The sequence below is a fragment of the Streptomyces sp. NPDC001204 genome (genome assembly GCF_053598035.1).
Genome location: NZ_JBSFJL010000036.1, coordinates 1 through 57,671 on the forward strand (window position 1 = coordinate 1; position 57,671 = coordinate 57,671).

The following is a 57,671-nucleotide window of genomic DNA, read 5'->3' on the forward strand; positions in this document are numbered from 1 at the left end:
AGACCCGCGCCGTTGCCGATGATGCCGACCTCACCGTCGAGCTTGACGTAGTTGAGGTTCTTCTCCTTGGCAGCCGCCTCCAGCGGGTTGGCGGCGGCCTTGTCGTGAAGCTCCTCGAACTCGGGGTGACGGAACTCCGCGTTGTCGTCCAGCGACACCTTCCCGTCGAGGGCGATGACGTCACCGGAAGCGACCTTGGCGAGAGGGTTGACCTCCACCAGGAGGGCGTCCTCCTTGATGAAGACCTCCCAGAGGCTGACGAGGACGTCGGCGACCTTGTCGGCGACCTCGGCCGGGAACTTGGCCGCGGCGACGATCTCCTCGGCCTTGGCCCGGTCCACGCCGTCGATGGCGTCGATCGCGATCTTGGCGACGGCCTCGGGGCGGGTGGCCGCGACCTCTTCGATCTCCATGCCGCCCTCGACCGAGGCGATGGAGAGGAAGGTGCGGTTGGCGCGGTCGAGGAGGAAGGAGACGTAGTACTCCTCGAGGATCTCCGGAGCGGTCTCCGCGAGCATGACCTTGTGGACCGTGTGGCCCTTGATGTCCATGCCGAGGATGTCCGTCGCGCGGGCGACGGCCTCGTCCGGGGTGGCGGCCAGCTTGACACCACCGGCCTTGCCGCGGCCACCGACCTTCACCTGAGCCTTGACGACCGACTTGCCGCCCAGCCGCTCGGTGATCTCGCGCGCCGCCTCAGGCGTGTCGATGACTTCACCGGCCAGCACCGGTACACCGTGCTTGGCGAAGAGGTCCCTCGCCTGGTACTCGAACAGGTCCACGCGCTTCCGTCCCTATCAGTGATCTCGCGGTTCGTTGGATGCGTGGGCGTGCCGCGAAGGGCAACGTGACGTCCGCTCTGGGTCACAGGGAAGGCGCACACGGTGTCCGAGCGCGCGGCATGTCCGTCTCGCAGGTTATCCCCGCTTACGGGAGTGCCCTAAATCGAGGGTCACACCTGAGCGGTGATACCTGTCACATGATGCCGCACTCTCTGGCACGGCGTGCCGCTGAAGCGGGGGCCTCACCGGGCTGGGGTTGACCGGGTGAGGCCCCCTACAGCCCCGAAGGGGCTCCGGGCGGTTGATCCCCACCCCAATGGGGACCAGCCGCCCTTTCCGCGAGATCCCGGGCGGCACGGCCGGACGGACCGACGGCTTTCAGCCGTCCGGGTCCACCGGGCCCGCGGAGTCGGGTGGGCTCTCCGTGACGACGGAGCGGTGAACCTGTCCGGTCAGCCGGGGAAGACGGGGACGGTCTGGTGCCGGTCCCGGGCGCCGAGTGCGGCGGCCCGGGCGGCGGCGCCGGGCACCAGCCGCGACGTGGCTCGCTCGGGCACCGTGACGGCCTGCGCGTCACCGTGCCGCGAGGTGCCGGAGTCGGCCGCCGCGTGATCTCCGAGCACGCCGTCCGGACCACCGACGGGGCCCTGGTGCGCGGGGATCGGGGCGAGGGGGGCGACGAGACCCGCACGGGGTGCGCGGTGGGGCCGGACATGCACGGCGGCACCGCCGGTCCCGGAGGTCGCGCCGGTGTATCGCGGGCCGTAGGCGGCAGCGGAGGACGTTGTGACGCTTTGCGCCGTGCGGGTCGTGGGGGTGCTGGTGTGCCCACCGGACGTGGGCAGGTTCGCGCCGCCCGGCCGCTGCTGCGGCCGGGCTTGCGGAGCCGAGGCAACGGGCCCTGTCTGCGGCTGCAACGGCAACGACGCCGGGAGGCCGGGCACGACGGGCAGCGCCGGCACCTCGGGCCGCGCCTCGACCGCCCCGCCCACCTCGGCACCGACCACATCCCCAACCGGCCTCACGACCGGCCGGACGACGGCCTCGACGACCACCGTCACCACAGGCTCGACGACCGGCTTCACGACGGGCTGGACGACAGACTCGACGACCGGGTTCACAACGGGCTGGACCACGGCCTCGACGACCGGCTTCACGACCGGCTGAACGACAGACTCGACGACCGGCTTCATGACCGGTTCAACCACGGCCTCGACGACCGGCACGGCTAGCGGCTTCACGACGCGTTCGGCGACGGGCTGGACGACCGGCTCGGCAACCGGCTTCACGACACGCTCGACGACCGGCCGGACAACCGGCTCGGCAACCGGCTTCACGACACGCTCGACGACCGGCCGGACAACCGGCCTCACAACGTGCTCGGTGGCGGGCCCGACAACCGGCTGCACAACGGATTCGCCGACGCTCATGACGCGCTCATCAACCGGCTGGACAACGGAGTCAACTCCTGGCCGCACGACCGGCGCGGCGACAGGCTCGACAACCGACCGGACGCCCAGCTTCACGACGGGCCCGACTACCGGCTCGGCGACCGGCCGCACGAGGGGCGCGGCGACGGACTGGACGACCGGCTGGGTGGCCGGCTCAACCACGGACTCGACAACTGGCCGCACAACGCGCTCGACGACCGGCTCGACGACCAGTCGGACACCCGCCTTCTCGACAGGCTCGGTGATCGGAGCGACGAGGGGCTTCTCGACAGGCTCGGTGATCGGCTCGACGACAGGCTCCGCGACCCGGTCGGTCACAACCGCGAGGCCGCCGGACGACGGCGAGGACGAGTGCGAAGACGCGGGCGAAGACGAGTGCGGGGGCGAAGACGCGGGCGAGGGCGAGGGCGAAGACGCGGACCCCTGAACCGAAGCGGCCACCGGCTCGGACAAGGGTGCCGTCGGTCCGCCCTCCGCCGCCCTGGCCTGCTGCCCGCACAGGAACCCGAGTGCGAACAACGCCCCCACCAGCAGCCCCAGTTGCAGCACACGCCGTCCGGCCGCCGTACGCGTCGCGCGTAGGGCGGCACCGGGCAGCGCTGCTGGCCAGGACAAGAGAGGGCGGTTCTTCCCGTACGGCGACAAGGGTGTTGGAGCGTCGATCCTCGCACGGGGTTCCCAAGGGTGCGCAAGCCCTCTCCCACCGCTGGGCGGCCATGTCACACGGCGTCGGGTACCGGAAGCGGCCGCTTCTCGATCGCCGCCGCCATCACCTCCGGGAACAGGTCGGGCGTGCAGGCGAACGCCGGTGCCCCGAGCGCCGCGAGAGCCGCCGCGTGCTCCCGGTCGTAGGCGGGCGCGCCCTCGTCGGAGAGCGCGAGCAGCGTCACGAACTGCACTCCGGACGCCTTCATCACGGCGACCCGCTTCAGCATCTCGTCGCGTATGCCTCCCTCGTACAGGTCGCTGATCAGCACGACCACCGTCTCCGCGGGCCGGGTGATCCGCGACTGGCAGTACGCCAGCGCCCGGTTGATGTCCGTGCCGCCACCGAGCTGGGTGCCGAAGAGCACGTCCACCGGGTCGTCGAGCTGGTCGGTGAGGTCGACGACCGCCGTGTCGAAGACGACCAGCCGCGTACTGACGGACCGCATGGACGCGAGCACCGCCCCGAAGACGGAGGCGTACACGACGGACGTCGCCATCGACCCCGACTGGTCGACGCAGAGGACGACCTCCTTCTTCACGGACTGCGACGCCCGGCCGTAGCCGATCAGCCGCTCCGGCACGACCGTCCGGTACTCCGGCAGGTAGTTCTTGAGGTTGGCCGCGATCGTGCGGTTCCAGTCGATGTCGTGGTGGCGCGGCCGGCTGACACGCGCGCTGCGGTCGAGGGCGCCGGTGAGCGTGGCCCGGGTGCGGGTGGCCAGCCGCTTCTCCAGGTCCTCGACGACCTTGCGCACCACGGCCCGGGCCGTCTCCTTGGTCGTCTCCGGCATCGCCTTGTTGAGCGAGAGCAGAGTGCCGACGAGGTGGACGTCCGCCTCCACCGCCTCCAGCATCTCCGGCTCCAGCAGCAACGTGGCCAGCCCGAGCCGGTCGATGGCGTCCCGCTGCATGACCTGTACCACGGAGGAGGGGAAGTACGTCCGTATGTCCCCGAGCCACCGCGCCACCGAGGGCGCCGAGCCTCCCAGTCCCGCCGAACGGTCGCGTCCCGTACGTCCCGTCGGCGGCTTGTCCCCCTTTCCGTAGAGCGCGGCGAGCGCCGCGTCCATCCCCGTGTCCCGTCCCGACAGCACGCATCCGGTGCCGTCGGCCGGGCCGCCGCCGAGCACGAGCCGCCAGCGCCGCAGCCGCTCCTGAACCGCGTCCGTCACGTCGTAGCCCTCTCCCCCGGTCATCCCGCCACCCCCGCAAGCTCGTTGCCCGGCTTCTCCTCGCTGGGACCGGGGTCGTCCAGGCCCAACAGCAGCCGCAGCACGGGCAGTACGGCGTCCGCGCGCTCCTGGTCGAGTTCCTCGGCGAACCCGGGCACACCGCCCGCCGAGCCCCCGGCCCCACCGCCGCCCCGCCCCGGACCGCGCCCGACCAGCTCGCCGAGCGTTCTGCGCACCCCCGGCTCGTACGCCGAGAACGTGCGCCGCAGCAGCGGCAGAACATCCGTGAACGCCTGCGCCGGCACGCCGGTCAGCCAGGCGTCGACCAGCCCGAGCAGCCGCTCGTCGTGCACGAGCAGCATCCCGCCGCCACCGCCGACGAAGCCCTCGATCCACGCGGCCGCGTCGGCCGGCGGCGTGCCCGGCGACAGCGCGAGGCCCATGAGCCGCGCCGCCTGCTCCTGCTCGACCTCCCCGTCGTCCAGCAGCAGCCGCACCGCGCGTCCCCGCAGCAGCCCGGGGACCGTGTCCCGTCCGGAAAGGGTCCGGAGCACGGTGTGCCAGCGGGCGCGCAGCTCGCCGTGCCCGGCCTTGCTGGTGTCGCCGAGCAAGGTCACCGCGCCGTGCACCGCGTCCACGTGCCGCCGCATCTCCTCGGCCGCGTCCGCGTCCAGTGCGACGCAGGCCGGGGGCAGGCCGACGAAGATCCGCTCGGCCAGGCCGGCCGCTACCCCGGCGAGCGCCTCGGTGTCCGTGCCACGCACGTCTCCGTAACGCAGGGAGCGGACCAGTGCCGGCAGTGCCTGGGCGAGGTGCCCGACGTCCGCGTCGAGCGCCGCCCGGTCGGCGAGCACGCGCACGAGCACGGGCAGCGCTTCGGGCAGTTCGGCGAGCAGGCAGTGCTCCGCGAGCGCCGTGACGTCGGCGAGGGCCCGCGCGGCCACGGCGTCCGCCTCCGCCCTGGCGGTCGCGGCGGCGAGCACGGTCGTCCCCCACACCCCGGCCTCGGCGACGCGCACCGACAGCTCGGGCTCCCAGCGCAGCCGCCAGGTCTCCCGGAACGTACCGGTGCTGCCCCGCGAGGCCGTGGGCTCGCCCCAGCCCACGCCCAGCAGCCGCAGCCGGTGCAGCAGCCGGCTGCGCCCGGCATCTGTCTCCTTGCGCAGGTCGAGCTCCAGCTCCCGCTCCAGCGCCTCGGGTTTGAGCCGCAACCGCCGTTGCAGCCGGGCCAGATCGCGCTGCAACGGCACCGCGGGCGCCGCCTCCGGCACCGCGCCCAGCACGTCGCCGACCACGAGCCGGTCGTGCACCAGTGCCAGCGGCACGTCGGAGCCGTCGCACATCACCGCGCGCACCGCGTCCGTCGTCTCGCTCAGCCCCGGCAGCGGGCGGCCTCGCATCGCGGCGAGCGTCCCCGCCAGCCGCACCGCCTCGATGACATGCGCGGAGGAGACGATCCGGTCCTCCTCCCGCAGCAGTCCCGCCACCTTGGTCAGCCACCGCTCGACGGGCCGGTCCGGCACGTCGAACAGGTGGGCGTACCAGCCGGGCGAGTCAATGCCCGCGCCGTAGCCGGACGCCCGGGACAGCCGGCGGTGGGTCCACGGCACCCAGGTCATGTCCGCCTTGACCTTGGGCAGTCCCTTCAGCAGGGCGCGGTCGGCGGCGACGGTCGCCTTCCGCCGCAGCGCCGGCACGTGCCAGGCCCCGCACACCACGGCGACGCCGTCCCCGAACTCGCGCTGCGCGGCACGCACTTGGAGGCGCATGTGGGCCTCGCGCACAAGATCCCGGTGCTCCTCCCCGCTGCCGTACGCCTCCCGCAGCGCGCCCATGGCCTCCTCCAGCACCAGGAACGGGGCGAACGCGTCGCCCTCGCCGGCGCCCCGGTGTTCGACCACGTCCTCCCACCAGCGCTCGGGGTCGTCGTACCCGCCGGCCTGGGCGAGCGCGGCGAGCGGGTCGACGCGCACCGCGGCCTCGGGCGGGCACGCCCCCGCCGGGGGCTCCGCGGTCCCCTCCACCGCGGAGCCCTCCGTGTCGGCGCCGCCGTCCGGGGGCGTTCCGGCGTCTTCCCTGCCCCACGCGAGGCCCCACGCGAGCGTGTGCGCGGCCGGCAGGTCGATGAAGCGGGCCGGGACGTCGTGCTCCAGGGCCCAGCGGACGGCGACCCACTCGGGCGAGAAACCGGCCAGCGGCCAGAACGCCGAGCGGCCGGGCTCGTCCACGGCGTGGGCGAGGAGGGCGACGGGCGGCCGCATGTCCTGGTCGGCGGCGAGCGGGATCAGCGCGTCCGCCTCCGATGGGCCCTCGATCAGTACCGCCCGCGGCCGCGCCGCCTCCAGCGCGGCCCGCACCGCGCGGGCGGATCCGGGCCCGTGGTGCCGGACCCCGAGCAGCAGCGGCCCCGCGCCGGGCCGCCGGCTCCCGGACTCCTCGGCTCCCCTCACGTCGTCCCCCTCCTCGTCCTCCCTCGTCCTCGTCCCGCGGTCCAGCCGGGCTCGTCGTCGGCGCGGGCCCGCGCCGTGCCGGCGGGCAGGCATACTCCGTCGGCCGGCCGTCCGGTGCGGCTCACGCGCTCACCTCCCGGCAGGACCGGTAGAAGTCCTTCCAGCCGTCGCGCTCGCGGACGACTGTCTCCAGGTACTCCTGCCAGACGACGCGGTCCGCCGCCGGGTCACGGACGACGGCGCCGAGGATGCCGGCTGCCACGTCACCGGCCCGCAGCACGCCGTCGCCGAAGTGGGCAGCCAGCGCGAGGCCGCCGGTGACCACCGAGATCGCCTCGGCGGTGGACAGGGTGCCGCTGGGCGACTTCAGCTTCGTACGGCCGTCGGTGGTGACGCCGTCGCGCAGCTCACGGAAGACGGTCACCACACGGCGGATCTCGGCGGCCCCGTCCGGGACGCCCGGCAGGTCGAGGGAGCGGCCGATCTGGTCGACACGGCGCGCCACGATCTCGACCTCGGCCTCGGGGCTCTCCGGCAGCGGCAGGACCACCGTGTTGAACCGGCGGCGCAGGGCGCTGGACAAGTCGTTCACCCCGCGGTCGCGGTCGTTGGCGGTGGCGATCAGGTTGAAGCCGCGGACCGCCTGCACCTCCTCGCCCAGTTCCGGTATCGGCAGGGTCTTCTCGGACAGGATCGTGATCAGCGTGTCCTGCACGTCGGCCGGGATGCGGGTCAGCTCCTCGACCCGGGCGGTCATGCCCTGCGCCATGGCCCGCATGACCGGGCTGGGCACGAGGGCGTCGCGGCTCGGGCCGTGCGCCAGCAGCTGCGCGTAGTTCCAGCCGTAGCGGATCGCTTCCTCCGGGGTGCCGGCCGTGCCCTGCACCAGGAGCGTCGAGTCGCCGCTGACCGCGGCGGCCAGGTGCTCGGACACCCAGGTCTTCGCCGTGCCCGGCACGCCGAGCAGGAGCAGGGCGCGGTCGGTGGCGAGGGTGGTGACCGCGACCTCGACGATGCGGCGGGGGCCCACGTACTTCGGTGTGATCACCGTGCCGTCCGGCAGCGTGCCGCCGAGGAGGTAGGTCGCGACGGCCCACGGCGACAGCTTCCAGCGGGCCGGGCGCGGACGGTCGTCGTGTGCGGCGAGCGCCGCCAGCTCGGCCGCGAAGGCGTGCTCGGCGTGCGGGCGCAGCGCCTGCGCCTCCGGCGTGTTCGCGGGCGCGGAGTGGTTCTGGCGCGGTTCGACGGGTGTCGGTTCGACGGACACAGACATGGCTGAGGCCCCCTCCAGCTCGGCCGGTTCGGATCTGTCACCAACCGTGCACCACAGCACTGACAATGCGTTCTGACCTGCGCAAACGTGCTTGCCCGGTCGATTGTCAGTGGCAGGTCCTACCTTCGATGGCATGACTCAGCAGGGGGTGCGCTGGAGCGCGGACCAGGTGCTGGCACTGGCGCCTGACGCCGCGTCGCGCAAAGCGGGGAGCAAACTCGGCGCGGCCGGGCCGTGGTCCGAGGCGGGGTGTTCCGACGAGGGGGCGGTGTGGGGACTGTGCAAGGGCAGTGGCAGCCGGCCGTATCAGACGGTCGTCGACGTCGCGGGCGGTGCCGGGCCGGCGTACAAGTGCAGTTGTCCGAGCCGCAAGTTCCCGTGCAAGCACGCGCTCGGCCTGCTGCTGCTGTGGGCGAGCGACGCCGGCGCGGTGCCGTCCGGGCAGGCGCCCGGCTGGGCCGAGCAATGGATGGCGGCCCGCGGGGAGCGGACGGCGCGGAAGCGTCCGGAGGGGGCAGCGGGTCCGGCCTCCGGTGCCGCTGATCCGCGGGCGGCGCTGCGCCGTGCGGAGCGCCGGGCCGAGCGGATCACCGCGGGGGTGACGGAGCTGGAGCAGCGCCTGGCCGACCTGCTGCGCGGCGGTCTGGCCCCGGCCGAGCAGGCGGGGTACGGGCTGTGGGAGGAGACGGCGGCCCGCATGGTCGACGCGCAGGCTCCCGGGCTGGCGGGACGGGTGCGGGAGCTGGGGGCCGTGCCGTCGTCGGGGCCGGGCTGGCCGGTGCGGCTGCTGGAGGAGTGCGCGCTGCTGCATCTGCTGGGCCAGGGCTGGCTGCGCCGCGAGCGGCTGCCGGAAGGGATGTCGGCGACGGTCCGTTCCCGGGTGGGCCTGCCCGTCTCCGTGGACGGACCTCCGGTGCGGGACCGCTGGCTCGTCCTCGCCCAGTACGACACCGCGGACGCGAAGCTGACCACACGCAGGATATGGCTGCACGGCGCGGACTCGGGCCGTACGGTTCTGCTGCTCTCCTACGGCGCGGCGGGCCGCGCCCCTGAGCTGGCACTGCCGGTGGGCCTGGCCCTCGAGGCGGAGGTGTCCTCCTATCCGGGCGCGGGACAGCTGCGCGCGGCCCTGGGCGAGCGGTTCGCGCCCCCGGCGCCCGTCCGGATCCGTCCGCGCGGGGTGACGACGGCGCAGGCGGCCGCACGCTACGGCGCGGCGCTGCGGGACGACCCGTGGCTGGAGTCGGTTCCGGTGACGCTGCGGGAGGTCGTACCGGTCCCGGACGGCGAGTCCTGGCAGCTGGCCGACGCCGCCTCCGACTCCGCGCTGCCCGTCACTCGCGCGGCCCGTACGCGTCCGGGCCTGTGGCGGCTGGTCGCCCTGTCGGGCGGCGCGCCGGTCACGGTCTTCGGCGAGTGCGGCCACCGGGGCTTCACTCCGTTGACCGCATGGTCGCGGAACGAGGGAGAAATGGTGACTCTGTGCTGATGTCGAATCAACCATCCGTGACATCGCCCCTGGCAGCGGGCTCGGAATGTCCGGCAAAGGAGTGACGTCACCGCGATACGCGGGGTCCGGTCGGCACAGCGGGAACCTCTCACCCAAAAGGCGCAAAATGGCAGAGAGTATCCCATCTGAATACGTTTTCTCTTCTGCACCACGCATTTGTTCCACCCCAGGGGAAACCCGGTCCGTGTGACCCTTCAACCACTCCCGGGCAGCCGGCTACGGAAAGGAAGCTCATGATCAGGACCTCCACCCCGCCGGAGGCGCCCGCCACGGGCGCCTGGGAGGAGTTGGTCACCACCGCCCTGCTCGGCACGGACCGGCGCACGCCCCCGGGCGGCACACCCGGAGGGACCGCGCCGGTGGCGCTGCTCGACGCGGCGGCCGTGCAGACCGTACGGCGGCGTGCGGGACTGCGCCCCGCGCCCGCGGCCCGGCGCCCGGAGCCCGCACCGGAGGATCCGCGTCCGCCGCTGCCCGCGGCCGCGGCCCGCAGGCTCGCCATGCTGCTGGCCGACCGGCCCGGTACGGCGGCCGGCCGCCGCGGAACGGCACCGGACCTGATGGAACTGCTCCCCCAGTGGCTCGCGGCGGCGAACGCCCACGGGTACGCCCCGCCCCCGGAGGCACTGCCCGCCCTGCTGGACGCCGCGAGGGCCCGTACGGACCTGCGTCCGGCCGCACTGGGCTTCGGCGGCCCACGCGCCCTGTGGTTGGCGGGGCTGAACCCGGACTGGCGGTTCGCCCTGCGGGCGGCCCCGGGCGCCGGCGCCGCCCGCGGCGGCTCCGGGGACGCCGACCGTGTCCGCGAGCTGTGGGAGGAGGGTCTGTTCGCGGAGCGGGTCGCGCTGCTGGCGTCGATGCGTGCGCACTCGCCCGCGGCCGCACGCGAACTGCTCGCCGGCTCCTGGCCCACCGAGCGGGCCGAGGACCGGCTGATGTTCGTCGACTCCCTGCGGACGGGTCTCGGCCCGGACGACGAGGAGTTCCTGGAGCAGGCCCTGTCCGACCGCAGCCGCAACGTACGGTCCACGGCCGCGGAGTTGCTCTCGGCGCTGCCCGGATCGGCGCTCGCCGCACGGATGGCGGCCCGGGCCCGCTCCTGCGTGGCCGTCGACCACACGCGCGGGGCACCCGCGCTCGTCGTCGAGGCACCGCACGAGTGCGACTCGGCCATGGAGCGCGACGGGATCGCCCCCAAGGCTCCGGCGGGACGGGGCGAACGATCTTGGTGGCTGGGCCAGTTGGTGGAGGCGGCGCCGCTCGGGACCTGGCCCGGACGGCTGGGCGGGCGCACGCCGCGGGAGATCGTGGCCCTGCCGGTCGCGGACGGATGGCAGGGCGAACTGCACGCCGCCTGGTGCCGGGCGGCGGTGAGGCAGCGGGACGCACAGTGGGCGCGGGCGCTGCTCGGGCCGCCCGCAGCCCCCGACGCCGGTGGCCCCGGCGCGGTGTCCCTGGCCGAGCGCGCCAAGCTGCTCGGCACGCTGGACGCCGCCGAACGGGCCGACTGGGTGGCCGGATTCATCGCGGCACACGGACTGCCCGAGGCGTTTCAGCTGCTCGGGGTGTGCGCGGTGCCGTGGGCGGCACCGCTCGGGCGGGCGGTGGTCGACGCGCTCAACATCGCGCGGGACGCAGGGAGTTACCCATGGAGTTTCAGTGGAGTGATGGGGCTTGCCGAGCGGTGCCTGGATCCCGCGGAGGCGAGTCGGCTCGACGGACTGCTGGCGGTTCCGGACGAGGCGGAGGACGCGTCGCCGGGAGCCGGAGGGTATTGGGCGGAGGCCTTCCAGCGACTGGTCACGACCCTGCGGCTGCGCTCCGCCATGGCCGGGGAGCTGGAGGCGGCGCGGACCGGCTGAGTCCCGCCCCGGGTGAAGGCGGGTCAGCCTGGGGGCCGTGCCCCCAGGACGGGCCGCTCGCACCCGGCCGGCGCCGGGAGATCCTGCGGGAGCCGCCGGCGCCCCTATGCCTCGGCGGGCTGGCGGACGTTCGCCCTGACCCAGTCGACGATCGACTGGGTGGTCGCGCCCGGGGTGAAGATCTCCGCGACACCCTTCTCCTTGAGCGGGGGGATGTCCGCCTCCGGGATGATGCCGCCGCCGAAGACGACGATGTCCTCCGCGTCGCGCTCCCTGAGCAGTTCGATCACCGCCGCGAACAGCGTGTTGTGCGCGCCCGAGAGGATGGACAGGCCGATCGCGTCGGCGTCCTCCTGGATCGCCGTGTCCACGATCTGCTCCGGGGTCTGGTGGAGCCCGGTGTAGATGACCTCCATACCGGCGTCGCGCAGGGCCCGCGCGATCACCTTGGCGCCCCGATCGTGGCCGTCGAGCCCCGGCTTGGCCACCACCACGCGGATCGGACCGGCTGCCACACCCATCACTGCCTCCATGAAGCGACTACATCCATCCGTACCGACAAGTACCTCACATGCGGCACGGACGCCCCGCACCACACCGTCCGGGGAAGTGAACGAACGTTATCTCCAGCATCCCGCAACCGGCAGTTTCACGGCGCAGAGGGAGGGGGAAATCACATGGTGGGACACTCCCCCGAGTTCACCGGGCAGGGGGGACCCGCAGGCCGCGCATCGTTCCCCGTCCGCGCGGCCCACGCGCCGCACGCCTTTGCCGCGGCACGCGGACCACTGCGGGAGCAAGCACGACGGGAGCCGCAACGAGGTCGTCGCACCACCGCGCCGCAGGCCGCGCGCCGCGGTGGTGCGCCGTATCGGCGAGGGCACGAAGGGCACACGGGTGTGGGGCACGGCGGCGCGAAGGCTGCCCGGCCGACCGCCCCCGCCGCGACTGCCCACGAGGGCACACGGGGGACAGGGCCGTCCTCCCGCGTGCCGACAGGAGGTCGGCCATGAAGGTCACCAGGGTCGCGGACCCCATTCTCCCGCTCTGCCGGTGCCTGCTGCCGTGCAGACTGGCGGGGCTCTCCCTGGCCCTGCTGAAGGCGACCGCTCTGGAACTCGCGATCCTCGCGGGACATCTCCTGCTCTATCCCTCGGGCATCGTCCAGGAGCGGCGCGGCGCCTCCCACGCGATCCCGGCGCCCGACGGCACCGCCCAGTTGCCGACCGAGGCCAAGCCACCGGTCGTGCTGCTGCACGGGTTCATCGACAACCGCTCGGTGTTCGTCCTGCTGCGCCGCAGCCTCGCCCAGCACGGCAGGCAGCGCGTGGAGTCCCTGAACTACTCACCGCTGACGTGCGACATCCGCACCGCGGCCGAACTGCTCGGCCGGCACATCGAGGAGATCTGCGAGCGCACCGGCAGCAGGCAGATCGACGTCGTCGGGCACAGCCTCGGCGGACTGATCGCCCGTTACTACGTGCAGCGGCTCGGTGGTGATCTGCGGGTCCGCACCCTCGTCACCCTCGGCACCCCGCACTCCGGCACCCGGGTCGCGCCGCTGGCCAACGCCCATCCGATCGTGCGGCAGATGCGCCCCGGTTCCGAGCTGATCGAGGAGCTGTCGCGCCCCGCGCCGGGCTGCCGCACGCACTTCGTCAGCTTCTGGAGCGACCTCGACCACCTGATGGACCCGCTGGAGTCGGCCTGCATCGAGCACCCCGACCTGAAGGTGGAGAACATCCAGGTCAGCGGAATCGGACATCTCGCCCTGCCGCTCCACCCCGCCGTGGCGACCGGGATACGGCAGATCCTCGACACCGCGCGCCCCGGAGACCCGACCGCCGACCGCGCCGGCGGAGTGACCGTCGCCTGACGGCCGGCCCCTCGGGATCGAACGCGACTCGAACACAAAGTTAAAGCCGTCTCCACACCCTGGCGAAACACGGCTGAATGCCCGTTTCCCGCCTCGGGGAAACCTGTGGAAGATTGTCGCGCCCTCATACCGCCGGGTACAGTCGCCGCACTGCTCTGCCAGCCCCTGTTGTCGAGGCGAAAGAGAAGTTGGTGAACGACCGTCACCCGTCGGGGACCATGGCCGCCCCGGCCCCGGCCTCCGATGCCGCCTCGACGCCCTACGCGTCGTATGACGGGCAGGAAGCTGCGTACGGCGACTTCACCACGTACGGCGACTACAACGCCACCGGTTACCACACCGGCACGTACGCCACGGCGGGCTACACGGCCGACCCGCACTACGACGGTCTCACGACCGGCGAGACGCACACCACGGGTTCGTACGACACCACCGGCTGGTCCACGAACGGCCACCAGAGCCTGAACCACGACCCGTACGCGGCCCAGCACCACGCCGCCTACGACACCGGCGCGTACGACACCACGGCCTGGGCGACCGGCTACCAGCAGCAACTGGCCTCCGTTCCGCCGCAGTCCACGCCGGTCGACACCAGTGGCCAGTGGGACGCGCAGACCTGGCTCCAGCCGGACCAGACGGCCGCCGCCGACGCCACCCAGCAGTGGGACTGGGGCACGCAGGCCTTCGACACCGGCGCCTACGACGCCACGCAGTGGAACGGCGGCGGCACCACGGTCGGCGAGAGCTTCGAGGAACCCGAACCGCACGAGGCGCAGGTCGACTTGGCGGAAGAGGAACCGGTCGCCACGGTCGAGCCGGACCCGGCCCCGCCGCTGCTCGAGGACGAGGAAGAAATCACCCCCGCCCCGGCCCCGGCCTCGCGAGCGGCCACCCGCGCAGCGGGCCGCTCCCGGCGCCGCCCCCCGGCCAAGCGCTCCGCACTGCTCACGGTGGCGGTCCCCTCGGTCTGCGTGATGGGGGTCGCCGGGATCGCCGCCGCCTCCGTGGGCGGTCTGACCGAGGACGGCAAGGAGAGCGCGGCGGCCACGCCCGACGCGCACCCCGTCAAGGCGTCCACCGCCAACAACAAGCTGGACACCCAGCTGCAGGGCCTGTCCGCGGGGGCGAACGACTTCGCCGACCGGGCCAGCCGGTACCAGGAGCGCATCGACCTCAAGGCGCAGCAGGAGGCCGAGAAGAAGAAGGCGGCGGAGGAGGCGGCCCGCAAAGAGCGACTGCGCCCCAAGTTCGCCGTCCCGGTCTTCGAGAGGGGCCTCAGCGCCTACTTCGGCCAGGCCGGCGTGAACTGGATGTCCGTGCACACCGGCATCGACTTCCCCGTCTCGTACGGGACGACGGTGCTGGCCGCGACCGACGGCACGGTCCGCACGCAGTGGAACAGCGCCTACGGCAACATGATGATCGTGACCGCGATGGACGGCACGGAGACGTGGTACTGCCACCTCTCCAGCTACCGGGTCCCCTCCGGTACGACGGTGAAGGCCGGAGAGCCGATCGCCTACTCCGGCAACTCCGGCAACTCCACCGGCCCGCACCTGCACTTCGAGGTCAGGCCCGCGGGCGGGGCGCCCATCGACCCGCTGTCGTGGCTGCGCAGCCACGGCCTCGACCCGACGTAGCCCCTCCCGCTACAGCTTCTCCACCGGCGCGTACCGCAGCAGCAGCCGCTTGGGCTTGCCGTCGCCGAAGTCGATCGTCGCCTGGGCCTTGTCGCCCGTGCCCGCGACGGCGACCACCGAGCCCAGACCGAACTGGTCGTGCGTGACCCGGTCTCCGACGGCGAGCGCCGCCACCGGCTTCTCCGTGGTGCGGCGGGTGGCGAAGCCCGAGGCGCCGGACGCCGACGAGCGGGACCGGGACGAGGACAGCGAGGCCGCCACCGAGGAGGCCGGACCGGAGGGCGCGAAGGCCGAACCGCCCGTCCGCTTCCAGTCCACGTGCGCCGGCGGGATCTCCTCCAGGAACCGGGAGGGCGGGTTGTACGACGGCTGGCCCCAGGCGCTGCGCATCGACGAACGGGTCAGGTACAGCCGCTCCCGCGCGCGCGTGATGCCCACGTAGGCCAGGCGCCGCTCCTCCTCCAGCTCCTTGGTCTGGCCGAGGGCGCGCATGTGCGGGAAGACGCCGTCCTCCATGCCGGTCAGGAAGACCACCGGGAACTCCAGGCCCTTGGCGGTGTGCAGGGTCATCAGCGTGATGACGCCGTCGCCGTCCTCCTCGTCCGGGATCTGGTCGGAGTCGGCGACCAGGGCGACCTGCTCCAGGAAGTCGGAGAGCGCGACCGGCTCCCCCTCCCCGCGCTCCTGCTCGAACTCCAGGGCGACCGCGGCGAGTTCCTGGAGGTTCTCGATACGGGTCTCGTCCTGCGGGTCGGTGGAGGCCTGCAACTCGGCCAGGTAGCCCGTGCGTTCCAGGACGGCCTCCAGGATCGTGGCCGGTCCGGCGCCCGACTCGACGATCGTCCGGAGGTCCTCCATCAGCGTGTTGAACCGCTTGACCGCGTTCGTGGAGCGCGCGGCCATGCCGTACGCCTCGTCGACGCGGCGCAGCGCCTGCGGGAAGCTGACCCTCTCCCGCTGGGCCAGGGCGTCGATCATCGCCTCGGCGCGCTCGCCGATGCCCCGCTTGGGCACGTTGAGGATGCGGCGCAACGGGACGGAGTCCTCGGGGTTGGCGAGGACCCGCAGGTAGGCCAGGACGTCCCGGACCTCCTTGCGCTCGTAGAAGCGGACGCCGCCGACGACCTTGTAGGGCAGGCCGACGCGGATGAAGATCTCTTCGAAGACACGGGACTGGGCGTTGGTGCGGTAGAAGACGGCGACGTCGCCCGCCTTGGCCTCGCCCGCGTCCGTGAGGCGGTCTATCTCTTCGGCGACGAACTGCGCCTCGTCGTGCTCGGTGTCGGCGACGTAGCCCGTGATGCGGGCGCCCGCGCCGGCGTTGGTCCACAGGTTCTTGGGGCGGCGGGACTCGTTGCGCTCGATGACCGCGTTGGCCGCGGACAGGATCGTCTGCGTGGAGCGGTAGTTCTGCTCCAGCAGGATCGTCGTCGCGTCCGGGTAGTCCTCCTCGAACTGGAGGATGTTGCGGATGGTCGCGCCGCGGAAGGCGTAGATCGACTGGTCGGCGTCACCGACCACGCACAGCTCGGCCGGCCGCAGGTCGTCCTCGGCGGGCGGTACGTCCACGGGGTGCTCGGCGGTGCCGACCAGTTCCCGTACCAGGGCGTACTGCGCGTGGTTGGTGTCCTGGTACTCGTCGACCAGGACGTGCCGGAAGCGGCGGCGGTAGTGCTCGGCGACGTCCGGGAAGGCGCGCAGCAGGTTGACCGTCGTCATGATCAGGTCGTCGAAGTCGAGGGCGTTGGCCTCGCGCAGCCGCGACTGGTAGAGGGCGTAGGCCTGGGCGAGGGTCTTCTCGAAGCCGTCGGTGGCCCGGGCGGCGAAGTCCTCCTCGTCGATCAGCTCGTTCTTGAGGTTGCTGATCTTGGCGCTGAACGACTTGGGCGGGTAGCGCTTGGGGTCGAGGTCCAGGTCGCGGCAGACCAGGGCCATCAGGCGCTTGGAATCGGCGGCGTCGTAGATCGAGAAGGAGGACGTGAAGCCGAGCTTCTTGCTCTCCCGGCGCAGGATGCGCACGCACGCGCTGTGGAAGGTCATCACCCACATCGCGTTGGCGCGCGGTCCGACGAGCTGCTCGACGCGCTCCTTCATCTCGCCGGCGGCCTTGTTGGTGAAGGTGATCGCCAGGATCTGGCCGGGGTGGGCGCCCCGCTCGGCCAGCAGGTACGCGATCCGGTGCGTGAGCACACGGGTCTTGCCGGAGCCGGCGCCGGCCACGATGAGCAGCGGGGAGCCGGAGTGCACGACGGCGGCGCGCTGGTTGTCGTTCAGCCCCTCCAGGAGCGCGGCCGGGTCCACGACCGGCCGGTGGGCGCCGTCGCGGTAGTAGGCGTCCCGGTCCGGGGGCACGTCGAACTTCCCGCCGAACAGATCGTCCGGAACCGGCTCCGGAGCGTGATCGTCCTCGGGCGGCGGCGGGGGCTCTTCCTCGTGGCCGCGGGGGGCCTGGAGATCCGCCAGGAAGCTGTCGTCAAAGAGGCTGCTCATCGCTCTACGAGTCTAGGGCGCCCCACCGACATCCCGTGGCCGCCCCGGGAAATGACCGGTTCGACGAGGCCGAGACCAAGGTCACGAAAACGTATCGGACATACCTCGCACCAACCTTCACACGAGTCACACAAGTTGGTTAGCGTGCGGTCTGACCGCATGATCGTCACCGGGGGACTCGCCGGACGACGCGGCCCCCCACGCTATCCACTCGAACCCGACGGCCAACCGGCAGGCGGACGATGGAAGGAGTCGCCTCCCTTGGCGTCGCACAGCAGCACGCGGCCCGCCGCAACACCCGGATCAGGTACCCCCGGGCCAGGCACGCACCGGGCGGACGGCGACGGGCCGAGCCCGGAGGAGGTCGAGAGGAAGCTCGACTACCTGTACGGCCGGGCGGGGTCGTCGACCGCGCGGAACGACGCCCAGAAGGACACCGCCCACAAGGACACCGCCCAGAAGAAGGGTGCGAGGCAGCGCGGGCTGGTCGCCGCGCTCCTCGACGACGTCGCCAAGCGCGCCGACATGCTCGGCAAGGCGCGCGAGATGCTCGGTTCCTTCGCGGCAGCCCCGTACCGCAACGGTGACACCGCCCCCGAGACCGCCGCCCTGCTGCTCAGCGAGACCCCGCAGGGCTACTTCGACCAGGCCCAGCTGATCAGCCGGCTGAACACACGCCGCGAAAGCCTGGTCGACGGCCACACCGCGCGGCCGCCGGCGCCCGAGGCCACGGCTCCGGACCCCGTCCCAGCCCCGGCCCCTGGCCTCCCCGGGCCGCCGGCCGAGCCGCAGCACGACATCGCGGCGGCCAAGGCGGCCGTCCAGCGGAAGCTGGCCCACGCGCGCGTACTGCTGCTGTCGGCCCCCCAAGCGCATGAGGCCCTGCGCGCGACCGAGCCCGCGCCGCGGACGCAGGCGGCGGAGCACGTGGAGAACGCAGGGAGCACGGTGCGCGCAGCGAACGCGGACAACGCAGCGAACGCCGTCCCCTCCCCTGGTCAGAACGACGGCGCGGCCCCCGGGGTCCCGTCCGGTGTGTTCCCCGGGCGGGCGTCCGGCCCCGCGCAGGCGACCAGGGCCGACCAGGCCCTCGCCTTCGCCCGCGAGCAGATCGGCAAGCCGTACGTGTGGGGTGCGGCAGGTCCGGGGTCGTACGACTGCTCCGGCCTCACCCAGGCCGCCTGGAAGGCCGCCGGGGTCACGCTGCCCCGCGCCGCCCGCGACCAGGCCCACGCCGGTACGACGGTCCCTCTCTCCGAGGCCCGGCCCGGCGACCTCGTCTTCTTCGCCTTCGTCGGCGACCCGGACCACGTCGGTCTCTACGCCGGTGACGGCGTGATGATCCACGCGCCGAGGCCCGGCGGCCGCGTCCGCGAGGAGTCCGTCCACCACGACGGCGAATCGGCGGTGCACCGCGTGGTGCGGCCGGACTGAGGGCGGCGCGACCCGTCCGGCCGGCTTTCGGTGGGCCGGTATTTCTGCGCGCGCCCGCGCGCGTGCCCCGCGCTCGGGCGCGCGAAGCTCCTTAGCATCGGGCCATGCCCGGCACCTCGCCCTTCCGCGCCTGGCTGGCGCAGCGCCCCCCGGCGGCCGGGGCCGCCGTGATGGCCACCGGCATCGTGTCGGTCGCCCTGCATCTGACGGGCTACGAACTGCTGTCCCGCGTGATCCTCGCGGTGGCCTGCTTCGCCTGGCTGACGCTGGCGGCGGACTTCGTCCTGCGGCTGCTGGGCGACCGGCCGCGGTGGATCAGGGAGGCGGGGACGCCGGGCGCCCTCACCGCCGTCGCGGCGACGACCGTGCTCGGGACCCGTTTCTCGGCGCTGGGGTGGCGGACCCTCGCGGAGGCGCTGCTCGCGCTGGCCTTCGTACTGTGGCCGGGGCTGCTGGTGCTGGTGGTCCGCACTACCGTCGGCCGATGCCCGGGGCGGTGTTCCTGAGCTGCGTGGCGACCGAGGGCCTGGCCGTGCTCGCGGCCACTCTGGCCAAGGCGCAGGCAGTGGCCTGGCCGGCGTACGCCGCGCTGGTGTTCTTCTGGATCGGGCTCGTGCTGTACGTCTTCGCGCTGTACTGCTTCGACGTGCGGCAGCTGCTCGAGGGGCACGGGGACCACTGGATCGCGGGCGGGGCACTGGCGATCTCGGCTCTGGCCGGCGCCCGGCTGATCGCGGTCGGCGGCGGAGGCATGTATCTGTGGGACGCCGACGACAGCGGTGTGCTGCGGACGGTGACCCTGGCGCTCCTCGCGCTCGACCTGTGCTGGTACGCCGTTCTGGTCGTCGCGGAGCTGGTACGGCCCCGGCTGCGCTACGACGTGCGCCGCTGGTCGACCGTCTTCCCGATGGGCATAACGGCGGCGGCGAGCGTGTCCGTCGCGGCCGCCGCGGACGTCCCGTCGCGGTGGCTCGGGGAGGTGCTGCTGTGGGTCGCGGTGGCGGCGTGGCTGGCCGTCTCCGCGGGCGCGGTCCTGGACGCGCGCGCGGAGCTCAGGGCGCTGCGCTGACCGTCACGTCCACAGCACGGCGATGAAGATGTTCGCCGTGGTGAGCAGGCCCACCAGGCCGAACAGGCCCTTGTCCACCTTCTCGTCGTCCCGCTTGACGTAGACCAGGCCGAGGATCACGATCAGAAGCGCCAGCTTCACGCCGATCTTGATGTTGTCGACGTGGTGGCCCTGGGCCTGGTTGAGGCCGACCAGGACCACGCCGGTGACCAGCATCGTCAGCGCGCCGTGCAGCATCGCCGGCACGAACCGGGCCGTGCCGCGGCCCATCGCCTTCATCTGGGTGAGGAAGCCGCCGAGCAGCGCGGCGATACCGACGATGTGCAGACCGACGAAGAGATGGATGAGTACGTCCATGAGTCCGGAGCCTAACCAGCGGCCTTTCCGCTCCCGGCACCGGCCCGTCCCGGGCGACCGCCCGCCGACCCGCGCACGCCGACGCCGGACACCGGACGCCGGCGGACATGGGACCGCGCGCGCACGCCGACGCCGGACGCCGACGGACCCAGGACCCAGGTGGACACAAGCGAACGCCTGCCGGTCGCCGCATATATGCGAGCCATAGCACCTCGCCCAGCCCGAATGCCCCGGAAATCCGCGCATCGGTCATCGCAGCGCGTGAAGGCAGCATCCCCGGAACGGGATCGCGGTCACATACGGTCACCTGGCGATCCCCTGTCGCCACTTCCGTACATGACCTCACCCGGTGCGCACCGAGCGGCTTAGCTCCTCCCCCAGGTGACCGGCTTCACCGCCGCCCGGGCCAGGGGCGGCAGCCGGACACCACCACCGAGACGTCCGGCGGTGGGCTGCTCCCCCTGTGCGGGCCGTCGCCGGACCAGGACCCCGCCTCCGCGGCCGGCAGAAGGGACGTGACGCTCCACGTGGCAGCGCACCGCAGGCTCCGACAGCGCTCGCTCGGCGGAGGCACCGTCCGTACGGCCGCCACGATCGCCCTCGCGGGCGCCGCGACGGCGACCGGCTTCGACGGCACCGTGCACGCCACTCCGCGGCCGGCGCCGGAGCAGATCAAGGCCACGGTGGACAGGCTCTACCAGGAGGCGGAGACCGCCACCGAGAAGTACGACGGTGCGAAGGAGAAGACGGACACGGCCGAGAAGCGGCTGAAGGCACTGGGCGAGGAGGCCGCCCGCAGGCAGGAGAAGCTGAACTCCGCCCGCGACGCGCTGGGCTCGATCGCCGCGGCGCAGTACCGGGACGGCGGGATCGACCCCGTGGTGCGGCTGATGCTGTCCGACGACCCCCGGCGGTACCTGGACGGGGCCGAGTTCGCCGAGCGCGCGGGCGTCCGGCAGACGGCCGCCGTGGCCGACGTGCGCCGGCAGCTCCGGGAGATCGGCCGGCTGCGCGGGGACGCACGCGTCGAGCTGACCTCGTTCCGGTCACGGCAGGCGGAACTGCGCCGGCAGAAGAAGACGGTCACCACGAAACTGGACGAGGCCCGCCGGCTGCTGGCAGGGCTGTCCCCGCAGCAGCGCACGGCGATCGGCGCGGGCGGGGACACCGGGTCCGCGGCCCGCCACGACACCGGCGCCCGGGACCCACTCGGCGACCCGGCCTCGGTCACCGCCCCCGGTTCCCGCGCGGCCGCGGCCGTCGCCTACGCCTACCGGAAGCTCGGCAGCCCCTATGTGTGGGGCGCGACCGGGCCCGACGCCTTCGACTGCTCGGGCCTGATCCAGGCCGCCTACCGCTCCGCCGGGGTCTCGCTGCCCCGCACCACCTACGCCCAGATCAGCGCGGGCCGGCGTGTACCGCGCTCCGCACTGCGCCCCGGCGACCTGGTGTTCTTCTACTCCGGCATCAGCCACGTCGGCCTCTACGTCGGCAACGGCCAGATGATCCACGCCCCGAACCCCTCGGCCCCGGTCCGCCTGGCCCCGGTCGACCAGATGCCCTTCGCGGGGGCGACACGGGTGGCGTGAGGGAGTCCGGGCCGGGATGCGCACCGGCGGTCGGCACCGCCCGCGCGGTGACGTGCCGTTGCTGAATGCCGTGATCGCGGAGGCGTGCCTACAGGTGGGTCAGGTGAGTCACACCAGCCGGCGTGCCGTCGCCCAGCGGGTCAGCTCGTGGCGGTTGGAGAGCTGGAGCTTCCTCAGCACCGCGGAGACGTGGGACTCCACCGTCTTGACGGAGATGAAGAGCTGCTTGGCGATCTCCTTGTACGCGTAGCCGCGGGCGATGAGGCGCAGCACCTCCCGCTCGCGCTGGGTAAGGCGGTCGAGGTCCTCGTCGACCGGCGGGGCGTCGGTGGAGGCGAAGGCGTCCAGCACGAAGCCGGCCAGGCGGGGGGAGAAGACGGCATCGCCCTCCTGGACCCGGAAGATCGAGTCGACGAGGTCGGTGCCCGTGATCGTCTTCGTCACATAGCCGCGTGCTCCACCGCGGATCACGCCGATCACGTCCTCCGCCGCGTCCGACACGGACAGCGCGAGGAAGCGCACGGGCCGCTCGGTGTCGGCGGTCAGCGCCGCGCAGCGCCGCAGCACCTCCACTCCGCCGCCGCCGGGCAGATGGACGTCCAGCAGAACCACCTCGGGCCGGGTCGCGGTGATGACCGTGACCGCCTGGTCGACGTCCGCGGCCTCGCCGACGACCTCGACGCCCGTCTGCTCGGTCTGGCCGATCTCGGCCTGGACCCCGGTGCGGAACATGCGGTGGTCGTCGACGAGGACCACGCGCACGTGCCGCCCGCCCGCCCCCGTCGTCTCCGCTCCCGCCGTACCGTTCGTCTCGGTCGGGTCGCTCATCACGTGTTCTCCGCCCTCTCCATCTCCAGCTCGACCTCCGTGCCGCCGTCCGGCACGGCCCGCAGCCGGGCCGTCCCCCCGTTGCGCTCCATGCGGCCGATGATCGATTCTCTGACGCCCATCCGGTCGGCGGGTATCGCGTCGAGGTCGAAGCCGGGTCCGCGGTCCCGGACGGACACGAAGACCGTCCTGCCCTCGACCTCGGCGTAGACCTGGACGGCGCCGCCCTCGCCACCGTACTTGGCGGCGTTCACCATGGCTTCCCGCGCGGCCTGCATCTGTGCGCCGATCCGGTCGTCGAGCGGGCAGTCGCCGACCACGACCACCTCTATGGGGACGCCGTGCTTGTCCTCGACCTCGGCCGCGTTGCGCCTGACCGCCTCGGCGAGGGTGGCCGGTTCGTCGGCCTCGTCCTTGCCGTTGCCCTCCGGCTTGTAGAGCCAGGCGCGCAGGTCGCGCTCCTGGGCCCGGGCGAGGCGGCGCACCTCGCCCGCGTTCTCCGCGTTGCGCTGGATCAGGGTCAGGGTGTGCAGCACCGAGTCGTGGACGTGGGCGGCGACCTCGGCCCGCTCCTGGGCGCGGATGCGCATCAGACGCTCCTCGGAGAGGTCCTGGGTCATGCGCACGAGGTAGGGGCCGGCGAGCAGGGTTATGCCGACGAGGACGGCGAGGGCCGCCTGGAGGACCGAGCCGAGATGGGCGGCGGACCCCTGCATCACGAACATGGCGGAGACGCCGGCCGTGACCAGCAGGACGCCCGCTCCGGCGCGGGCCAGGGTGAGCGTACGGCGTCGGCGGCCGACCTCGACCCAGCGGGCCCGGCGGGCGTTGTCCGCCTGGCGCCAGACCAGGGCGACGCCCGCGGCGACGAGGACGGCCGGCAGGAGGTAGGCCTTGGCGCCGTTGCCCGGATTGACGCTGCCGACGAAGACCATCGCCACGACGACCATGAGGAGCAGGGCGACGATCTGGCCCTTGTCCGGTTTGCGGGCGACGATTCTGCGGCGGCCGTCCGGGGAGGTCTCGGTGGTGACGAGGGACGGCGGCTTCTGGTCGCCGACGCCGCCGACCCCGAGGGGCACGAAGAACCAGAAGGCCGCGTACACCAGCGCGCCGAGCCCGTCGGCCATGAACAGGCCGACGAAGACGAGCCGCACCCAGACCACGGGCAGCCCGAGGTGACCGGCCAGGCCCCGCGCCACTCCGCCGAGCCAGCGTCCGTCGCTGCTGCGGTAGAGCTTGCGCGGCGGCCGCGGGTCGTCGAGGGGCACTGCTGCGGCTTCCGGCATGCCACTGATGGTCACACGCCCGGTGGGGCGGGGGCATCAGGGTCCGCCCCCTAGACTCCCCTGATCTTCGAATCCGCTCTTCGGAAAGGCTCTTCGAGAAGCCCCGGGCCGCGGCTCCACGGTCTGTCGAACGCTTCCCCGGCCACGGCTCAGGGGCGAATCAGGGTTCGCCCAGGGTCGTCCCGGCTCCCGCCACGACCGCACGCCCGTCACCATGGACGCATGACGAATCACCAGCACGCCGCGAGGGGTCCGGCACCCGGCTCCGGCCCGGGCCCGTCCCCGGGCACCGGGCCACGGGACGGCGTGCCCGGCACGGGTGCGGGTGCGAGTGCGGGTGAACAGCCGCGGGCACCCGGGCAGCCGGGCGCGCCGCACGCGGACGAACGGCCGGGCTCGGCCGACGGGATGGGAGGCGAGAGCGTGACGGGCACGACGGGGGCGGCCGAACACCGGGATCCGGCCGCCGGGCCGGAGACCGGGACGGCGGGAGCCGGCACCGCTGCCGGGGCGCGCGCCGGGGCCGATACCGGAACGGGCGGCACCGGCGGTGTGCCGAAGTACCGGCGGGACCGGGCCCACAGAGTGATCGGCGGCGTCTGCGCCGGCCTGGGGCGGCAGTGCGACATGGATCCGGTGATCTTCCGGATCACGCTGGCCGTGCTGGCCGCGACCGGCGGCATAGGCCTCATCTTCTACGGCTTCGCCTGGCTCTTCGTGCCGTACGACGACGAGGAGGAGAACGAGGTGCGCAAGCTCCTCACCGGCCGGGTGGACGGACCGGCTCTCGCGGCCGTGCTGTTCGCGCTGGTCGGCTGCGGGGTATTTCTGTCCATGCTGGGCAACGGCAGCGTGCTCTCCTTCGGCGTCGTCCTGTCCCTGCTCCTCGCCGGTGCCGGGTACTGGTCGCAGCACCGCGGCGCCCCCGGCCCCGACCCGCTGGCCGCCCAGGCCGCGGCCGACGCACCGCCGGAGGCCCAGGCGCCGCCGGTACCCGCGGTCTATCCCTCCTGGTGGCGCGACCCGATCGTCAAGGACGGCACCCACGTCGGCGGCACGGGCTATCTGTGGGGCCCCCGCGACTCGCGCGGCCGCGACGTCGCCGCGGCCGTCAACATCGGCCTCGGCGCGCACGCCGGCGAGTACACCCGTCCGGTGCGCACCGAGCCGCCCCGCCCCCGCGGCCCGCGCGGGATCGGCGGCTGGGTCTTCCTGCTGGCCCTGCTCGCCGGCGCCCTAGGCACCCGCCTGACCTGGGACGACGAGGCTCTGGGAACCAGCCTCCAGGCCGGTCTTGCCTGCGCGCTCGCGGTCTTCGGCCTGGGCATGGTGGTGAGCGCGTTCCTGGGCCGGACGGGCTTCGGCTCGATACTGCTGGCGCTGGTCACCGCGGCTCTGCTCGGCACATCCGCCGCGCTTCCTAAGGACATCACCACGCACTGGGGGCAGCAGACCTGGCAGCCCGCGGCGACGGCGGGCGTCCAGCCCGGATACCACCTCGGCACCGGGGAGGGCACGTTGGACCTGACCCGGATACGCCTCGGCAAGGGAGCGACGGTGACGACGAAGGCTCAGGTGGGCGTGGGCCGGCTGCGAGTGATCGTGCCGGCGGGCGTGACCGTCAGGGCGAACATCGAGGTGGGGATCGGCGACATCCGGCTGCCGGGCGACACCTCACAGGACGTGGACGTGGCGCCCGGCCGGCACCAGAAGATCACGCTGCCCGCGACCGCGGGCGGCAAGGACGCCGGGACCCTGGACATCAAGCTCCAGGTCGGCGTGGGACAGGCGGAGGTGAGCCGTGCTGCGCCATGAGTTCCAGCCGGGGAAGCTGGTGTCCGGTGTCTTCCTCACCGGCGCGGGTGTGGTCTACGCGGGGGACGCGGCCGGTGCCTGGCAGGCCCCGTGGTTCCTGCTGGTCCCGATGGTCGTCGGCGGCCTGTGCCTGGGAGGCGCGGCGGCGGTGGTGAACAGGGCCGTGCGCAGGCGCCGGGACGCCCGCGCGGTCCTCGGCGGGACAAGTTCGGGGGGAGGAACGGGCTGAGCTGTCGGCACTCCTCCGTGCCGAACCGCCGGCACTCCCCCGTGGCGAGCTACCGGTACTCCCCCGCCCGTCGCCGTCGCCGTACCCGCAGCACGGAGTCGGCGGAGAGCATCGGGGCGCCGGCGAGGACCAGGGGCAGCCAGGCCATCAGATAGATGAGGTCGTTGCCGTAGTAGTAGGGGGTGGTGGCCCAGCTGACCGTGAGCCACAGGCTGAGGGAGATCAGCGCGCCGCCGACCGCGGCCAGGCGGCCCAGCAGTCCGATGAGGGTGCCGAGGCCGACGGCCAGTTCGGCGAAGGCGATGCCGTAGCCGAAGCCGACCGGGTTCTTCAGGGCCAGGTCGACCAGGGCCGGGATGGCGGAGGAGTCGCGGACCGCGCGCATCGTCTCGCCGATCGACCCGGAGCCGGTGTCCTGCATGAAGCCGCTGGAGGTGAGCTTGTCGAGACCGGCGTAGATGAAGGTGACGCCCAGGAAGATACGGAGGGGCAGGAGGGCGAACCGGCCCGCCGTGTCCCGCCGGCCTGGACTCAGATCGGCATGCATGGGCTGGGTGTCCGTACGAACCTGGGTCATCGCTGCGAGCCGCCTCTCACCGCCGTCGTATGTGTGCCCCTCAATCGACCATACGTATGCGGGACGGGACCCGCTCAACCCGAAGGGGAGGTTTTTCCGGTTTCCGCGTGACTTCGGCTCATGCGTCCCAAGGCATAGGGGTGCTGACGGCCCTCCACAAATCCCTCCGCACCCGATCCGCCGGAGGTGTCATCCGCCGCCATTCCGTCCGTCCAGCGCTCCGGCAGTCCGGCAGTCCGGCAGTCCGGCAGTCCGGCAGTCCGGCAGTCCGGCAGTCCGGCAGTCCGGCAGTCCGGCAGTCCGCACCTGTTACTCCGTCACGTCGATCGTGTACCGGTTCGTCTCCACGCCCGCCGCCGTCACCACCTGCACCTCGACCCGGCCCGGCTCCACGTCCGCCGGGACGGGCACGGTCAGTGCCGTGTCCGTGGGATTGCTGAAGCCGCCCGTGACCGGGACGAGGGGCACGTGCACGTTGACCGCGCCGATACGGACCCTCATACGGGCCAGCCGGTCGGCTCCCTGCGCACCCGGCGGGACGAACCCGGCGCCCCTGATCTCGATGTCGTCGCCCGTCCGGATCGGCGCGTCCAGGTCACCGGCCTCCCGGGCCCTGACCACCGACAGGACGACGGGACGGCCGCCGTCGGCGTACTTGCCCGCCAGGTAGGTCGCCGCCGACACCAGCACCACCACCGCCAGCCCCCACGGCAGGTCGGGCAGTTGGTCCGGGCGCCGGGCCAGTCGCACCGCCGCGAACGCCAGCGCGACGGCGCTGATCACCACGTACTGGATGTCCGTGAAGGCGCCCCGTCCCGAGTCGTCGGTCAGCAGGTCGGCCGCCCGCGGCCGGTCGGCGCGCACCTTCTGGAGCCGCTGCCCCAGCACCCGCAGTCCGACCACCCGTCGTACGAGGACCGCGATCCCGCACACCACGGCGAGCACGGTGACCACACCGGCGCCCCGGGCCAGGTCCAGCCCGGAGATCACGGCGTCGCGCTCGGTGTGGTCCGAGGCCGCGGCGAGCCGGCCCGCCAGCACCAGCACCGCGTACGCCACGAACAGCACCCATCCCACGGCCACCGCGCGGGAGGTGGACAGCCGGTTGTCCTCGCCGATGACCGGAGCGAGCGCCCCGCCACGCCCCCGGTGGAGCCAGGACGCGGCCGTCAGCGCCCCGGCCACCAGGACGGCCGCCACCAGTCCTGCCGTCCGGGCGGAACTCCAGCCCGCGCCGACCGCCGTCAACGCCTGCACCAGAAGCAGCAGTACGACCGCCGCCCACACCGTGTACGCCGTCCAGCGCCACAGCCGTGCCAGCCAGGCCTCGCCCTCGGCCCGCCCCCGCTCGGCGACGAGTTCAGCGGACTGCGTCAGTTCCTCCGAGACCCACTGCCGGGAGGCCGACGCCGAGTGCGCCACGGCCGCCGGCAGGCCCTGGCCCGCGGCGAACTCGTCCCGCTTGAGAAGGAACGCGGCAACGGCCTGCCGGTGCCCCGCACGCGCCCCGTGCGGGCAGTCCCCGCAGGTGCAGCCGCCCCCGTGGGCGCCCACGCCGCCTCTCGCCTCCTGCACCGCCACGCCCGACGCCCGCCTTCCCCGGATCCCGCGGCCCGGCCGCGGCAACAACACCCCTACACAGAAGGCGAATTGTGCCCTATACCGCCCCGCTCGCGTTCGCCAGGTCCGGTCAGCGGGGGTGAAGCAGGGAACGCTGTATTGACCGGGCTGCGGGAACCTCCACAGGGGCGAGATGTCCAGCGTGCCGAAGGGCTCAGGTCAGCAGGTCGGGTTCGCTGCGGCTGATGTCCTGCCACAGGGGCTGGTAGTTGATCCACGCCACCAGGTCGCCGCCGAGCTGCTCCCGGGTCGCGACCGCCGGTTCGTGGTCGATCAGGACCGGCCGGCCCGCCGCCCGGGCGGTCAACTGCACCTGGCAGGAGCGTTCCATGGCCAGGAACCACCAGGCGGCGGCGTCCACCGAGTCGCCGACCGTGAGCAGGCCGTGGTTGCGCAGCACCAGTGCCTTGCGCGAGCCCAGCGCGGCCGCGATCCGGCGGCCCTCCTCCACGTCGACGGCGACGCCGGTGTAGGAGCCGTAGACGGCGTGGTCCTCGTAGAAGGCGCAGCTCTCCTGGGTGATCGGGTCCAGGAGGTCACCGAGCGCCGCCAGGGCGCGGCCGTGCACCGAGTGGCAGTGGGCGACGGCGACGACGTCCGGGCGGGCGGCGTGGACCTGGGCGTGCACGGTGAACGCGGCCTGGTTGACGTGGTGGCGGCCCTCGAGCACCTGCCCGTCCTTGTTGGCGAGCACCAGGTCGCTCACGGTGACGTGCTTGAACGGCATCCCGAAGGGATTGACCCAGAAGCAGTCGCTGAACTCGGGGTCGCGCGCGGTGATGTGGCCGGAGACGCCGTCCTCGAGACCGGACCGGCCGAAGATCCGCAGGGCGCCCGCGAGCCGCTCCTTTCGGTACCGGCGTTCGTCGTCCACCGACTCGTGCATCGGCGGCATCGCGAACAGCAGCTTCTCGGTGGGCAGGGGCGGTGGCGGGGTGGGGGCGGGACCGTGCATGGGACCTCCGTCGCTGGATCGACGACGTACGGGCCGGAAGCTACCGCCGAACGGGTCAGGATACGAGCGCGGTGCGGTGAAGATGCCCGGCAGCGCACCGGCTCCGCCGCAGGATGCCGCCCAACGCCGCCGACCGCCTCCGAATCCCGACAGGGGATGTCGGGTATCGCCGACACACTCGATGCATGGCGACGAACTGGGCGGCCTTTGCCGCGGCGGAACCCGACCTGGCCACGACCGTCGAGCAGCGGTTCAGGGCGTTCCCGCACCACGTCCTGGCGACCCTGCGCGGGGACGGCTCCCCGCGCACCACGGGGCTGGAGGTGCGCTTCCTGAACGGCGAGCTGTGGCTCGGCATGATGCCGGGTTCGCTCAAGGCGCTCGATCTGCGCCGGGATCCGAGGTTCGCGCTTCAGGCGAACCCGGGGCCGGACACCGCGATGGCCGGCGGTGACGCGCGGATCGCCGGGCGGGCGGTCGAGGTGGAGGACCCCGAGGTGAAGGGCGCGTACGTGAAAGAGGTGGAACCGCCGCAGCCGTTCCACCTCTTCCGCACCGAGTTGACGGAGGTCGTACGGACCTTCGTCGAGGACGACACGTTCCTGGTCGTCCAGGTCTGGAAGCCCGGAGAGCCGGTGCGGACTCTCAGGCGGGCCTAGGACCGGCTCACTCCCACTCGATGGTGCCCGGCGGCTTCGAGGTCACGTCGAGGACCACGCGGTTGACGTCACGGACCTCGTTGGTGATGCGGGTCGAGATCTTCGACAGGACGTCGTAGGGCAGCCGCGACCAGTCGGCGGTCATGGCGTCCTCGCTGGAGACCGGGCGCAGCACGATCGGGTGGCCGTAGGTGCGGCCGTCCCCCTGGACGCCGACGCTGCGGACATCCGCGAGCAGGACCACCGGGCACTGCCAGATGTCACGGTCGAGGCCGGCCGCCGTCAGCTCCTCGCGGGCGATGGCGTCGGCCTCGCGCAGCAGGTCCAGGCGCTCCTTGGTGACCTCTCCGACGATCCGGATGCCGAGGCCGGGGCCCGGGAAGGGCTGGCGCTGGACGATCTCGTCCGGCAGGCCGAGCTCCTGGCCGACCATGCGGACCTCGTCCTTGAACAGCTGGCGCAGCGGCTCGATCAGCTTGAACTCGAGGTCCTCGGGCAGGCCGCCGACGTTGTGGTGCGACTTGATGTTCGCGGTGCCGGTGCCGCCGCCGGACTCGACGACGTCCGGGTAGAGGGTGCCCTGGACGAGGAACTCCACCGCCGGGCCCTCGTCCGCGATGATCTCCGCCTGGGCCTGCTCGAAGACGCGGATGAACTCGCGGCCGATGATCTTCCGCTTCTCCTCGGGGTCGTTGACCCCCTTGAGGGCGGTGAGGAAGCGCTCCTCGGCGTCCACGACCTTCAGCTGTACGCCGGTCGCGGCCACGAAGTCCTTCTCGACCTGCTCGGTCTCGCCCTTGCGCATCAGGCCGTGGTCGACGTAGACGCAGGTCAGCTGGGAGCCGATGGCCTTCTGCACGAGTGCGGCGGCGACCGCGGAGTCCACGCCCCCGGACAGTCCGCAGATCGCCCGCTTGTCGCCGACCAGCTCGCGGATGGCGGCGACCTGCTCGTCGATCACGTTGCCGGTGGTCCAGTTCGGCTCGAGGCCGGCGCCGCGGTAGAGGAAGTGCTCCAGGACCTGCTGGCCGTGCGTGGAGTGCATGACCTCCGGGTGGTACTGGACGCCGTACAGCTTCTTCTCGTCGTTCTCGAACGCGGCGACCGGGACGACGTCCGTGGAGGCCGTGACCGAGAAGCCCTCGGGGGCGGCGGAGCAGGCGTCGCCGTGCGACATCCACACGTCCTGGTCGGCCGGGGTGCCCTCGAAGAGGGTGGAGGAGGGCTTCGAGACGGACAGTCCGGTACGGCCGTACTCGCGGGCTCCGGTGTTGTCCACGGTGCCGCCGAGGACCTGCGCCATCAGCTGGAAGCCGTAGCACATGCCGAAGACGGGGACGCCGGACTCGAAGATCTCGCGGTCGAGGCGCGGGGCGCCCTCTTCGTACACCGAGGAGGGGCCGCCGGAGAGGATGATCGCCGCCGGGTTCTTGGCGAGCATCTCCTGAACCGGCATGGAGCTCGGCACGATCTCGCTGTAGACCCGTGCCTCGCGGACGCGACGGGCGATGAGCTGGGCGTACTGCGCGCCGAAGTCGACGACCAGGACGGTGTCGGGGGCGGCGGCAGCGGGGGTCGCTGATGACACGGGGTGCCTTCCGGCGGTCGGGGGGGTCCTTGTGCTTGTCGATTCTACCGACGTGGCCGCGGGTACCTCCCCGGCCGCCTCGGCGACTGCCGCCCAGGGCGCCCCGTCCGGGACCCGTCCAGCCGTCCGTCTCATCAGGTGAACCGTGTTGGACGTCGCGGGCAGGCGAGGCATACTGGTTTCATGCTCGCGCAGACGACCTTCGTGTTTACCTATGGCACCCGGCCCACCGGCTGCCATGGTCGTGCTGCTTGAGCAACTGACAAGCGACTTCCCAGGCGCCCCGGGCCGACAAGGTCCGGGGCGCCTGGCGTTGTGGTCCTTGTCATCCGGGGCACCGCACCCGACCAGCGAGGAGCCCCGCCATGACCGCCACCGCAGCACAGCCCCAGACCCCGGCAGCCACCGCCGCGAGCGGCGCCCGTACCGACGAGGCCGCGAACGTGATCAGCGGCGCCCGGGAGCGCATCGACACCCTGGACGACCGGATCATCGGTCTGATCCAGGAACGGATGGCCGTCTCCGCCGTGATCCAGGAGACCCGGATCGCCTCCGGGGGCCGGCGGGTGAACCTCTCCCGCGAGATGGAGATCCTGGGCCATTACAGGGACGCCCTGGGCAAGCCGGGCACAAGCCTGGCGATGACCTTGCTGGAACTGTGCCGGGGCAGGATCTGACCCCCTCACCGCCGCCCTCCCCACCCGCACCCGCTCCCATGTCCCACCGCTCTCACCCGTACGGCGCGTGACCGCCGCGCGGTCCGCCTCGTTGTCCCGGTGTCCGCGCCAGCCAGGGGCGGGCCCGAAAGAACCACGCGTGGATCTCGGGAGCGATGAGGCGTGCGGATCGTGCCGCGCGTCGTGGGACCTCGCTCCAGGGAAGTGACCGGACGGCAGGGGACAGCAGCCCGGTCACCCGGATAAACGGCCGGCTCCGGGGACGCCCGGGGCCGGCCGGCGGAACGAAAAACACACAAGGCCGGATCAAAGGGTTGCGGACGCCAGATTCGTCCAGCACGATGCCCGCACAGCTCCCGGCTCCGACCTCCCGCGCGGACGGCAGCGCCGCGGTGCGCCACCCGACCGCCAGAGGTCGAGACCAGGTACGCGCCCCCCGTGCGCCGGGGCGCACGACGACGCATCACGACGCGCGGAGGGCACACGACTGCCGCAGGCGGCGCAATCTCCCGGCGCCGCTCCCCCGGGCACCGGCGCCGCCCTGACGTCGGTACCGACGAGAGAAGGGCCCCGCGGCCCGAGGCCGCGGGGCCCTTCTCATGCGCGCTCGTGGACACGGACCCGCGGAGATGTGACGCAGGACACATCAGAATCCTGCCGACCGGGGCGCAACCTTTCACAGTCCCCCCGGGTCACATCAGCAGACGGAGGAGGACCTGTGCCAGGAGGGGGGTGCAGGTCCTCTCTCTTTCCAGGTCTGTTCACCGGCGCCGTTCCTACTTCTTGGGCGGTACCGACGGCATCCCCAGGAACGGCAGCCGCAGCGCGCCGAAGGCGTCCGCCGGGACCGCCGGATGCCGTGGCTCCACCGCCCGCAGTCGCTCGTAGGCCGCACCCTGCGGCGGGCGCGGGTCGGTCTCGCCCTTGTTGGGCCAGTACGACATCGCCCGCTCGGCCTGGGCGGTGATGGTCAGCGACGGGTTCACCCCCAGGTTCGCCGAGACCGCGGCGCCGTCGACGACCGAGATGCCGGGGTGGCCGTAGAGGCGGTGGTACGGGTCGATGACGCCGGTCTCGCGCGAGGCGCCGATCGGGCAGCCGCCGAGGAAGTGCGCGGTGAGCGGGGTGCCCATCAGCTCGCCGACGTTGGACCCGGCGAAGCCGTTGATCTCGGCGGCGAGCGCGGTGGCGCCCTCCGTGGCGGCCCTGATCTGCTTGGGGTTGGGCGCGCCGTGCCCCTGGCGGGCTGTGAGCAGTCCCTTGCCCACACCGTCCGGTTTCAGGTACGTGGTCAGGGAGTTGTCCAGGGACTGCATCACCAGGCCGATGATGGTCCGCTCCGACCAGCGGCGGTTGGACAGGGAGCGCAGGACCAGCAGGGGGTGGCGGGCGGCGTTGGCCAGCCAGGCCGCCGCTCTGGACGAGCCCTCGGCGTACGGGACCTGGAGGATCGAGAGGCCGCCCATCGAGTTGGAGCCCTTGCCGTAGCGGACCGGCTCGATGTGGGTGTTCTCGTCCGGGTGGATGGAGGACGTGATGGCGACTCCGCGGGTGAAGTCCGCCTTAGGCTCCCCGGTCGCCTTCCGGTAGCGCCGGTCGTCGGTCTGGGCACCCACCAGGGCCTCGGAGTTGGTGCGGGTCAGCTCGCCCAGCCGGGGCGAGAGGAAGGGCAGCCGGCCGCTCGCCCTCATGCGGTGCAGCAGCGTCTGGGTGCCGTAGGTGCCGGCCGCCAGGACCACCCCGCGTGCGGTGAACAGACGGCCCGCGCCCTTCCTCCTGTCGTCGGTGGGGAGCGCGGCGACCGCGTAGCCGCCGCGTGAGTCGTCCGTGACCGACACGACCGTCGTCATGGGGTGGACCACCGCGCCCGCCTTCTCGGCGAGGTACAGGTAGTTCTCGTTCAGGGTGTTCTTGGCGCCGTGCCGGCAGCCCGTCATGCACTCGCCGCACTCGGTGCAGGCCTTGCGGTCCGGCCCGGCCCCGCCGAAGTAGGGGTCCGCGACCCGCTCGCCCGCCTTCGCCGTCGTCGTGCCGTCGGCGTCCTCGCCGTCGCCGAAGAACACACCGACCGGCGCCATGTGGAAGGTGTCGCCGACGCCCATCCGCTGTGCGGCGGCCTTCAGATGGACGTCGGAGGGGGTCGTCGTCGGGTTGAGCCGCACGCCGAGCATGCGCCGCGCCTGGTCGTAGTACGGCGTCAACTCGTCCTGCCAGTCGGTGATGTCCCGCCACTGGGGGTCGTCGAAGAAGGGCTTCGGCGGTATGTAGAGGGTGTTGGCGTAGTTCAGGGAGCCGCCGCCGACACCCGCGCCGGCCAGCACCATGACGTTGCCGAGCAGGTGGATGCGCTGGATCCCGTACATGCCGAGCTTCGGGGCCCACAGGTAGTTCTTCAGGTCCCAGGAGTTCTTCGGCAGGGTCTCGCGGGTGAAGCGGCGGCCCGCCTCCAGGACGCCGACGCGGTAGCCCTTCTCGGTCAGGCGGAGCGCGGAGACCGATCCGCCGAACCCCGACCCCACGACGATGACGTCGTAGTCGTAGCCGTCTTGAGACACGTGCTCTCCTTGTCGGGAACGGGGTGTTGGCTAGCGGAAACGGCACGCCTTCATCAGCCTCAGGCTGCGGCTCATGAACGCCGCGTACCTCTCGTCGTCCATGCCGAGCGACGGGGCCATGGGCAGCAGCCGCTGGTGGGCCAGGGTCTGGGCCTCGGTGTACTTGAGGATGCCCTCGGAGCCGTGCCGGCGGCCGAGCCCCGAGTCCTTCATGCCGCCCATCGGCGACTGGACGCTGCCGTAGGCGGGCGCGTAGCCCTCGTTGATGTTGACCGTGCCGGTACGCAGCCGGGCGGCGACCTCCCGGCCGCGGCGGGCGTCCTTCGTCCAGACGGACGAGTTCAGGCCGTACGGCGTGGAGTTGGCGCGCTCGATCGCCTCGTCGTCGCTCGTGAAGCGGTAGACGGAGACGACCGGGCCGAAGGTCTCCTCCGTGCACACGGCCATCGGGGCATCGACGCCGTCGAGGATGGTGGGCTCGAAGAAGTACGGGCCGATGTCCGGGCGGGCGACGCCCCCGGCCACCACCTTGGCACCCTTGGCGACGGCCTCCTCCACATGCCGGGTGACGGTCTCCAGTTGCCGCTCCCCGACCAGCGAGCCCATGTCGGCGCCGTACGCCAGGGACGTGCCGAGCCGCATCGCCCGCGTACGGGCCGCGAACCGCTCCAGGAACGCGTCCGCGACCGCCTCGTGGACGTACAACCGCTCGATGGAGATGCACAGTTGCCCGGCGGAGGAGAAGCAGGCGCGGACCGCTCCGGCCGCCGCCTTCTCGATGTCGGCGTCCTGGAGCACCAGCATGGCGTTCTTGCCGCCGAGTTCGAGGGAGACGCCGACCAGGCGGGCGGCGGCGCTCCGGGCGACCTCGCGTCCGGTGCGGGTGGAGCCGGTGAAGGAGACGTAGTCGGCGTGCTTGACGACCTCGGGGCCGACCACCGGGCCCTCGCCGATGACGACCTGGAACACCTCGGCGGGCAGCCCGGCCTCGACGAGCAGGTCGCGGGCCCACAGCGCGGTCAGGCAGGTCTCGGTGTCGGGCTTCATCACCACCGCGTTGCCCGCGACGAAGGCGGGCAGCGCGTCGCCGACGGACAGCTCCAGGGGGTAGTTCCACGGGGCGATCTGGCCCACCACCCCGCGCGGGTGGCGCAGTTCGGTGACGCGCGTGAGGGCGGGGATGGCGCCCGTGTGCCGCTTGGGCTTCAGGTAGGCGGCGGCGCGGCGGCCGTAGTGCCGGGCGGCGACGGCGACGGCCTGGACCTCCTCGTGCGCGTGCAGGCGGGCCTTGCCGGTCTCCAACTGGATCAGGTCCAGGACCTCGGCCTGGCGGGCGAGCACCAGGTCGTGGAAGCGGAGCAGGACGGCCGCGCGCTGCCGTACCGGGACCCGCGCCCACACCGCCTGTGCGGCGCGGGCCCGTTCGTAGGCGCCGGCCACGTCCTCGGGGGTGGACTCGGGCAGGTCGGCGAGCTTGTCGCCGGTGAACGGCGTGTGGTTGGCGGTCCGGCCGGATCCGGCGACGCCCTTGGTGAGCCGGGCGACCAGCTCGGGGGTCACCACGTCGGCGGCGGTACGGGCCCCCGCGGGGGCGGGGGCCTGGGGATTGGTGCCGGTCTTCGCCGGGGCCTGCGCGTCCGTCATGACGCGCAGGGTATGCCGGTCGGGCGGCTTTGTGTACCCGTCAGTAATAGGGATTCACGGGATTCACCGAGTGCTCACGGCGCGCCAGTGATCACTGGCAACGAATACGCTGATCAGGGCGTTGTCACAGGAGATCGAGGTCCAGGTTGGCGATCGCGGCGCGCGCCACCTCACGCCCGCGTTCGGTGAAGTCGCCCTTGCCCGGGTAGCCGACGGTGAGCTTGTAGAGGTCGCCCTGGGCGGTCGTGTAGTAGAACATCCGCAGCTCGCGCGGCATCGGGTGCGTGCTGTCGTCGGTGGTGTAGACGATCGTGTTCTCGGCGGCCTTCCTGCCGTGGTACGTCGAATCCTTCGGGTGGGTCGCAGGGTTCTCGGGCATGCCGAACTCGTAGCTGCCGGACTGCTTGTAGGTGCCGTTGTCGTCGTACATCTGGGCTGCCGCGGAGTCCTTGATGGAGCGTTCCGGCTCCTCGGACTTCCTGAGCAGGCGCAGCCCGACCGTGATGCTGCCGCTCCAGTCGCTGTAGGTCACCCAGTGCTTCTTGTCGTTCTTCCGGTCCGGCACCTGCCGCTGGTAGTCCTTCGGCACGGCGATCGTCGCCGCGACGTCCTTCTCGTGGTGGGTCGCCCAGCCCTCGGGCAGCGGACCCGCGAACGGACGGGCGATCAGGACGTACGCCGTCACCGCGGCCGCGACGACCGCGGCGCCGAGCCCGAGCCACGCCCCGCGCCCGAGCCGGAGGCCGCGCGGCCCGCCGGGAGCGCCCTCGGCGTACCGCACCACCTGCGTGGGTGCCGGGGCGGGCGGCGCGGCGGCCGCCTCCAGCAGGGCGCGGACCCGGGAGGCGGGCGGCCGGTGCGCCGGGTCCTTGTGCAGCAGACCGGTGATGGCCTCGGCGAGCGGGCCCCGCGCGGCGGCCGGCGGCGCGGGCGTGGCGTTGAGGACCGACTGGAGGGTGGCCGGGGTGTTGCTGCGGCGGAACGGGGAGACGCCCTCGGTGGCCGCGTACAGGACCACGCCGAGCGACCACAGGTCGGAGGCCGGGCCGGGGCGCTGTCCCAGCACCCGTTCCGGCGCGATGTACTCGGGTGAGCCGACGAAGCCGCCGGTGTCGGTCAGGCTGGTCTCGCCCTCGATCTGGGCGATGCCGAAGTCGGTGAGGACGATCCTCTCGTGCCGGCCGAGCAGGATGTTGTCCGGTTTGACGTCCCGGTGCAGGATGCCCGCGGCGTGCGCGGCCTCGAGCGCGCCGAGCACCTCCAGGCCCATCCGGGCCGCCTCGCGGGCGTCCAGGGTGCCCTCCTGGAGCGCGGCGCCGAGCGAGCGGCCCTGCACCAGCTCCATCACGATCCACGGCTGCCCGTCGACGACGGCCACATCGTGGACGTTGACGACCGCGGGGTGGTCGAGCCGGGCGGCGGCGCGGGCCTCGCGGCGCATGCGCTCGAAGGCGTTGGCACGCTCGCGTTCGGGAAGGTGGTCGGGGACGCGGGGCTCCTTGACGGCGACCTCGCGGTCCACCGTCTCGTCCTTGGCCCGCCACACGGTCCCCATGCCGCCGTACCCGAGCTTGGCGAGCAGCCGGTAGCGCCCGCCGATCAGCCGGCCGGCGCCGGGGTCCTGCGGCTGCCCGGGTGCGGTGCCTTGCGGTTGGCCAGGTGCGGTGCCCTGCGGTTGCCCGGGTGCAGTGCCCTGCGGTTGGCCAGGTGCGGTGCCCTGCGGTTGCCCGGGTGCCGTGCCGTGCGGCTGCCCGTCCCCGGCGCCCGGTGCGGGCGCGGCGTACGGGTTGTGCGGGTGGGGCACCCGCGCCTGCGGGTCCGGCGGTCGCAGGGCGAAAGTCGTCGGATCGTCTGCCCCGTGCTGGGCGCCCCCGTGGTTGCTCATGGGTCCATCCATATCGCGACCGCCTCCGCCGACTCCAGCAGGGGGCGCATCCGGTCACCGACCCGTGACCTACCGTGCGTGGAAACTGCCGACCGCGACGTCGAACTGCTCCTTGGCCTCGCGCACCCTGCCGACCGGCGCCGACACCCACACGTCGTACATCCGCCCGTCCTGCTCCCAGCACAGGTCGTAGGTGTGCCGCGGGCCCTCCGCCGCGCTGAAGCCGTCCCAGGTGAACTCCCACAGGGCGGCCGGGTGTCCGCGGTGGGTGGTGGCGGTGACCCGGCCGTCGTGGTAGCCGGGGTTGGTGTCCGGTCCCGCCGCGTCGGCGCGGCGCATCGCCGCGAGCGGGCCTCCGCCTCCCGGTTCGGTGACCTTGACGCCGAGACGGAAGGCCTCCCCGGGCGGCATGTAGAAGATCCGCTCGCCCTGAGGCTCGCGGGTGAAGCCGTCCGGTACGGCGACGGAGAAGCCGGCCGCGTCGTGGACCAGGTGGTAACCCGAGGGCGCGGTGGTGCCGTCGACGGCGGGCGGGGCGGTACGGGTGACGGTGACCGTGGAGACCGGGACGGGGAGCGAACCGGGCGGCGAACCGGGCGGTGGTGCCGGCGTGGTCGACGGGGAGGCGGTGCCGGCCGCGGTGCCGTCGGAGGTGTGCGGGGCCGGACTCGTCGGCGTACCGCCGCCGTTGTCGCCGCCCCGCATCAGCAGCGCCGCGGCGGACACGCCCGCCCCGGCCGTGGCGGCCACCAGCAACGCGGCGATCAGCACGTTCCGGGTGGGGTACCGGACGGAAGCCGGGGAGGCGTCCGCCGCCGGCGCCGGCCCGGGCGCGTGGGGCACGACGGGCACGCCGCGCTGCGTCGGCGTGCGGGGGACCGACGGCTGGGGTGTGCGGCCCGACTCCAGGAAGGCGCGCAGCATCCGCTCCGCCTCGGCCGCCGCCAGCCGCTGGGCCGGATCGCGCTCCAGCAGCCCGCGTACGACCGGCAGGATCGGCGCGGCCTGCGCGGGCGGCCGGATCTCGTCGAAGACGACCGCGTGCAGGATGCCGCCCAGCGAATCGCGCCGGAACGGCGACTTGCCGCTCAGGGCGGTGCACAGCAGCGCGCCGAGCGACCACAGGTCGGACTCCGGTCCGGTCCTGGCCCCGGACATCCGCTCCGGCGCGGTGTACTCGGGCGAGCCGACGAAGGACCCGGTCTCGGTGAGCGTGGTCGCGCCGGCCATCCGCGCGATGCCGAAGTCGGTGAGGACGATCCGGTCGGTGCCCGGCTCCACCAGGACGTTGGCCGGCTTGATGTCCCGGTGCAGGACACCGGCGGCGTGCGCCGTGCGCAGCGCGCTCAGCAGGGCGACGCCGATGCGTGCGCCCTCGGCGGCGTCCACCGGGCCGTGTGCGGCGATCCGGTCGGCCAGCGAGCCGCCGTCGATCAACTCCATGACGATGTACGGGCGTTCGTCCTCGACGACGACGTCGTGCACGACGACGATGTGCGGGTGCCGCAACTGGGCGACCGCGCGGGCCTCGCGCAGGGTGCGCTCCCGTTGGAGAGCGGCCTCCTCGGTGGACAGGGTCTCGTCGAACGCGAGTTCCTTGACCGCGACCCGCCGTTCGAGGAGTTGGTCGGTCGCCCGCCAGACGATGCCCATCCCCCCGCGTCCGAGCCTCGCCTCCAGGCGGTAACGGCCCGCGATGACACGGAAGTCGTCCCCCTCGATCCCCATACGCCCCATCATGCCGCATCCTCCGGCCGCCCTCCGGGACGACGACCGGCCAACGACGCGGCCCCCGGCCGGGGTCAGCCGGCGGTCGGCTGCCAGCTCTGGAGCACGGTCTGGAACTGCTGCCGCGTCCGCGTCCAGTCCTCCTCCGGCGCGGACATGTAGATCGCGTACTCGACGCCCTCGCGGGAGAAGTACGTCTCCTCGATGGCGTGGCGCGGGCCGGGGAACGGCGTGTCCTTCGCCAGGGCCGTCCAGCTGTACTCCCACAGGGAGCCCGGGCGGTCGCGGTAGGTGTTCGACTCCAGGCTCAGCCGCCGGTAGTCGACCAGCCTCTGGAGCTGCTCCTCCAGGTCGAGTTGGTGCTCGTGGCCGGTGGAGAAGTCCGGCGTGTCGTCCACGGCGACGCGGATGAAGTGCTTGCCGCCGTCGGGGGTGTAGTCGACCTGGTGGGTCGCCTCGTCGAACTCCTGCCGCTGCCAGCTCTTGTCGGGCACGGCGATGCTGAACCCGTAGGGGTCGTGGACGCGCACCCAGCCGTCCGGGAGTCCGCCCGCGGCGTCGGTGGTCGGGGAGGGCGTGGGGTCCGGCGGCGGCGACTGGGAGGTGCCGGAGTCCTGCCGCCGGTCCTGGTCCCACTTCTGCAGCATCAGGGCGGTGCCGCCGCCGACGAGCGCGGCGAGCGCCACGACCAGGATCAGGGTGCGCAGGCGGCGTCTGGGTACCGGGGCCGGGGGGTGCTGCTGCACGGGTCCGGCGGCCGTCTGCGGGGGCACCGGGTACGGCGTGGTGGCCGGCGGCCACGACCCCCCGGCGGGATGCGCGGCGGTCTCCGAGGGGAAGACGACCGCCTGCGTGGGCACGTACGCCTGCGCGCTGCTCGGCCTGCGGCCCTCGGCGGCCTCGGCGAGCATCTCCTCGGCCTGCGCCATCTGCGGCCGTTCGGCCGGGTCCTTGCGCAGCAGGGCGGTGATGACCGGGGCGAGCGGACCGGCGTGCCGCGGCTCGCGCGGCTCCTCGTCGACGACCGCCTGCATGGTGCTCAGCGGCGAGGTGCGGCGGAACGGCGACAGGCCCTCCACCGCCGTGTAGAGGGTGGCGCCCAGCGCCCACAGGTCGGAGGCCGGCCCCGGGTCGTGGCCGCGGACCCGCTCGGGGGCCAGGTAGTCGACCGAGCCGACGACCTCGCCGGTGCGGGTGATGGTGGTGTCGCCCTCTATCTGGGCTATGCCGAAGTCGGTGAGCAGGACGCGGCCGTCCTCGCCGAGGAGGACGTTGCCGGGCTTGACGTCGCGGTGCAGCACTCCGGCGGCGTGCGCGGCGCGCAGGGCGCGCAGCACCCACAGGCCGATCCGGGCGGCCTCCGCCGGGTCCATGCGGTCCCGATCCTTGAGCGCGTCCGCCAGCGAGCGGCCCTCGACCAGCTCCATCACGATCCACGGGCGGCCGTCGTGTTCCAGTACGTCGTGCACGGTCACGACGGCGGAGTGGTTGATCCGTGCCGCCGCGCGTGCCTCCGCCCGGGTGCGCGCCAGCAGGACCTCCTGGTCGCTCTCGGCGACGTAGAGCGCGGCGGTCAACTCCTTGATGGCGACTGCCCGGTGCAGCACCTCGTCGTGCGCGCGCCACACCCGGCCCATGCCGCCGCTGCCGATGGCGTCGGCGAGCCGGTAGCGGCCCGAGAGGAGCAGGCCCTGCATCTGATTCACGTTTCCCCGCAGTGGTCTTGACAGGCTCAGGGTATGGACCAGCACGCCTGCTGGGAACCGGCGGGGTCCCAGGAAAGCCTCACTGTGACGGTTGTCGCTCCCCGGAGTGTGTGGTTCGGGCGGTTCCGGCGGTTCGGGTGGTTCCGGCGCTTCAGCCGGTGTACCGGTACGTCGCCGAAGCCTGCTCGTACAGCGTGGTCACCCGGTCCCGCTGGGCCTCGGGCCCCCGTACCTGCAGCACGTGGTACTTGCCGTCGATCAGGGTGGCCAGGTTGCGCACGTACAGCTGCCGCCCGCTCGCGTCCGTCCAGGTGAACTGCCCCTCGGCCATGGTCCGTCCGCCGACCTGGGTGGTCCGCAGGCCCGTGGAGGTGGCCCAGCTGGAGTCCCGGTAGGCCTGCAACTCGCCCTCCTTCTCCCGCTGGTACGCCATCGGGTCGCTGCCGAACTCGGCCGCGGTGTCCCGTCCGGGCACCACGATCAGCTCGAACGCCCCCTGGGAATAGATGACTTGGCCCAGCCCGTTGCCGGGCGTACGGGCCCAGTCCTTGGCCACGGCGATCTGGAAACCGGCCGGATCCTCGCGCAGCGCGAAGCCGTCGGAGACGTCCGGCGCGGTCGTCTGCGCCTCGGCCGAACCGGCCGTCTTCGAAGGGCTGTCGTCCGCCGCGGGGGAGCCCTGGCCGGGTTGTGGGGCGCCGTTCCCGCCGTCGTCGCCCGAGTGCGCCGGGGCGGGGCTCGCCTCGCCGGCGGTTGCGGTGCGGTCGCCGCCCGCCGCGCCGTCGCGGTCTGCCTTCGGCATGAACAGCATCGCGTAGGCGACGGCTGCGGCCATCAGAAGGAGGATGAGCAGGAGCAGCGTACGGCCCAGGCGCCGCGGCGAACCCGTGTGCCGCTTGTGCCGTCCGTGCGGGGCGGGCAGCCCGGCGCGCCGCCTGCGCACCAGCTCGCCGCGGCGCCGTACGACGGGCAGCCTGCTGGGATCGGCGGGCGGGGCGGCGATGACGTGCGCGCCGGCCTCCGGCTCGGGCGCCGAGCGCACCAGCGAGCGCAGCCAGCCGCGCAGCTCCTCGAAGTCGATTCGCTCGGTGGGGTCCTGACGCAGCAGCGACTCCACGACCGGGCGCAACGGTCCGCACTCCTCCGCGTACGCGGGCGGCTCGGCGCACACCATCTGCACCAGCTCGGCGGTCGACTCCTCCGGGTAGGGCGCGTGGCCCTGCACGGATCTGAAGAGCAGTGCCCCCAGTGCCCACAGGTCGGTCGCCGGGCCGATGGGCGCGGCCAGCTGCCAGTTCTCGTGCACGGGCCCGGCCTGCTCCGGCGCCCACCGCTCGGTCACCGGCCCGACCACGGCCGTCCGAGCCTGCCGCGCCCGCTCGGCGGCCAGCGCGGTGGCGGGCCCCCGCCGCACGGGACCGCCGGCGGCGAGATCGCCCCAACGGGCCGGTACGCGCCCGGCATCATCCGCCGTCCCCGCGCCGGGCTCGGCCCTGCCTTGTGCGGGCACCACGTACCCCCCGCCCGAAGTGCCGTGACCGGCGACCGGGCCGCCGTGGCCCGAGCCCGCGATGCCGTGGTCCGGTGCCGGACCGGGGGTGGTTCCGGGTCCGAGGGCGGGCGTGGCTCCCAGTCCCGTGGTGCGGGCCGGGTGCGTGCCGGGCTCGTCGTCGGTGGGGCGGTCGGGGGACGCGGGCGGGAGCGCCGTGCTCGCTCCGGGGTGCGGGGCGGTGCCGTTCCGGGTGGGGGTCCGGACGCCGTACGGGTCGGCGATCTGGCCCGGAGGGGTGACGGTTCCGGCGGCCCGGGGCCCGCCCTCGACGGGTGTGCGGGCGCCGGGAAGTTCGGCGCGTGCGCTCTGCTGCGCCTCCTGCACCCGGGCGGCCGCCCGCGCGCCGGCGCGGTACGCGGCGATCGCCCCGGCCCGCGCCGCCCTGATGTCCCCGCCGGTCTGAGGCGTCCGCCGCGCGGGCGCGCCCGGCGCACCGGGCCCCGCGTCCGGGCCCGGCAGCGGCAGCGGCCCGGCCGTCCGCGCCTCGATCGCGGCCCGCCGCGCGGCCTCGGGATCCGCCGACGGAGTGCCGGCGCCGCCCCCGAAACCACCCGAGCCGCCCCCGAAACCGCCGAAGCCGCCCGTGACCTCGGTGGATCCGCCGAAGCCCGCCGCGCCGGCCGCACCGGCCGAGGCACCGAGGGCCGTGGAACCGCCCGGGGTGCCGGACACGCCGTCAGGATCGTCCTCGTCCCCGGTGTCCCCGGTGCCCCCGGTGTCCTGGACCGGGACCGGGTCGTACCCGCACAGGGCCTCCTCCGCCGCGCCGACCGCGAGGCCGGTCAGCATCACGCGGCCGTCGTCGCAGACGAGGACCGTGCGGGCGGTGATGTTGCGGTGCACCCAGCCGTGGGCGTGCAGCACGCGCAGCGCCGTGAGGATGTCGGAGGCGACCTCGGCCGCCCGGTACGGCGTCAGCGGCTTCTCGGCGAGCAGTGCGGCCAGCGGCCGCGCGGCGACCAGTTCACTGACGACCCACAGCGAGCCACCCTCCGCGAACACGTCGAAGACCTGGTCGAGCCGAGGATGGTCGGGGATCCGCGCCGCGGCCTGCGCGGCCTCGACCGCCCGCCGCACCGCCGGATCGGTGGGCCGCCGAGTCGCCCCACGGGCACCACGGGCCTCGCCCGCCGTACGCCCGATACGGGCCGGCCCCCGCCGGGAGGCTCCGTCGCGCGCGGTGAAACCGTCGGGCAGCCCGTCCGCGTCGAGCACCTCGGCCTCGACCACCTCCGGCAACGGCACCTGCCGGAGGAGGACTTCCTGCCCGCTGTAGGTGTCGAAGGCCCGGGTCTCGGTCAGTTCGTACTCGTCGGACGGAGGCAGCGGCAGGCGGTAGCGGTCGGCGAGAATCCGGCCCGCATAGTCGTCCACATTGCCTCCCCCGGCCGCACGGTCGGTCAATTCCGTTCGCCACGCGGCCCGTTCCCGGTGCTTACGGTCCGCAACCACTCACGATACGTGCCGGAGGCAACCCGCAAAGTCGGGATGACGGATCTCGCACGCCGAACCGTGAACCCCGGCGGCGGACGGCGGGACCGGTCCGCTCGCTACTTCTTGGGCTGGAAGGTCCCCGTCAGCGTCTTCCAGGTGCTCTTGCGCAGGTCGCTGTCCCACGTCGCGGCCTTCGCGCTGTACATCAGCGCGTGGCCGAGGTGGTCGTTCACCACGAACCCGCGGTCTATGGTGCGGTACTTGGTCGCGCCGTCGGCGTAGGTGAACTCCCAGTCGGCGGTGTTCCAGCCGCGGTACTCCACCTTCTCTATGCGCACCCGCTTGTACTGGGAGCGCACCATGTACTTCTCCTGGTTGGTCCAGTCGGTCACCGGGTCGCCCTTGGGCGTGGTCGTCCAGGCGACGAGCAGCCGCTGCCCGTCGGGGCCGGTGAAGCGGACCCCCGCGGAGTCGGTGCTCGCGTACTTCCAGCCCTCGGGCAGCCCGATGGAGAAGCCCTGAGCACCCTTGTACGTCGACGCCACGGCGGCACCGTCGTCGTCCCCGGACCTGTCCCCGCCGGAACCGGAACCCGAATCGGAACCGGAACCCGCGCCGGAGCCCTCGCCCGACTTCCCGGCGTCGGTGTCCGTGGCCGGTGTGCCGCCGGATCCGTCGGCCTCCGTCTCGGAGCCGGACCGGTCCCCGTCCGTGGCGGCCTCGCCGCTCGGGCCCTTCTTGGTGGAGGTGCCCGCGGACGAACCGGCGGTGGCGGCCGTGCGGCCGGCCGCGTTCTTGTCCTCGCCGCCCTTGTCGTCACCGCCGAGCGTGAAGGCGAGCACGGTGCCGATCACCGCGAGCACCACGACCACCGCGACGATCACCAGCGTCCGCCGCGGCACCACGTCGGTGAGCGACGCCCTGGGCGCCGGGCGCGGCGGCAGGTCCAGGTCCGGCGGGGTCATCACGGGCCACCCCGAACCGGACCGCCCCGCCTGCGCACCACCGGCACCGCTGCCCGAGGTGGACGCGGCCTTCGTCCCGGCCTCCGCCGGCTCCGTGCCGGCACCGCCCGCGGAGCCGGAGCCCGCCGGCCCCGTGCCCGCGGATGCCGAGCCGGAACCGGCCCCGGCTGCCGCCGAGGGGTTCGGCCCCGCCGTGGGCGCGGCCTTGCGCACCGAGCGCAGCGCCCCGCGCAGCCGATCTCCCGCCTCCTCGCCCCGCTTGCTCCCGGAGCCCGAACCGGAACGTCCGGAACCGCCCTTGCGGGAACGTCCGTCCGGCTGCGGGGGCAGCGGGACGACCTTGGTCGCGTCCGCGGGCGGCTCCGGCTCGGCGTCCTTCTGCTCGGGCGCGTTGACGACGGCGTTGAGCATGGCCCGGGCGCCCGCGTCGTCGAGCCGCTCGACGGGGTCCTTGTTGAGCAGGCCGTGGATGACGTCCCTGAGCGGGCCGGCGTTCCTGGGATCCTCCAGCGGTTCGGTCATCACCGCGGTCAGGGTGGCGATCGCCGAGCCCTTGTCGTACGGCGGCGTGCCCTCCACCGCCGCGTAGAGCAGGCCGCCGAGCGACCACAGGTCGGCCGCCGGTCCGGGCTTGTGCCCGCGGGCCCGCTCCGGGGAGATGTAGGAGGGGGCGCCGACGAGCATGCCGGTGGAGGTGATGGACGGGTCGCCCTCGACCTGCGCGATGCCGAAGTCGGTGAGGACGACCCGGCCGTCGTCGGCGATGAGCACGTTGGACGGCTTCACGTCACGGTGCAGGATGCCCTGGCCGTGCGCGGAGCGCAGCACGTCGAGGACCGCGAGCCCGACCTCGGCCGCCCGCCGCGGCTCCAGCAGCCCGTCCTCGCGGATGACTTCGGCGAGGGACTTGCCCTCGACGAGCTCCATGACGATCCACGGGCGGTCGTCCTCGTCGACCACGTCGAAGACGGTCACCGCGCTGGTGTCGCGGATGCGCGCGATCGCCTTGGCCTCGCGCAGCGTACGCGTGATCAGCCGCCGCTTCTCGTCCTCGTCGATGTTCGACGGGAACCGCAGCTCCTTGACGGCCACGGTCCGGCCCAGGGTCTCGTCCTCGGCCCGCCACACCGTGCCCATGCCGCCGCGGCCGAGTACCTTCCCCAGCCGGTAGCGCCCGGCGAGAAGACGCTCGCTCCTGTCCTGCAGAGAGTCCTGCAGAGAGTCCTGACGAGTGTCCTGACGGGGTGTGCCCGCCCGCTCCGCGTCCGACATGCGTCCCCTCATGCAACCCGCCCTGACAGAGCCTCCATTGTCTCTCACCCGACAAGCACGCGACGCCCAGGGGCCCCTGAAAACACCTCGGGGGCGGGACCGAACGGCTCGTGGTACGGGTGGGAATGACGGGCCGTGACAACAGGGAAGCCATGGGTGCCGACCCTTCGGGCCATTCCGGCCATAATCTGCGCCGGATCCTCCCGGCACGTGTCGTGCGTCTCGCGCGGGACGGCGGGCCGGGCCCCGGCCGGTTCACAACGGCACGATGTCCGGTGCTCCCAGCCGGGCCGCGTCGGCGGTCAGGTCGTCCGGCTGGCGCTGCGACTCCCGCTCGGCCTCCACCCGCTTCTCGTAGTGCTCGACCTCGCGTTCGATCTGGTCCTTGTCCCAGCCCAGCACCGGCGCCATCAGCTCGGCGGCCTCCCGGGCGCTGCGCGTGCCCCGGTCGAACGTCTCGATGGATATGCGCGTGCGCCGGGTCAGTACGTCGTCCAGGTGCCGGGCGCCCTCGTGGGAGGCGGCGTAGACGATCTCGGCGCGCAGATAGTCGTCGGCGGCCTTGAGGGGAGCGCCCAGCGCCGGGTCCTCGGCGACGAGGGCGAGCACCTCCCGGGCCGCCGACCCGAACCTCCTCAACAGGTGCTCCACGCGCACCACATGGAGGCCGGTCTCGGCGGCTATGCGCGCCCGCGCGTTCCACACGGCCGGGTAGCCCTCGGCGCCGAGCAGCGGGATCTCCTCGGTGACGCAGTCGGCGACGCGCATGTCGAGGCCGCGCACCGCCTCGTCGACGGCGTCCTTGGCCATCACCCGGTAGGTCGTGTACTTGCCGCCCGCGATCACGACGAGGCCGGGCACCGGATGGACCACGGTGTGCTCGCGCGACAACTTGCTGGTGGCGTCGGACTCGCCGGCCAGCAGCGGCCTCAGACCCGCGTACACGCCCTGCACGTCGTCGCGGCCGAGCGGCACCGCGAGCACCGAGTTGACGTGCTCCAGGAGATAGTCGATGTCGGCGCTGGAGGCGGCCGGATGCGCCTTGTCGAGGTCCCAGTCGGTGTCGGTGGTGCCCACGATCCAGTGCCGGCCCCAGGGGATCACGAAGAGCACGGACTTCTCGGTGCGCAGGATCAGCCCGGTGGTGGAGTTGATGCGGTCCTTGGGCACGACGAGGTGGATGCCCTTGGAGGCCCGGACGTGGAACTGACCGCGCTCCCCCACCATCGCCTGGGTGTCGTCGGTCCACACCCCGGTGGCGTTGACGATCTGCTTGGCGCGGATCTCGTACTCTCCGCCGCCCTCCACGTCCCGTACCCGCGCGCCGACGACCCGCTCTCCCTCGCGCAGGAATCCGGTGACCCGGGCGCGGTTGGCGGCCTTCGCGCCGTACGAGACCGCCGTTCGCACCAGGGTGGCGACGAAGCGGGCGTCGTCCATCTGGGCGTCGTAGTACTGAAGGGCGCCGACCAGGGCGTCCTTGCGCAGGCAGGGAGCCACCCGCAGGGCGTGACGGCGGGTCAGGTGACGGTGCAGCGGCAGTCCCCGGCCGTGGCCGCGGGCCATCGACATGGCGTCGTACAGGGCGACGCCGGACCCGGCGTACAGACGCTCCCAGCCCTGGTGCTGGAGCGGGTAGAGGAACGGCACCGGGCGGACCAGGTGGGGGGCGAGGCGTTCGAGCAGCAGGCCGCGCTCCTTCAGCGCCTCCCGGACCAGCGCGAAGTCGAGCATCTCCAGATAGCGCAGTCCGCCGTGTATCAGCTTGCTGGAGCGGCTCGACGTGCCCGACGCCCAGTCACGCGCCTCCACTATGCCGGTGGCCAGGCCGCGGGTGACGGCGTCCAGAGCGGTGCCGGCGCCGACCACGCCTCCGCCCACGACCAGGATGTCCAGCTCCCGCTCGGCCATTCCCGCCAGTGCCTCGGCGCGCTGCGCCGGCCCCAGTGTCGCTGTCCTCACCGCTGCCTCCCGCTGTCGGTCGCGCCGGCCACACCCGTCGGGCGAAGCCCGTTCCCATCCCCCATGCCTCTAGCGTGTCCCCCCGCCTCCTGCCCATGCCCAAATTCTGACCGGGTTGCCCGCCTTCAGCCACCAGTCACCCCCAGCCTGTGGACAACTCCGCGGGCGCACTGAGAAACACGCTGGTCAATCCCGCATAACGGTCATATTTACTCCTAGTCTGACATTGCGCTCGCTCGTCTTGCCCACAGGACTTGCGTGCCCGCCACGCCTCGGTTACCGGGAAGGACCGCCCACGCCATGCCCGCAGATCTCGCCGTCATCGGACTCGGCCCGCTCGGACTGCCCCTGGCCCAGGCCGCCGTCTCCGCCGGCATCCCCACCCTCGGGTACCGCACCGGGAACGAGTCCGGCTCCCTCAGCCCCGCCGAACTGCGCCGGATGCTCGCGGAGGGCTTCCGGCCCGCCACCAACCCGGCCGAACTGGGCCGGGTGCGCACGGCGGTGATCTGCGCGCCGACCCCGCGGGGCGCGGACGGCGGGATCGACCTGAGCCAGGTGGAGGCCGGCGCCCGCGCGCTCGCCGGGCAGCTGCGCCCGCACACCACCGTGATCCTGGAGTCGCCCGCGCACCCCGGGACGACGGAGGAGTTCCTGCTCCCGCTGCTGGAGAAGGGCTCGGGGCTGCGGGCGGGCCGCGACTTCCACCTCGCCTACTCGCCCAGCCGCGTCGACCCCGGCAACCGCGGGATCACCCCGGCCAACACGCCCAAGGTGATCGGCGGCCTCACCCCGGCCTGCACCGAGTCGGCCGCGGCCTTCTACGGGCGGCTGACCGACAAGGTGGTGCGCGCACGAGGGTTGAGGGAGGCGGAGACGGTCCAGCTCCTGGAGACCAACTACCGGCACGTCAACATCGCCCTGGTCAACGAGATGGCCGTGCTCTGCCACGACCTGGGCGTCGACCTGTGGGACGTCCTGCGCTGCGCGGAGACCAAGCCGTACGGCTTCCAGGCCTTCCGCCCCGGCCCCGGCGTCGGCGGCCACGGCCTCCCGCAGGACCTGGCCGGCCACGCGGGCTGCGGGCTGCGCATGGTGGAACTCGCCGAGCAGGTCAACGGCCGCATGCCGCGCTACGTCGTCCAGCGCGCCGCGGCCCTGCTGAACGAGCACGGCAAGTCGGCGCGGGGCGCCCGGGTCCTGCTGCTCGGCGTCACGTACAAGGCCGACCTCGCCGACCTCCAGGGCACGCCGGCCGAGGAGATCGCCGTCCGGCTGACGGGCCTCGGCGCCTCGGTCAGCTACCACGACCCGTACGTGCCCGCGTGGAGCGTCCGTGACCGGCCCGTGCCCCGCGCGGACGGCCTGTACGAGGCGGTGGCCGGCGCCGACCTGACGATCCTGCTCCAGCAGCACCGCACATACGACCTTCAGGGCCTGTCGGTGAAGGCGCAGCTGCTGTTGGACACGCGGGGGGCCGCGCCCACGGGGGCGGCGCATCGGTTGTGAAAGGGGCGCGCGCGGGTGCTTCGGCCCCGGCGGCTGGTGGCGTGCCCTCCGCCGGTACCGTACGAAACCGGTGGCTGCTTACAAATGGGTGGAGCCCACCGCAGTGGCCTCTGCGGCAGGCTCCTGACCGCCAAGCGGAGTGTCCACCCCTGTTCTCTGTAGGGGTGGCCGCTCAGCGGCCGTGAATCCGCAAGACCCGCCTCCTCCGGAACTTCACCGGCCGAAGCCGGAAGCCGTCCCAGCGGGTGGGCTTGCGGTGACGGCCCACGGGCGCGCCCCCGTCTCGCAATACGCGCCCTCACCTGCGCGGACGCCCGGCACGTGCGAAGGGGCCCGGGCGCCCGCGTGAGCGGGTGACCGGGCCCCTGGCGTGGGCCGTGGACGCGGTTGGGCTACCGCTTGTGCTGCGAATCCCCCACCGTCACCTCGACCCGCTGGAACTCCTTGAGCTCGCTGTAGCCGGTCGTGGCCATGGCGCGGCGCAGGGCGCCGAAGAAGTTCATGGAGCCGTCGGGGGTGTGCGAGGGACCCGTCAGGACCTCCTCGATCGTGCCCACCGTGCCCAGGTCGACCTTCTTGCCGCGCGGCAGTTCCTCGTTGACGGCCTCCATGCCCCAGTGGTGGCCCTTGCCGGGCGCGTCGGTGGCGCGGGCCAGCGGGGAGCCCATCATCACGGAGTCGGCGCCGCAGGCGATCGCCTTGGGCAGGTCGCCGGACCAGCCGACGCCGCCGTCCGCGATCACGTGCACGTACCGGCCGCCGGACTCGTCCATGTAGTCGCGGCGGGCGGCGGCCACGTCGGCGACCGCGGTGGCCATCGGGACCTGGATGCCGAGCACGTTGCGCGTGGTGTGCGCGGCGCCGCCGCCGAAGCCGACCAGGACACCGGCCGCGCCGGTGCGCATCAGGTGCAGGGCCGCGGTGTAGGTGGCGCAGCCGCCGACGATCACCGGGACGTCGAGCTCGTAGATGAACTGCTTGAGGTTCAGCGGCTCGTGCGAGGACGACACGTGCTCCGCCGAGACCGTCGTGCCGCGGATGACGAAGATGTCCACGCCCGCGTCGACGACGGCCTTGGAGAACTGGGCGGTGCGCTGCGGGGAGAGGGCGGCGGCGGTGACCACGCCCGAGTCGCGCACCTGCTTGATCCGCGCGCCGATCAGCTCCTCCTTGATGGGAGCGGCGTAGATCTCCTGAAGGCGGCGGGTCGCGGCTCCGGCGGGCAGCTCGGCGATCTCGTCGAGCAGCGGCTGCGGGTCCTCGTACCGCGTCCACAGGCCCTCGAGGTTGAGTACGCCCAGTCCGCCCAGCTCGCCGATGTGGATGGCCGTGGCCGGGGAGACGACCGAGTCCATGGGGGCGGCCAGGAAGGGCAGCTCGAAGCGGTAGGCGTCGATCTGCCAGGCGATGGAGACCTCCTTCGGGTCCCGCGTACGGCGGCTGGGGACGACGGCGATGTCGTCGAAGGCGTACGCCCGGCGGCCGCGCTTGCCGCGCCCGATCTCGATCTCAGTCACGTCTGTGGCCTTTCCCTGATGCGTTGCAGCGTCTTCCAGTATCGCCGACACCCACGACAAGGGCGGCCCTGGATGCTCCGGGGCCGCCCTGCACACGCCTCACGCGTGCGCGTGCGTCACTGCTCGCCGCTACTTCTTGCTGCTGTAGTTCGGAGCCTCGACCGTCATCTGGATGTCGTGCGGGTGGGACTCCTTCAGACCCGCCGAGGTGATCCGCACGAACCGGCCGTTCGCCTGGAGCTCGGGGACGGTCCTGCCGCCGACGTAGAACATCGACTGGCGCAGGCCGCCGACCAGCTGGTGGACGACGGAGGACAGCGGGCCGCGGTAGGGCACCTGGCCCTCGATGCCCTCGGGGATCAGCTGCTCGTCGGAGGCGACGCCCTCCTGGAAGTAGCGGTCCTTGGAGAAGGACTTGCGGTCGCCGCGGGACTGCATGGCGCCCAGCGAGCCCATGCCGCGGTACGACTTGAACTGCTTGCCGTTGATGAACAGCAGCTCGCCCGGGGACTCCTCGCAGCCGGCCAGCAGCGAGCCCAGCATCACCGTGTCGGCGCCCGCGACCAGGGCCTTGGCGATGTCGCCGGAGTACTGGAGGCCGCCGTCGCCGATGACCGGGATGCCGGCCTCCCGGGCCGCCAGCGAGGCCTCGTAGATGGCGGTGACCTGCGGGACGCCGATGCCGGCGACCACGCGGGTGGTGCAGATGGAGCCCGGGCCCACACCGACCTTGATGCCGTCGGCGCCCGCGTCGACGAGGGACTGGGCGCCGTCGCGGGTGGCGATGTTGCCGCCGATGACGTCGACGCCGGACGAGTTCGACTTGATCTTGGAGATCATGTCGCCGACCAGCCGGGAGTGCCCGTGCGCGGTGTCGACGACGATGAAGTCGACGCCCGCCTCGATCAGGGCCTGGGCGCGTTCGAAGGAGTCACCGGCCACGCCGACCGCCGCGCCGACCAGCAGCCGGCCCTTGGTGTCCTTGGCCGCGTTGGGGTACTGCTCCGCCTTGACGAAGTCCTTGACCGTGATCAGGCCCTTGATGATGCCCGCGTCGTCGACCAGCGGCAGCTTCTCGATCTTGTGGCGGCGCAGCAGCTGCATGGCGTCCGCGCGGGAGATGCCCACCTTGCCGGTGACCAGCGGCATCGGCGTCATGACCTCGCTGACCCGGCGCGAGCGGTCCGGCTCGAAGGCCATGTCGCGGTTGGTGACGATGCCGAGCAGCTTCCCGGCGGGGTCGGTGACGGGGACGCCGCTGATGCGGAACTTGGCGCACAGCGCGTCGGCCTCGGCGAGCGTGGCCTCCGGGTGGATGGTGATGGGGTTGGCCACCATGCCGGACTCGGAGCGCTTGACGAGGTCGACCTGGTTGGCCTGGTCCTCGATGGACAGGTTGCGGTGCAGCACGCCGACGCCGCCCTGGCGGGCCATCGCGATCGCCATGCGCGATTCGGTCACCTTGTCCATGGCGGCGGACAGCAGCGGGATGTTGACCCGCACGTTCCTGGAGACGTACGAGGCGGTGTCGATCTCGTCGGGCGCCATGTCCGACGCGCCCGGCAGCAGCAGCACGTCGTCGTAGGTCAGCCCGAGTGTCGCGAATTTCTCGGGCACTCCGTCGACGTTGGCAGTCATGACACCTTCCCCAAATGGCCTTGATCGGTGCGGATGTCCATGCTAACGGGAAGCGCGGCTCTCTCATTCCACGGTTCCGGGAGGCCCCGCTCTTCGTATGTTCGTACGGAACCGCCCGGGTGCGCGTTCATCCGGAGCCGTGCGTGCGGGGCGGGACCGCCGCCTACTGTTCGGCCAGGGCGCGCAGCCGGCTGAGTGCCCGGTGCTGGGCCACCCGGACCGCGCCTGGTGACATTCCCAACATCTGTCCCGTTTCCTCCGCGGTCAACCCCACCGCGATGCGCAGCAGCAGCAGCTCGCGCTGGTTCTCCGGAAGGCTGGCCAGCAGCTTCTTGGCCCACTCGGCGTCGCTGCTGAGCAGGGCGCGCTCCTCGGGGCCGAGGGAGTCGTCCGGACGCTCGGGCATCTCGTCCGAGGGCACGGCCGTCGAGCCCGGGTGCCGCATGGCGGCGCGCTGGAGGTCGGCGACCTTGTGGGCGGCGATGGCGAAGACGAAGGCCTCGAAGGGACGCCCGGTGTCCTTGTAGCGCGGCAGGGCCAGCAGGACCGCGACGCAGACCTCCTGGGCCAGGTCCTCGACGAAATGCCGGGCGTCGCCCGGGAGCCGGGACAGCCGGGTGCGGCAGTAGCGCAGCGCCAGCGGATGCACACGGGCGAGCAGATCGTGTGTGGCCTGCTCGTCGCCGTCGACGGCGCGGTGGACGAGCGCACCGATCGCCCCTTGGGCAAGTGCCGCCTGGTCGTCGCGCATCGGTCCATGGTGCCTTGACGTCGTCCGTTCCGTGGCACCGCCTTCGTGGTTGTGCACCGAAGCGTTATGAGCAGGTGCGCCGAAGCTCATCCCCTGCGCCCTCCCCTTCCGCTCGACCAACTCGTCCGCGAGGAACTCCACACCCTCAAGGATGCGTCATCCGCGGCGAAACGAGCAGCAGGCACCCGGCGGGGCGCTTTGCCACCGGCGTCCGCGGTGCGGTATGGCACGTCGTCCGCGGTCCGGGCCCACGACCTCACCGGGCCGCGGCGGCCGCCGGCCGCCTCCCGGCCGCCCGGGACCGGGGAGCCCGGGGAGCGGAGCCCTTGTGGAGACGTACGAGCGGCACGGCCGCGCGACCGGCAGACCGGACGCCCCCCACGCTCGTTGCCGTGCGTGGGGATGGCGTCGCGTGCCGGTACGCCGGATCGGGGCGATCCGACCGGGATCCGCACGGGTCCTAGCGGACCAGGCCCCAGCGGAAACCGAGGGCCACCGCGTGCGCGCGGTCCGAGGCGCCGAGCTTCTTGAACAGCCGGCGGGCGTGGGTCTTGACCGTGTCCTCGGAGAGGAACAGCTCGCGGCCGATCTCCGCGTTCGAGCGGCCGTGGCTCATGCCCTCCAGGACCTGGATCTCCCGCGCGGTGAGCGTGGGCGCGGCGCCCATCTCGGCCGAGCGCAGCCGGCGCGGCGCCAGCCGCCAGGTGGGGTCGGCGAGGGCCTGCGTCACCGTGGCCCGCAGCTCCGCGCGGGAGGCGTCCTTGTGCAGGTACCCGCGCGCCCCGGCGGCCACGGCGAGCGCCACGCCGTCGAGGTCCTCGGCGACGGTGAGCATGATGATGCGCGCGCCGGGGTCCGCGGAGAGCAGGCGCCGGACGGTCTCGACGCCGCCCAGTCCGGGCATGCGCACGTCCATGAGAATGAGGTCGGAGCGGTCGGCGCCCCAGCGGCGGAGGACTTCCTCGCCGTTGGCCGCCGTCGTCACGCGCTCGACGCCGGGCACGGTCGCGACCGCGCGGCGCAGCGCCTCTCGAGCAAGCGGGGAGTCGTCGCAGACGAGGACGGATGTCATGGCCGTCCTCCGCAGCTGATGCGCGTCACCTTGAGCCTCCAGGCTGGTACGGAATCGTCACCTGTGCGGTCGACCGTCTCGGACGCCCGCCCGAGCGCTTGTGTTCTCAACCGCCTCCGCACTCTCAACGACGGTCACTCGAAAGAGTTACGGGGCTGTACGCCGTCTTCGGCACTCTACGTGAGGGAACGGACACAGAGCAGACATGAACGTCAGACCCTCAACTTTTCATCACAAGCTATGCCCCATTTAGCCCCTTTTCTTCCCGTTTCTAGGTGTCTGGAGCTAGATTCGCAATGAGTCATATTTTCATCTCCTTAGATCGGAGATGTACGGTCGTTGGCACCGTATCCGCCACGAACGGCTACAAGGGGTCACGTAATGGCAGATTTCTCCCGCCTTCCCGGACCGAACGCGGACCTGTGGGACTGGCAGTTGCTGGCTGCCTGCCGCGGGGTCGACAGCTCGCTCTTCTTCCATCCCGAGGGTGAGCGCGGGGCGGCTCGGAGTGCTCGAGAGAACTCGGCCAAGGAGGTCTGCATGAGGTGCCCGGTCCGTGCGGAGTGCGCGGCACACGCCCTGGCGGTGCGCGAGCCGTACGGAGTGTGGGGAGGCCTGACCGAGGACGAGCGCGAAGAGCTCATGGGGCGGGCACGGAACCGGCTGGTGTCGGCGTCGACGACCAGCGGGGACCCCGCCTCCGACAACTGAAGGAACGTTTCTTCTTATCCGGTCGCGTTGAGCCGCAGGGCACGCGCCACGCGTGCCCTCGCGATACCCGATCCCCTTGTGCCGGCTTGTGTCAGCGGGCCCCGGCCCGCACCAGTTCCTCCAGCGTCGCCGCCACCGCCGGTACCTGTGCCAGGTCGGGCAGGGTGAGGGCGACGATCTCCCGCCGAACCGCCGGTTCCAGCTCCACGGTGCGCGCGCCCCTCGGCCGTACCGACTCGACCGCGAGCTGGGGCAGGACCGCGACCCCCAGTCCCGCGCCCACCAGGCCCACCACCGCCGGGTAGTCGTCGGTCGCGAAGTCGATGCGGGGCGTGAAGCCGGCACCCTCGCACACCTGGACCAGCTGGCCGCGGCAGCGCGGGCAGCCCGCGATCCACGGATCGCCCGCGAGTTCGCCGATGGCGACGGATCCCGCGCGGGCCAGCCGGTGCCGCTCGGGCACCAGTCCCACGAGCCGGTCGGTCAGCAGCGGCCGTACGACCAGGTCCTCCCACTCCCCGGCGCCCTCCCCCGCGCCCGCGGCCCCCTCGTAGCGGAAGGCGAGCGCCACGTCGCAGTCGCCCTGGCGCAGCAGTTCGACGGACCTCGGCGGTTCGGCCTCCTCCAGGGACACGCGGGTGCCGGGGTGCGCGGCGCGCAGCGCGGCGAGCGCGGTGGGCACGAGCGTGGAACTTCCGCTGGGGAAGGAGACGAGCCGTACCCGCCCGGCCCGCAGCCCGGCGATGGCGGCGATCTCCTCCTCGGCCGCGGTGAGCCCGGCGAGGATGCCCGTGGCGTGCCGGACGAGCGCCTCGCCTGCCTGGGTCAGGCGCATCTCGCGGCCGGCCCTGATCAGCAGCGGGGTGCCGACGGCCGCCTCGAGTGCCTTCATCTGCTGGCTGACGGCGGGCTGGGTGCAGCCCAGTTCGCGCCCCGCCGCGGAGAAGGAGCCGGTGGTGGCCACGGCGCGCAGCACACGGAGATGACGAGCCTCGATCACACCACCGAGCATAAGTGAAACTTGGGCGAGCGGCGGATTATCGCGTCGACACTTTGACCATCCCTCGCCTACCGTGCCCGCATGAAGCTACTGTCAGTGAACCTGGGCCGCCCGGAGGCCGTGCCGTACACCGACCAGCCGGAAGGCGTGACCGGCATCGGCAAGCGGCCGGTGGACGGGCCGGTCGAGGTGGCGGCGCCCGGGCCGAAGGGCGTCGGCGCGAGCGGGCTGGCCGGGGACGCGGTGTGCGACACGCGGCACCACGGCGGCGACGACCAGGCGGTGTACGCGGTGGCGCGCGAGGACCTCGACGAATGGGAGCGCGAGCTGGGCCGGACGCTGGCCAACGGCGCCTTCGGCGAGAACCTCACCACGCTCGGCCTGGACATCACCGGCGCGCGGATCGGCGAGCGCTGGCGCATCGGCTCGCCGCTCGGCCCCTCGGTGCTCCTGGAGATCACCAGCGGACGGATTCCCTGCCGGACCTTCCAGGGCCATCTGGGTGAGAAGGGGTGGGTGAAGCGGTTCACGCGCAGGGCGGCGCCGGGCGCGTATCTGCGGGTGCTCGAAGCCGGTGAGATCCGGGCGGGCGACCCCGTCGAGATCGTGCACCGTCCGGACCACGACGTGACCGTGGGCCTGGAGTTCCGGGCCATGACGACCGAGCGCCCGCTGCTGCCCCGACTGCTCGTGGCGGGTACCGCGCTGCGCGCGGAGACGCTGGCGGCGGCCCGGAAGTACGCGCGCGAACAAGGGGACTGACCGGCCGTCATCGCCCCGCCTGCGCATGGACGGACAGGTGGACGGACACGTGGGCATCACCGATCGGGAGGGCCTGTGCAGAGATCGGGACAACGCGCCGGGGACCAC

At 72.8% G+C, this 57,671-nt stretch carries 40 protein-coding genes and 1 pseudogene; 14 read left to right on the forward strand and 27 right to left on the reverse strand.

Annotation, left to right across the window (positions count from 1 at the left end; translation table 11 throughout):
- The 5 genes from ACWC91_RS34495 to ACWC91_RS34515 all read right to left on the reverse strand — a co-directional run.
- On the reverse strand, window positions 1-782 hold a 782-nt coding region (locus tag ACWC91_RS34495; RefSeq protein ID WP_450644761.1), incomplete at its 3' end, for an ATP-grasp domain-containing protein.
- A gap of 452 nt (window positions 783-1,234) precedes the next feature.
- Window positions 1,235-2,686 carry a hypothetical protein gene (locus tag ACWC91_RS34500; protein WP_450726184.1) on the reverse strand — a complete coding sequence of 484 codons (1,452 nt, stop codon included), beginning with the start codon at window positions 2,684-2,686 and terminating at the stop codon, window positions 1,235-1,237.
- Between the two features lie 266 nt (window positions 2,687-2,952).
- Window positions 2,953-4,137: a VWA domain-containing protein gene (locus tag ACWC91_RS34505; RefSeq protein ID WP_450644757.1), complete on the reverse strand. Its 1,185-nt coding sequence runs from the start codon at window positions 4,135-4,137 to the stop codon at window positions 2,953-2,955.
- Window positions 4,134-6,563, reverse strand: coding sequence for a DUF5682 family protein (locus ACWC91_RS34510; RefSeq protein ID WP_450726186.1), 2,430 nt, complete (start codon window positions 6,561-6,563; stop codon window positions 4,134-4,136). The genes ACWC91_RS34505 and ACWC91_RS34510 overlap by 4 nt, the downstream gene beginning before the upstream one ends.
- Before the next feature lie 121 nt (window positions 6,564-6,684).
- Entirely contained in the window at window positions 6,685-7,836 is a 1,152-nt protein-coding gene (locus tag ACWC91_RS34515; protein ID WP_225077923.1) for an ATP-binding protein, read from the reverse strand.
- Window positions 7,837-7,969: 133 nt separating this feature from the next.
- On the opposite strand from ACWC91_RS34515, the gene ACWC91_RS34520 reads away from it, so the two are divergent.
- Together ACWC91_RS34520 and ACWC91_RS34525 are read left to right on the forward strand one after the other, a co-directional pair.
- The gene (locus ACWC91_RS34520; RefSeq protein WP_450643445.1) at window positions 7,970-9,325 is read left to right on the forward strand and encodes an SWIM zinc finger family protein; all 1,356 of its coding nucleotides are present in this window, start codon (window positions 7,970-7,972) and stop codon (window positions 9,323-9,325) included.
- A gap of 254 nt (window positions 9,326-9,579) precedes the next feature.
- The gene (locus ACWC91_RS34525; protein WP_281156480.1) at window positions 9,580-11,208 is read left to right on the forward strand and encodes a DUF5691 domain-containing protein; all 1,629 of its coding nucleotides are present in this window, start codon (window positions 9,580-9,582) and stop codon (window positions 11,206-11,208) included.
- A 104-nt stretch (window positions 11,209-11,312) separates the two neighbouring features.
- On the opposite strand, the gene ACWC91_RS34530 is transcribed toward ACWC91_RS34525, so the two are convergent.
- The gene (locus tag ACWC91_RS34530; RefSeq protein ID WP_141359236.1) at window positions 11,313-11,729 is read right to left on the reverse strand and encodes a cobalamin B12-binding domain-containing protein; all 417 of its coding nucleotides are present in this window, start codon (window positions 11,727-11,729) and stop codon (window positions 11,313-11,315) included.
- A gap of 488 nt (window positions 11,730-12,217) precedes the next feature.
- On the opposite strand from ACWC91_RS34530, the gene ACWC91_RS34535 reads away from it, so the two are divergent.
- Window positions 12,218-13,084: an esterase/lipase family protein gene (locus tag ACWC91_RS34535; RefSeq protein WP_225077926.1), complete on the forward strand. Its 867-nt coding sequence runs from the start codon at window positions 12,218-12,220 to the stop codon at window positions 13,082-13,084.
- Window positions 13,085-13,275: 191 nt separating this feature from the next.
- Window positions 13,276-14,724, forward strand: coding sequence for a M23 family metallopeptidase (locus ACWC91_RS34540; RefSeq protein WP_281156481.1), 1,449 nt, complete (start codon window positions 13,276-13,278; stop codon window positions 14,722-14,724).
- Between the two features lie 9 nt (window positions 14,725-14,733).
- Here ACWC91_RS34540 and pcrA read toward each other — a convergent pair whose 3' ends face one another.
- Window positions 14,734-17,214 carry a DNA helicase PcrA gene (gene pcrA, locus ACWC91_RS34545; RefSeq protein ID WP_281156482.1) on the reverse strand — a complete coding sequence of 827 codons (2,481 nt, stop codon included), beginning with the start codon at window positions 17,212-17,214 and terminating at the stop codon, window positions 14,734-14,736.
- Window positions 17,215-17,475: 261 nt separating this feature from the next.
- Between pcrA and ACWC91_RS34550 the strand changes: the two genes are divergently transcribed.
- On the forward strand, window positions 17,476-18,648 hold the full coding sequence (locus ACWC91_RS34550) for a C40 family peptidase (protein WP_376505822.1): 1,173 nt from the start codon (window positions 17,476-17,478) through the stop codon (window positions 18,646-18,648).
- A 104-nt stretch (window positions 18,649-18,752) separates the two neighbouring features.
- Window positions 18,753-19,717 (forward strand): annotated as a pseudogene (locus ACWC91_RS34555) (tellurite resistance/C4-dicarboxylate transporter family protein).
- Window positions 19,718-19,720: 3 nt separating this feature from the next.
- Here the strand turns inward: ACWC91_RS34555 and ACWC91_RS34560 are convergent.
- Window positions 19,721-20,074 carry a hypothetical protein gene (locus ACWC91_RS34560; protein WP_225077931.1) on the reverse strand — a complete coding sequence of 118 codons (354 nt, stop codon included), beginning with the start codon at window positions 20,072-20,074 and terminating at the stop codon, window positions 19,721-19,723.
- A 527-nt stretch (window positions 20,075-20,601) separates the two neighbouring features.
- On the opposite strand from ACWC91_RS34560, the gene ACWC91_RS34565 reads away from it, so the two are divergent.
- Window positions 20,602-21,663, forward strand: a complete 1,062-nt coding sequence (locus tag ACWC91_RS34565) for a C40 family peptidase (RefSeq protein ID WP_376505841.1) — start codon at window positions 20,602-20,604, stop codon at window positions 21,661-21,663.
- Window positions 21,664-21,771: 108 nt separating this feature from the next.
- On the opposite strand, the gene ACWC91_RS34570 is transcribed toward ACWC91_RS34565, so the two are convergent.
- Together ACWC91_RS34570 and ACWC91_RS34575 are read right to left on the reverse strand one after the other, a co-directional pair.
- Window positions 21,772-22,491 carry a LuxR C-terminal-related transcriptional regulator gene (locus tag ACWC91_RS34570; protein WP_141359248.1) on the reverse strand — a complete coding sequence of 240 codons (720 nt, stop codon included), beginning with the start codon at window positions 22,489-22,491 and terminating at the stop codon, window positions 21,772-21,774.
- Complete coding sequence (locus tag ACWC91_RS34575; RefSeq protein WP_225077933.1) at window positions 22,491-23,780, reverse strand: ATP-binding protein; 1,290 nt, start codon at window positions 23,778-23,780, stop codon at window positions 22,491-22,493. The genes ACWC91_RS34570 and ACWC91_RS34575 overlap by 1 nt, the downstream gene beginning before the upstream one ends.
- Before the next feature lie 222 nt (window positions 23,781-24,002).
- Between ACWC91_RS34575 and ACWC91_RS34580 the strand changes: the two genes are divergently transcribed.
- Together ACWC91_RS34580 and ACWC91_RS34585 are read left to right on the forward strand one after the other, a co-directional pair.
- Entirely contained in the window at window positions 24,003-25,595 is a 1,593-nt protein-coding gene (locus tag ACWC91_RS34580) for a PspC domain-containing protein (RefSeq protein WP_376505825.1), read from the forward strand.
- Window positions 25,582-25,824: a hypothetical protein gene (locus ACWC91_RS34585; protein ID WP_281156486.1), complete on the forward strand. Its 243-nt coding sequence runs from the start codon at window positions 25,582-25,584 to the stop codon at window positions 25,822-25,824. The genes ACWC91_RS34580 and ACWC91_RS34585 overlap by 14 nt, the downstream gene beginning before the upstream one ends.
- A gap of 49 nt (window positions 25,825-25,873) precedes the next feature.
- Here ACWC91_RS34585 and ACWC91_RS34590 read toward each other — a convergent pair whose 3' ends face one another.
- From ACWC91_RS34590 to ACWC91_RS34600, 3 genes are all read right to left on the reverse strand, one after another.
- Window positions 25,874-26,401, reverse strand: a complete 528-nt coding sequence (locus ACWC91_RS34590) for a TQO small subunit DoxD (RefSeq protein WP_376505827.1) — start codon at window positions 26,399-26,401, stop codon at window positions 25,874-25,876.
- A 309-nt stretch (window positions 26,402-26,710) separates the two neighbouring features.
- The gene (locus tag ACWC91_RS34595) at window positions 26,711-27,982 is read right to left on the reverse strand and encodes a hypothetical protein (RefSeq protein ID WP_225077937.1); all 1,272 of its coding nucleotides are present in this window, start codon (window positions 27,980-27,982) and stop codon (window positions 26,711-26,713) included.
- A gap of 193 nt (window positions 27,983-28,175) precedes the next feature.
- Window positions 28,176-28,976, reverse strand: coding sequence for a class II aldolase/adducin family protein (locus tag ACWC91_RS34600; protein ID WP_225077938.1), 801 nt, complete (start codon window positions 28,974-28,976; stop codon window positions 28,176-28,178).
- Window positions 28,977-29,161: 185 nt separating this feature from the next.
- Here ACWC91_RS34600 and ACWC91_RS34605 point away from each other — a divergent pair, with 185 nt between their 5' ends.
- On the forward strand, window positions 29,162-29,635 hold the full coding sequence (locus tag ACWC91_RS34605) for a pyridoxamine 5'-phosphate oxidase family protein (protein WP_450643444.1): 474 nt from the start codon (window positions 29,162-29,164) through the stop codon (window positions 29,633-29,635).
- A gap of 7 nt (window positions 29,636-29,642) precedes the next feature.
- Here the strand turns inward: ACWC91_RS34605 and guaA are convergent, their stop codons facing one another.
- Window positions 29,643-31,223: a glutamine-hydrolyzing GMP synthase gene (gene guaA, locus ACWC91_RS34610; protein WP_225077940.1), complete on the reverse strand. Its 1,581-nt coding sequence runs from the start codon at window positions 31,221-31,223 to the stop codon at window positions 29,643-29,645.
- Between the two features lie 365 nt (window positions 31,224-31,588).
- Here guaA and ACWC91_RS34615 point away from each other — a divergent pair, with 365 nt between their 5' ends.
- On the forward strand, window positions 31,589-31,900 hold the full coding sequence (locus ACWC91_RS34615; RefSeq protein WP_225077941.1) for a chorismate mutase: 312 nt from the start codon (window positions 31,589-31,591) through the stop codon (window positions 31,898-31,900).
- A 776-nt stretch (window positions 31,901-32,676) separates the two neighbouring features.
- On the opposite strand, the gene ACWC91_RS34620 is transcribed toward ACWC91_RS34615, so the two are convergent.
- The 8 genes from ACWC91_RS34620 to ACWC91_RS34655 all read right to left on the reverse strand — a co-directional run bounded on the left by ACWC91_RS34620 (window position 32,677) and on the right by ACWC91_RS34655 (window position 48,603).
- A complete protein-coding gene (locus ACWC91_RS34620; RefSeq protein ID WP_225077942.1) occupies window positions 32,677-34,455 on the reverse strand; it encodes a GMC oxidoreductase in 1,779 nt (592 codons plus the stop codon).
- A 30-nt stretch (window positions 34,456-34,485) separates the two neighbouring features.
- Window positions 34,486-36,099 carry a succinic semialdehyde dehydrogenase gene (locus ACWC91_RS34625; protein ID WP_281156489.1) on the reverse strand — a complete coding sequence of 538 codons (1,614 nt, stop codon included), beginning with the start codon at window positions 36,097-36,099 and terminating at the stop codon, window positions 34,486-34,488.
- 124 nt (window positions 36,100-36,223) lie between these two features.
- Window positions 36,224-37,984, reverse strand: coding sequence for a protein kinase domain-containing protein (locus tag ACWC91_RS34630; protein WP_450643335.1), 1,761 nt, complete (start codon window positions 37,982-37,984; stop codon window positions 36,224-36,226).
- Between the two features lie 69 nt (window positions 37,985-38,053).
- A complete protein-coding gene (locus tag ACWC91_RS34635; protein ID WP_450643337.1) occupies window positions 38,054-39,712 on the reverse strand; it encodes a protein kinase domain-containing protein in 1,659 nt (552 codons plus the stop codon).
- 74 nt (window positions 39,713-39,786) lie between these two features.
- A complete protein-coding gene (locus tag ACWC91_RS34640) occupies window positions 39,787-41,409 on the reverse strand; it encodes a protein kinase domain-containing protein (RefSeq protein ID WP_450643339.1) in 1,623 nt (540 codons plus the stop codon).
- Window positions 41,410-41,569: 160 nt separating this feature from the next.
- Window positions 41,570-44,344: a protein kinase gene (locus ACWC91_RS34645; RefSeq protein ID WP_450643341.1), complete on the reverse strand. Its 2,775-nt coding sequence runs from the start codon at window positions 44,342-44,344 to the stop codon at window positions 41,570-41,572.
- A 176-nt stretch (window positions 44,345-44,520) separates the two neighbouring features.
- Window positions 44,521-46,641: a serine/threonine-protein kinase gene (locus ACWC91_RS34650; protein WP_450643343.1), complete on the reverse strand. Its 2,121-nt coding sequence runs from the start codon at window positions 46,639-46,641 to the stop codon at window positions 44,521-44,523.
- A gap of 255 nt (window positions 46,642-46,896) precedes the next feature.
- Window positions 46,897-48,603, reverse strand: coding sequence for a glycerol-3-phosphate dehydrogenase/oxidase (locus tag ACWC91_RS34655; RefSeq protein ID WP_225077947.1), 1,707 nt, complete (start codon window positions 48,601-48,603; stop codon window positions 46,897-46,899).
- Window positions 48,604-48,903: 300 nt separating this feature from the next.
- Between ACWC91_RS34655 and ACWC91_RS34660 the strand changes: the two genes are divergently transcribed.
- Window positions 48,904-50,112: a nucleotide sugar dehydrogenase gene (locus ACWC91_RS34660; RefSeq protein ID WP_225077948.1), complete on the forward strand. Its 1,209-nt coding sequence runs from the start codon at window positions 48,904-48,906 to the stop codon at window positions 50,110-50,112.
- A 392-nt stretch (window positions 50,113-50,504) separates the two neighbouring features.
- Here the strand turns inward: ACWC91_RS34660 and ACWC91_RS34665 are convergent, their stop codons facing one another.
- The 4 genes from ACWC91_RS34665 to ACWC91_RS34680 form a co-directional block, all read right to left on the reverse strand.
- The gene (locus tag ACWC91_RS34665; protein WP_225077949.1) at window positions 50,505-51,629 is read right to left on the reverse strand and encodes a GuaB3 family IMP dehydrogenase-related protein; all 1,125 of its coding nucleotides are present in this window, start codon (window positions 51,627-51,629) and stop codon (window positions 50,505-50,507) included.
- A 129-nt stretch (window positions 51,630-51,758) separates the two neighbouring features.
- Window positions 51,759-53,267, reverse strand: coding sequence for an IMP dehydrogenase (gene guaB / locus ACWC91_RS34670; protein ID WP_225077950.1), 1,509 nt, complete (start codon window positions 53,265-53,267; stop codon window positions 51,759-51,761).
- Between the two features lie 163 nt (window positions 53,268-53,430).
- Window positions 53,431-54,018 carry a sigma-70 family RNA polymerase sigma factor gene (locus ACWC91_RS34675; RefSeq protein ID WP_100569800.1) on the reverse strand — a complete coding sequence of 196 codons (588 nt, stop codon included), beginning with the start codon at window positions 54,016-54,018 and terminating at the stop codon, window positions 53,431-53,433.
- Between the two features lie 460 nt (window positions 54,019-54,478).
- The gene (locus tag ACWC91_RS34680) at window positions 54,479-55,090 is read right to left on the reverse strand and encodes a response regulator transcription factor (RefSeq protein ID WP_003948568.1); all 612 of its coding nucleotides are present in this window, start codon (window positions 55,088-55,090) and stop codon (window positions 54,479-54,481) included.
- A 381-nt stretch (window positions 55,091-55,471) separates the two neighbouring features.
- On the opposite strand from ACWC91_RS34680, the gene ACWC91_RS34685 reads away from it, so the two are divergent.
- On the forward strand, window positions 55,472-55,801 hold the full coding sequence (locus ACWC91_RS34685; RefSeq protein WP_225077951.1) for a WhiB family transcriptional regulator: 330 nt from the start codon (window positions 55,472-55,474) through the stop codon (window positions 55,799-55,801).
- Window positions 55,802-55,892: 91 nt separating this feature from the next.
- Here the strand turns inward: ACWC91_RS34685 and ACWC91_RS34690 are convergent, their stop codons facing one another.
- The gene (locus tag ACWC91_RS34690) at window positions 55,893-56,801 is read right to left on the reverse strand and encodes a LysR family transcriptional regulator (protein ID WP_281155840.1); all 909 of its coding nucleotides are present in this window, start codon (window positions 56,799-56,801) and stop codon (window positions 55,893-55,895) included.
- An 81-nt stretch (window positions 56,802-56,882) separates the two neighbouring features.
- Here ACWC91_RS34690 and ACWC91_RS34695 point away from each other — a divergent pair, with 81 nt between their 5' ends.
- Window positions 56,883-57,563, forward strand: a complete 681-nt coding sequence (locus ACWC91_RS34695) for an MOSC domain-containing protein (protein WP_225077953.1) — start codon at window positions 56,883-56,885, stop codon at window positions 57,561-57,563.
- The last annotated feature ends 108 nt before the right edge of the window (window positions 57,564-57,671 follow it).

Bases quoted from the DNA above. Each gene is read 5' to 3' on its own strand.
- ACWC91_RS34695 (WP_225077953.1), top strand. From the start codon at position 56,883: ATGAAGCTACTGTCAGTGAACCTGGGCCGCCCGGAGGCCGTGCCGTAC.
- ACWC91_RS34515 (WP_225077923.1), bottom strand. From the start codon at position 7,836: ATGTCTGTGTCCGTCGAACCGACACCCGTCGAACCGCGCCAGAACCAC.
- ACWC91_RS34635 (WP_450643337.1), bottom strand. From the start codon at position 39,712: ATGGGGATCGAGGGGGACGACTTCCGTGTCATCGCGGGCCGTTACCGC.
- ACWC91_RS34505 (WP_450644757.1), bottom strand. From the start codon at position 4,137: ATGACCGGGGGAGAGGGCTACGACGTGACGGACGCGGTTCAGGAGCGG.
- ACWC91_RS34680 (WP_003948568.1), bottom strand. From the start codon at position 55,090: ATGACATCCGTCCTCGTCTGCGACGACTCCCCGCTTGCTCGAGAGGCG.
- ACWC91_RS34630 (WP_450643335.1), bottom strand. From the start codon at position 37,984: ATGAGCAACCACGGGGGCGCCCAGCACGGGGCAGACGATCCGACGACT.
- ACWC91_RS34560 (WP_225077931.1), bottom strand. From the start codon at position 20,074: ATGGACGTACTCATCCATCTCTTCGTCGGTCTGCACATCGTCGGTATC.
- pcrA (WP_281156482.1), bottom strand. From the start codon at position 17,214: ATGAGCAGCCTCTTTGACGACAGCTTCCTGGCGGATCTCCAGGCCCCC.
- ACWC91_RS34660 (WP_225077948.1), top strand. From the start codon at position 48,904: ATGCCCGCAGATCTCGCCGTCATCGGACTCGGCCCGCTCGGACTGCCC.
- ACWC91_RS34535 (WP_225077926.1), top strand. From the start codon at position 12,218: ATGAAGGTCACCAGGGTCGCGGACCCCATTCTCCCGCTCTGCCGGTGC.
- ACWC91_RS34570 (WP_141359248.1), bottom strand. From the start codon at position 22,491: ATGAGCGACCCGACCGAGACGAACGGTACGGCGGGAGCGGAGACGACG.
- ACWC91_RS34640 (WP_450643339.1), bottom strand. From the start codon at position 41,409: ATGCAGGGCCTGCTCCTCTCGGGCCGCTACCGGCTCGCCGACGCCATC.
- guaB (WP_225077950.1), bottom strand. From the start codon at position 53,267: ATGACTGCCAACGTCGACGGAGTGCCCGAGAAATTCGCGACACTCGGG.
- ACWC91_RS34650 (WP_450643343.1), bottom strand. From the start codon at position 46,641: ATGTCGGACGCGGAGCGGGCGGGCACACCCCGTCAGGACACTCGTCAG.
- ACWC91_RS34605 (WP_450643444.1), top strand. From the start codon at position 29,162: ATGGCGACGAACTGGGCGGCCTTTGCCGCGGCGGAACCCGACCTGGCC.
- ACWC91_RS34525 (WP_281156480.1), top strand. From the start codon at position 9,580: ATGATCAGGACCTCCACCCCGCCGGAGGCGCCCGCCACGGGCGCCTGG.
- ACWC91_RS34580 (WP_376505825.1), top strand. From the start codon at position 24,003: ATGACGAATCACCAGCACGCCGCGAGGGGTCCGGCACCCGGCTCCGGC.
- ACWC91_RS34575 (WP_225077933.1), bottom strand. From the start codon at position 23,780: ATGCCGGAAGCCGCAGCAGTGCCCCTCGACGACCCGCGGCCGCCGCGC.
- ACWC91_RS34520 (WP_450643445.1), top strand. From the start codon at position 7,970: ATGACTCAGCAGGGGGTGCGCTGGAGCGCGGACCAGGTGCTGGCACTG.
- ACWC91_RS34530 (WP_141359236.1), bottom strand. From the start codon at position 11,729: ATGGGTGTGGCAGCCGGTCCGATCCGCGTGGTGGTGGCCAAGCCGGGG.
- ACWC91_RS34685 (WP_225077951.1), top strand. From the start codon at position 55,472: ATGGCAGATTTCTCCCGCCTTCCCGGACCGAACGCGGACCTGTGGGAC.
- ACWC91_RS34600 (WP_225077938.1), bottom strand. From the start codon at position 28,976: ATGCACGGTCCCGCCCCCACCCCGCCACCGCCCCTGCCCACCGAGAAG.
- ACWC91_RS34590 (WP_376505827.1), bottom strand. From the start codon at position 26,401: ATGACCCAGGTTCGTACGGACACCCAGCCCATGCATGCCGATCTGAGT.
- ACWC91_RS34615 (WP_225077941.1), top strand. From the start codon at position 31,589: ATGACCGCCACCGCAGCACAGCCCCAGACCCCGGCAGCCACCGCCGCG.
- ACWC91_RS34625 (WP_281156489.1), bottom strand. From the start codon at position 36,099: ATGACGGACGCGCAGGCCCCGGCGAAGACCGGCACCAATCCCCAGGCC.
- ACWC91_RS34675 (WP_100569800.1), bottom strand. From the start codon at position 54,018: ATGCGCGACGACCAGGCGGCACTTGCCCAAGGGGCGATCGGTGCGCTC.